The 57,671-nt window shown below is 65.3% G+C and carries 44 protein-coding genes, 1 tRNA gene and 2 pseudogenes (1 of these 47 running past the window's edge); 25 read left to right on the top strand and 22 right to left on the bottom strand.

From position 1 onward, the window contains the following. The 4 genes from PMI02_RS00970 to PMI02_RS00955 all read right to left on the bottom strand — a co-directional run. Positions 1-766, bottom strand: the 5' portion of a protein-coding gene (locus PMI02_RS00970) for a sugar kinase (protein ID WP_007677426.1). The gene continues 245 nt to the left of window position 1, outside the view; only the first 766 of its 1,011 coding nucleotides appear in the window; it begins with the start codon at positions 764-766; its stop codon lies off the left edge, out of view. A 1-nt stretch (position 767) separates the two neighbouring features. Next, positions 768-1,523, bottom strand: coding sequence for a 2-dehydro-3-deoxy-D-gluconate 5-dehydrogenase KduD (gene kduD / locus PMI02_RS00965; RefSeq protein WP_007677425.1), 756 nt, complete (start codon positions 1,521-1,523; stop codon positions 768-770). A gap of 132 nt (positions 1,524-1,655) precedes the next feature. After that, positions 1,656-2,492 carry a 5-dehydro-4-deoxy-D-glucuronate isomerase gene (gene kduI / locus PMI02_RS00960; RefSeq protein ID WP_007677423.1) on the bottom strand — a complete coding sequence of 279 codons (837 nt, stop codon included), beginning with the start codon at positions 2,490-2,492 and terminating at the stop codon, positions 1,656-1,658. Between the two features lie 59 nt (positions 2,493-2,551). Then, positions 2,552-3,577, bottom strand: a complete 1,026-nt coding sequence (locus PMI02_RS00955; RefSeq protein ID WP_007677420.1) for a LacI family DNA-binding transcriptional regulator — start codon at positions 3,575-3,577, stop codon at positions 2,552-2,554. Between the two features lie 270 nt (positions 3,578-3,847). On the opposite strand from PMI02_RS00955, the gene PMI02_RS00950 reads away from it, so the two are divergent. Both PMI02_RS00950 and PMI02_RS00945 read left to right on the top strand, forming a co-directional pair. Next, entirely contained in the window at positions 3,848-4,636 is a 789-nt protein-coding gene (locus PMI02_RS00950) for a 2-keto-4-pentenoate hydratase (RefSeq protein ID WP_007677418.1), read from the top strand. Between the two features lie 50 nt (positions 4,637-4,686). Continuing rightward, on the top strand, positions 4,687-5,973 hold the full coding sequence (locus tag PMI02_RS00945; RefSeq protein WP_007677413.1) for an MFS transporter: 1,287 nt from the start codon (positions 4,687-4,689) through the stop codon (positions 5,971-5,973). A gap of 108 nt (positions 5,974-6,081) precedes the next feature. On the opposite strand, the gene PMI02_RS00940 is transcribed toward PMI02_RS00945, so the two are convergent. Beyond that, positions 6,082-7,338 carry a family 43 glycosylhydrolase gene (locus PMI02_RS00940; protein ID WP_007677412.1) on the bottom strand — a complete coding sequence of 419 codons (1,257 nt, stop codon included), beginning with the start codon at positions 7,336-7,338 and terminating at the stop codon, positions 6,082-6,084. Between the two features lie 111 nt (positions 7,339-7,449). Next, positions 7,450-10,332, bottom strand: a complete 2,883-nt coding sequence (locus tag PMI02_RS00935) for a TonB-dependent receptor (RefSeq protein ID WP_238538934.1) — start codon at positions 10,330-10,332, stop codon at positions 7,450-7,452. 338 nt (positions 10,333-10,670) lie between these two features. Between PMI02_RS00935 and PMI02_RS00930 the strand changes: the two genes are divergently transcribed. Next, positions 10,671-12,032 carry an MFS transporter gene (locus PMI02_RS00930; RefSeq protein ID WP_007677394.1) on the top strand — a complete coding sequence of 454 codons (1,362 nt, stop codon included), beginning with the start codon at positions 10,671-10,673 and terminating at the stop codon, positions 12,030-12,032. Next, on the top strand, positions 12,029-13,879 hold the full coding sequence (locus PMI02_RS00925; protein ID WP_007677393.1) for a hypothetical protein: 1,851 nt from the start codon (positions 12,029-12,031) through the stop codon (positions 13,877-13,879). Before PMI02_RS00930 ends, PMI02_RS00925 begins: the two co-directional genes overlap by 4 nt. Positions 13,880-13,882: 3 nt before the next feature. Here the strand turns inward: PMI02_RS00925 and PMI02_RS00920 are convergent, their stop codons facing one another. Beyond that, positions 13,883-14,773 (bottom strand): LysR family transcriptional regulator, encoded by an 891-nt coding sequence (locus tag PMI02_RS00920; protein WP_007677391.1) that lies wholly within the window; start codon positions 14,771-14,773, stop codon positions 13,883-13,885. Positions 14,774-14,943: 170 nt separating this feature from the next. Here PMI02_RS00920 and kdgD point away from each other — a divergent pair, with 170 nt between their 5' ends. After that, positions 14,944-15,870 (top strand): 5-dehydro-4-deoxyglucarate dehydratase, encoded by a 927-nt coding sequence (gene kdgD, locus PMI02_RS00915; protein ID WP_007677389.1) that lies wholly within the window; start codon positions 14,944-14,946, stop codon positions 15,868-15,870. Positions 15,871-15,993: 123 nt separating this feature from the next. Here kdgD and PMI02_RS00910 read toward each other — a convergent pair whose 3' ends face one another. From PMI02_RS00910 to PMI02_RS00895, 4 genes are all read right to left on the bottom strand, one after another. After that, positions 15,994-16,977 carry an alpha/beta hydrolase gene (locus tag PMI02_RS00910; RefSeq protein WP_007677387.1) on the bottom strand — a complete coding sequence of 328 codons (984 nt, stop codon included), beginning with the start codon at positions 16,975-16,977 and terminating at the stop codon, positions 15,994-15,996. A gap of 142 nt (positions 16,978-17,119) precedes the next feature. Then, complete coding sequence (locus tag PMI02_RS00905) at positions 17,120-19,912, bottom strand: M14 metallopeptidase family protein (RefSeq protein WP_007677382.1); 2,793 nt, start codon at positions 19,910-19,912, stop codon at positions 17,120-17,122. A 51-nt stretch (positions 19,913-19,963) separates the two neighbouring features. After that, positions 19,964-21,247: a M20/M25/M40 family metallo-hydrolase gene (locus PMI02_RS00900; protein WP_036501683.1), complete on the bottom strand. Its 1,284-nt coding sequence runs from the start codon at positions 21,245-21,247 to the stop codon at positions 19,964-19,966. 17 nt (positions 21,248-21,264) lie between these two features. Continuing rightward, positions 21,265-23,628: a TonB-dependent receptor gene (locus PMI02_RS00895; protein WP_007677362.1), complete on the bottom strand. Its 2,364-nt coding sequence runs from the start codon at positions 23,626-23,628 to the stop codon at positions 21,265-21,267. A gap of 322 nt (positions 23,629-23,950) precedes the next feature. Here PMI02_RS00895 and PMI02_RS00890 point away from each other — a divergent pair, with 322 nt between their 5' ends. The 6 genes from PMI02_RS00890 to PMI02_RS00870 all read left to right on the top strand — a co-directional run bounded on the left by PMI02_RS00890 (position 23,951) and on the right by PMI02_RS00870 (position 28,543). Next, positions 23,951-24,616, top strand: a complete 666-nt coding sequence (locus PMI02_RS00890) for a response regulator transcription factor (RefSeq protein WP_007677360.1) — start codon at positions 23,951-23,953, stop codon at positions 24,614-24,616. Beyond that, entirely contained in the window at positions 24,613-26,139 is a 1,527-nt protein-coding gene (locus tag PMI02_RS00885; protein ID WP_007677357.1) for a sensor histidine kinase, read from the top strand. Before PMI02_RS00890 ends, PMI02_RS00885 begins: the two co-directional genes overlap by 4 nt. Positions 26,140-26,251: 112 nt before the next feature. Further along, positions 26,252-27,526, top strand: a complete 1,275-nt coding sequence (locus tag PMI02_RS00880) for a dicarboxylate/amino acid:cation symporter (RefSeq protein ID WP_036501658.1) — start codon at positions 26,252-26,254, stop codon at positions 27,524-27,526. 130 nt (positions 27,527-27,656) lie between these two features. After that, positions 27,657-27,875 (top strand): hypothetical protein, encoded by a 219-nt coding sequence (locus PMI02_RS00875; RefSeq protein WP_238538933.1) that lies wholly within the window; start codon positions 27,657-27,659, stop codon positions 27,873-27,875. A gap of 99 nt (positions 27,876-27,974) precedes the next feature. Further along, complete coding sequence (locus PMI02_RS26835) at positions 27,975-28,238, top strand: hypothetical protein (RefSeq protein ID WP_007677349.1); 264 nt, start codon at positions 27,975-27,977, stop codon at positions 28,236-28,238. A 107-nt stretch (positions 28,239-28,345) separates the two neighbouring features. Next, positions 28,346-28,543 carry a hypothetical protein gene (locus tag PMI02_RS00870; protein WP_007677347.1) on the top strand — a complete coding sequence of 66 codons (198 nt, stop codon included), beginning with the start codon at positions 28,346-28,348 and terminating at the stop codon, positions 28,541-28,543. Between the two features lie 157 nt (positions 28,544-28,700). Here the strand turns inward: PMI02_RS00870 and PMI02_RS00865 are convergent, their stop codons facing one another. After that, complete coding sequence (locus PMI02_RS00865) at positions 28,701-29,810, bottom strand: IS110 family transposase (RefSeq protein ID WP_007677345.1); 1,110 nt, start codon at positions 29,808-29,810, stop codon at positions 28,701-28,703. A 279-nt stretch (positions 29,811-30,089) separates the two neighbouring features. On the opposite strand from PMI02_RS00865, the gene PMI02_RS00860 reads away from it, so the two are divergent. Continuing rightward, on the top strand, positions 30,090-30,704 hold the full coding sequence (locus PMI02_RS00860) for a DUF2971 domain-containing protein (RefSeq protein ID WP_007677343.1): 615 nt from the start codon (positions 30,090-30,092) through the stop codon (positions 30,702-30,704). 230 nt (positions 30,705-30,934) lie between these two features. Here the strand turns inward: PMI02_RS00860 and PMI02_RS00855 are convergent, their stop codons facing one another. The 3 genes from PMI02_RS00855 to PMI02_RS00845 all read right to left on the bottom strand — a co-directional run bounded on the left by PMI02_RS00855 (position 30,935) and on the right by PMI02_RS00845 (position 34,094). Beyond that, a complete protein-coding gene (locus PMI02_RS00855) occupies positions 30,935-31,240 on the bottom strand; it encodes a transposase (protein WP_007677340.1) in 306 nt (101 codons plus the stop codon). Between the two features lie 223 nt (positions 31,241-31,463). Then, positions 31,464-32,666, bottom strand: a complete 1,203-nt coding sequence (locus PMI02_RS00850) for a cytochrome P450 (RefSeq protein WP_007677338.1) — start codon at positions 32,664-32,666, stop codon at positions 31,464-31,466. A gap of 69 nt (positions 32,667-32,735) precedes the next feature. Further along, complete coding sequence (locus PMI02_RS00845) at positions 32,736-34,094, bottom strand: MFS transporter (protein WP_007677337.1); 1,359 nt, start codon at positions 34,092-34,094, stop codon at positions 32,736-32,738. Between the two features lie 299 nt (positions 34,095-34,393). Between PMI02_RS00845 and PMI02_RS00840 the strand changes: the two genes are divergently transcribed. From PMI02_RS00840 to PMI02_RS25690, 3 genes are all read left to right on the top strand, one after another. Next, complete coding sequence (locus PMI02_RS00840) at positions 34,394-36,781, top strand: CoA transferase (protein WP_007677336.1); 2,388 nt, start codon at positions 34,394-34,396, stop codon at positions 36,779-36,781. A 265-nt stretch (positions 36,782-37,046) separates the two neighbouring features. Beyond that, positions 37,047-38,570 (top strand): acetyl-CoA acetyltransferase, encoded by a 1,524-nt coding sequence (locus PMI02_RS00835; RefSeq protein ID WP_007677335.1) that lies wholly within the window; start codon positions 37,047-37,049, stop codon positions 38,568-38,570. 16 nt (positions 38,571-38,586) lie between these two features. Then, on the top strand, positions 38,587-39,567 hold the full coding sequence (locus tag PMI02_RS25690) for a LysR family transcriptional regulator (protein WP_157222307.1): 981 nt from the start codon (positions 38,587-38,589) through the stop codon (positions 39,565-39,567). A 7-nt stretch (positions 39,568-39,574) separates the two neighbouring features. On the opposite strand, the gene PMI02_RS26830 is transcribed toward PMI02_RS25690, so the two are convergent. After that, on the bottom strand, positions 39,575-39,745 hold the full coding sequence (locus PMI02_RS26830; protein ID WP_157222306.1) for a hypothetical protein: 171 nt from the start codon (positions 39,743-39,745) through the stop codon (positions 39,575-39,577). Positions 39,746-39,769: 24 nt separating this feature from the next. Here PMI02_RS26830 and PMI02_RS00825 point away from each other — a divergent pair, with 24 nt between their 5' ends. After that, positions 39,770-40,558, top strand: a complete 789-nt coding sequence (locus PMI02_RS00825) for an enoyl-CoA hydratase-related protein (protein ID WP_007677333.1) — start codon at positions 39,770-39,772, stop codon at positions 40,556-40,558. 149 nt (positions 40,559-40,707) lie between these two features. Continuing rightward, a complete protein-coding gene (locus tag PMI02_RS00820) occupies positions 40,708-42,963 on the top strand; it encodes a TonB-dependent receptor (RefSeq protein ID WP_007677332.1) in 2,256 nt (751 codons plus the stop codon). 156 nt (positions 42,964-43,119) lie between these two features. On the opposite strand, the gene PMI02_RS00815 is transcribed toward PMI02_RS00820, so the two are convergent. Together PMI02_RS00815 and PMI02_RS00810 are read right to left on the bottom strand one after the other, a co-directional pair. Then, a complete protein-coding gene (locus PMI02_RS00815) occupies positions 43,120-44,832 on the bottom strand; it encodes a flotillin family protein (RefSeq protein WP_007677330.1) in 1,713 nt (570 codons plus the stop codon). A gap of 37 nt (positions 44,833-44,869) precedes the next feature. Further along, a complete protein-coding gene (locus PMI02_RS00810) occupies positions 44,870-45,487 on the bottom strand; it encodes an OB-fold-containig protein (RefSeq protein ID WP_007677328.1) in 618 nt (205 codons plus the stop codon). A gap of 315 nt (positions 45,488-45,802) precedes the next feature. Between PMI02_RS00810 and PMI02_RS28285 the strand changes: the two genes are divergently transcribed. From PMI02_RS28285 to PMI02_RS00800, 3 genes and pseudogenes are all read left to right on the top strand, one after another. Next, entirely contained in the window at positions 45,803-46,195 is a 393-nt protein-coding gene (locus PMI02_RS28285) for a transposase (protein WP_007677327.1), read from the top strand. A 26-nt stretch (positions 46,196-46,221) separates the two neighbouring features. Next, a complete protein-coding gene (gene tnpB, locus PMI02_RS00805; protein WP_007677326.1) occupies positions 46,222-46,593 on the top strand; it encodes an IS66 family insertion sequence element accessory protein TnpB in 372 nt (123 codons plus the stop codon). Between the two features lie 41 nt (positions 46,594-46,634). After that, positions 46,635-48,236, top strand: a pseudogene (locus PMI02_RS00800) (IS66 family transposase). 98 nt (positions 48,237-48,334) lie between these two features. Here PMI02_RS00800 and PMI02_RS00795 read toward each other — a convergent pair. Together PMI02_RS00795 and PMI02_RS00790 are read right to left on the bottom strand one after the other, a co-directional pair. Further along, positions 48,335-49,582, bottom strand: a pseudogene (locus tag PMI02_RS00795) (tyrosine-type recombinase/integrase). Between the two features lie 161 nt (positions 49,583-49,743). After that, positions 49,744-49,817 (bottom strand) — tRNA-Cys (locus tag PMI02_RS00790). Positions 49,818-50,025: 208 nt separating this feature from the next. Between PMI02_RS00790 and PMI02_RS00785 the strand changes: the two genes are divergently transcribed. Beyond that, positions 50,026-50,559 (top strand): molybdenum cofactor guanylyltransferase, encoded by a 534-nt coding sequence (locus tag PMI02_RS00785; protein ID WP_007677308.1) that lies wholly within the window; start codon positions 50,026-50,028, stop codon positions 50,557-50,559. Positions 50,560-50,655: 96 nt separating this feature from the next. Here PMI02_RS00785 and PMI02_RS00780 read toward each other — a convergent pair whose 3' ends face one another. After that, positions 50,656-51,390: a winged helix-turn-helix transcriptional regulator gene (locus PMI02_RS00780; RefSeq protein WP_007677306.1), complete on the bottom strand. Its 735-nt coding sequence runs from the start codon at positions 51,388-51,390 to the stop codon at positions 50,656-50,658. A gap of 151 nt (positions 51,391-51,541) precedes the next feature. Beyond that, positions 51,542-52,741, bottom strand: coding sequence for an LL-diaminopimelate aminotransferase (locus PMI02_RS00775; RefSeq protein ID WP_007677305.1), 1,200 nt, complete (start codon positions 52,739-52,741; stop codon positions 51,542-51,544). Between the two features lie 192 nt (positions 52,742-52,933). Between PMI02_RS00775 and PMI02_RS00770 the strand changes: the two genes are divergently transcribed. The 4 genes from PMI02_RS00770 to PMI02_RS00755 form a co-directional block, all read left to right on the top strand. Next, entirely contained in the window at positions 52,934-54,796 is a 1,863-nt protein-coding gene (locus PMI02_RS00770) for an alpha/beta hydrolase (RefSeq protein WP_007677304.1), read from the top strand. Positions 54,797-54,939: 143 nt separating this feature from the next. Then, entirely contained in the window at positions 54,940-56,043 is a 1,104-nt protein-coding gene (locus PMI02_RS00765) for a phasin family protein (protein ID WP_238538932.1), read from the top strand. 120 nt (positions 56,044-56,163) lie between these two features. Next, on the top strand, positions 56,164-56,565 hold the full coding sequence (gene clpS, locus PMI02_RS00760; protein ID WP_007677302.1) for an ATP-dependent Clp protease adapter ClpS: 402 nt from the start codon (positions 56,164-56,166) through the stop codon (positions 56,563-56,565). A gap of 203 nt (positions 56,566-56,768) precedes the next feature. Next, the coding region (locus PMI02_RS00755) for an LptF/LptG family permease (protein ID WP_007677301.1) at positions 56,769-57,671 on the top strand (903 nt) is incomplete at its 3' end.

Here is a 57,671-nt window from a genome sequence, read left to right as displayed (position 1 = left end):
CGTCGATGCGCGCGGCGATGCGGTGGTGGCCGGCGTTGACGACGTGGCGCGCGGTCGAGGCGATGAGCTGCAGCTTCGGGAACGCCTCGAAGGCGGCAAGGGCGGCCTCTCGGCGGCGGTCGGACCCGTCGCCCGAGAAGGCCTTGCCTAGCAGCAGCGAGATGTCGCGGTGGTTACCGATCATCACCGTGGCGGACTGCATCAGGTCCGTCAGGATCGCGCGCGGATCGCTGTCCCAGGCGTCCCACAGCATCGCGCGGTAGTTACCGTCGAAACAGATGGGCACGCCGGCGCTGTTTGCCGCGGCGACGGCGGCTTGCGCAAGCGCGACGCCTCCGGGGCCAAGCGCCGGCGTGATGCCCGACAGGTGGAGCAGTCGGGCTCCCTCGAGAGCGGAAGCGAAGTCGAAGTCGCCGGAGGAGGACCCTGCGAAAAGACTACCCGCGCGATCGTAGGTGATCGACGAAGGCCGAAGGCCCGCTCCGCTCTCAAGGAAATAGAGGCCCATGCGGCCATTGGCGCGGCCGATGTGCGTGGTATCGATGCCGGCGGCGCCCAGGGCGCTGCGTGCCTTGTCGCCGAGCGGACTGGTCGGCAGGCGGGTGACCATCCTGACCTCGTGCCCCAGCGAGGCGAGCCCCGCCGCGACGTTGGCTTCCGCGCCGCCGACGACCAGGTCCAGCGCGTCGCACTGGACCGTCAGCCTGGCGCCGGGCGTGGCGAGGCGCAGCAGCACTTCGCCGAAAGTGACGACGTGTCCGCTCACCTCAGCGTGCCAGCCAGCCGCCGTCGACGGCCAGGACCTGCCCGGTCACGTAGTCCGAAGCCGCGGAGGCGAGGAACACGGCGGCGCCGGCGATATCCTCGGGCCGGCCCCAGCGCCCCGTCGGGATACGCTCGAGGATCTGCCGGTTGCGCGTCTCGTCGGCGACGAGCGCGGCGGTGTTGTTGGTGGTGATGTAGCCCGGGGCGATCGCGTTGACCTGCACGCCCCTCGGCGCCAGTTCGTTCGCCATCGCCTTCGTCACACCGCCCACGCCCGACTTCGCCGCGGCGTAGCTCGGTACGCGGATGCCGCCCTGGAAGGTCAGCAGCGAGGCGATGTTGACGATCTTGCCGTACCCGCGCTCGGTCATGCCGCGCGCGGCGCCCTGGCTGAGGAAGAATAGCGTCTTGAGATTGGTGTCCATCACCGCGTCCCAGTCCTCCTCGGAGAACTGCAGCAGGTCGTCGCGGCGGATGATGCCGGCATTGTTGACGAGGATGTCCACCTTGCCGAGTCCGGTGACCGCCTCGTCGATCACGCGGCCGACCGGCTCGATGCTGGAGAGGTCTGCCTTGATGTTGACGGCCTTGCGGCCCGTCGCGGCGATCAGGTCGAGGGTTTCGGTGGGCTCGCTGCGGCCGGCCACGGCGACATCGGCGCCGGCCTGCGCCAAAGCGACCGCGATGGCCTGCCCGATGCCGGTGTTGGCGCCGGTGACGAGGGCGGCCTTGCCCGCGAGGTCGAAGGAAATTGCCATAAGTCTGATCCTGATCCCGTCAATGCGATCCCGGCCGGGCCGGGGGGAAGTGATCCGCCGGCGCCCTGTTTCCGGCGCCCGGCGGACCGCTTCGTCGCGGTGCTCCCCGCCGCGGCGAGGAGCGTGCAAGCCCTACTGGAGCTGGCAGATATCCAGCACGTTCATGTCGGTGTAGTCGAGGTTTTCCCCGCCCATGGCCCAGATGAACGCGTACTTCTTGGTGCCCGAGCCCATGTGGATCGACCACGGCGGGCTGATCACGGCCTCTTCGTTGGCGATCACGATGTGACGCATCTGGTCGGGCTCGCCCATGTAGTGGAAGATGCGGTCGTTCTCTTCCGGCAGCTCGAAGTACAGGTAGATTTCCGAGCGGCGATCGTGGAGGTGCGGCGGCATCGTGTTCCAGACCGAGCCTTCTTCCAGCACGGTGAGGCCGAGCAGCAGCTGCGCGCTGTCGCAGACGCCGGGGATGACCAGCTGGTAGATCGTGCGCTGGTTCGAGTTGGCGAGGTCGCCGCGTGCCAGCGGGTTGGCCTGGTCGAGCGTGATGTGCTTGATCGGCAGCGCCTTGTGGGCCGGAACCGACGCGATGTAGAAACGAGCGCCCTGGCCTTCGAAGATCACCTCGTTCGTGCCCATCGGCACGTAGAGGCATTCCTTGTTCTTCATCTCGAAACGCTGGCCGTCGACGGTGATCGCACCCGGGCCGCCGATGTTGGTGATGCCGGCTTCGCGGCGCTCGAAGAAGGACTTGCCCTCGGCGCTCTTGGGCACGGTCTGGAGCGGCAGGGGCAGCGGCGTCGCACCCGGAACCGCGCCGCCGATGATGAAGCGCTCGTTGTGCGAGTAGTTGAGGTTGACCTCGCCGTCCTTGAACATGCCGGTGACGAGGTAGCGGTCGCGCAGTTCCTCGTTGGAGACGCACTCCATCATGTCCGGATGGGTGGCGTGGTAGGTCTTGCAGAACACGTCGAACTCTCCCGTTCAGGTCTCTTGGAGGCTTTCGTATCCGCTTTAGGTAACCGGTGTCAACGCTCCTCGGTGGGATAAGGAACAGCCGATGCGCGGCGGATCAGATCGGAGGGGAACATCGAAGGTTGCGAGCCGGCGGAGGTCGGCTCGATCAGCTTGAGCGCGGCGGTGCTGGCCATCGTGCGGATCGGCCAGCGCACCGTCGTGAGCGGCGGCCAGATGTGCGCGGCGGTTGCGGTATCGTCGAATCCGATGATCGAGAGGTCCTCGGGAACGTCGAGCCCGCGCTCCTTCGCGGCGTGGAGAAGTCCGGCTGCCATCTCGTCGTTGCTGGAGAACACGGCGGTCGGTGGCTCCTTGGCCGAGAGCAGTTGTTCGCCCGCCGCGCGGCCCGATTCGAAGCGGTAGGTGCCGCGCGCCATGATCGCGGGGTCGGGAGTGAGGCCCGCCTGCGCCATGCCGTCGGTGAAACCCTGCTGGCGTTCGCGCGCCGAGCGGAAACCCTCGGGGCCGGCGATGAAGCCGATGCGGCGGTGGCCCAGTTCGGCGAGCCAGCCGACCGCCTCGCTCACGGCCTGCCGGTCGTTCGAGGCGACCAGGTGCTCGTCATCATCCAGCTTGGCCGAGCCCATGCGCACCACCGTGCAGCCGAGTTCCTGGCAGACGTCGGCGATGTCGTCGCGCTCGGACAGCGGCGGCAGCAGCATGACGCCGTAGAGCCGTTGCTGCTCGATGAAGTGGCGGATGTCGTCGAGCAGGGTGGGCGAGTGTCGGTCGACCGGGCGGACCACCAGCGCGAACTCGGTCTTGCGGATGGTGTCGAGGATGCCCTCCTGCACGCCGAGCACCATCTGCGCGTTCGGGTTGTCGTGGATCAGGCCGATCAGGAAGTTGCGCCGCAGCGCCAGCGCCCGCGCCTGCGGGTTGGGCACATAGCCGAGGTCGGCGATCACCGCCTCCACCTTCTCGCGCGTCGCCTCGTTGAGCAGGGGCGATTTGTTGATCACCCGGCTCACCGTCTTCTTGGACACCCCTGACAGCCGAGCGACGTCGTTGATGGTAGGTTTCTGCCCTTTTGCCATGCGGCGCTCTTCTGACCTCTCGTCGTGCACGATTTTCCGACTTGCGCTCCACCGAGCCAAAAGGCAAGATGACACCGGTTACCATTCCGGGAAGCCCGTGGTCGGCGGCGGTGCATAAAGCCTCCGAAAAGACCTTCGGGACAAGCGGCGCGGACGGTTCATCGCTCCGGCGTAGACCCGCCTCGCCCGCCGGTGACACCGGTTTCCCGGTGGGTGGCCTTTCCAATGGCAGCGATCGGCTGTCGCAGATTTTTAAGTGTGGGGATTGGCTTGACGGATAAGGCAAAGGCAGTGGCCGAGGCATTTGTGGCGGCCCGGCGCGAGAAACGCGCGCTGGCTACCTACCCCGGTGAGGCACCGACCGATCTTGGCGGCGCCTACCGCATCCAGGACATCGCGCTCGAACTCGACGGACGTTCGGTCTCCGGCTGGAAGGTCGGCAAGATCAACCCGCCGACCGACGCGCAGCTCGGCAGCAACCGGCTCGCCGGCCCGATCTTCGCGGACAGCGTCGTCACGGTGAGCGACGGCGAGGCGCCCGAGATGCCCGTCTTCGCGGACGGCTTCGCGGCCGCCGAGGCGGAGTTCCTGCTCCACGTCGCCGCTGGCTGGGACGGCACCGTCCCGCAGGACGACGCGGAGACCCGCGCCGTGCTCGACGCCGTTCACCTCGGCATCGAGGTCGCCAGCTCGCCCTATCCGCGCATCAATGCCGATGGTCCGCCGGTGACGGTGTCGGACTATGGCAATAACTACGGCATGATCGTCGGCGCCGCGCTCGAGGGGTGGGAAACCATCGATTTCAATGGCATCACCGTGCGCCTCGAGATCGACGGCGAAGTTGCCGGCGAGGCCACCACGGCGGCCATGCTCGACGGCCCGCTCGGCGCGGTGCGGTTCCTGCTCGGCAACCTGGCCGCGCGCGGGATCGACTGCAGCGGCGGGACCTGGGTCTCGACCGGTGCGGTCACCGGGGTCCACCCCGTGGTGCCGGGCCAGCGGGTCCTTGCCACGTTCGAGGGGCACGGCACCGTCGCTTGCGGCATTGTCGCCGCCTGAGGAATAGATAAGCCGGCAGGCCACAACGCCGCCGGCGGGGAGCAGGATCAATGGACGCAGGTACGAAACCGGGCGAAGTCCAAACGGGCGAGGTCAAGGTGGGCCGCTATCGCTGGGTCGTGGTGGCGCTGCTGTTCGCGGCCACGGCAATCAACTATATCGACCGCCAGATGATCGGCGTTCTGAAGCCGACGCTGGCGGCCGAGTTCAACTGGTCCGAATCCGACTTCGCGGGGATCGTCTTCTGGTTCCAGGTCGCCTACGCGGTCGGCTACCTGTCGTTCGGCAAGGTCGTCGACATGTTCGGCGCGCGGATCGGCTACACTATCGCCATCGTGATCTGGACCTTGAGCCACATGGCGCACGGCTTCGCCACTGGCATGGTGTCCTTCGCGATGGCGCGCTTCGGGCTCGGCGTCGGCGAATCGGGCAATTTCCCCGCCGGTATCCGCGCCGTGACCGACTGGTTCCCCCAGAAGGAACGCGCCTACGCGATCGGCCTTTTCAACGCCGGCGCCAACGTCGGCGCGATCATCACGCCGCTGCTCGTGCCGCTGCTGGTGCTGTGGTTCGACTGGCGCATGGCGTTCTTCGTCACCGGCCTGTTCGGCATCATCTGGCTGGTCGTCTGGTGGATCGTCTACCGCCATCCGACCGAGCACAAGCGAGTCGGCGCCGCCGAACTCGCCTGGATCCGGCAGGACCCGGCCGACCCGGTCGAGAAGATCGGCTGGGGGCGACTGCTCACCGTCAAGGAAACCTGGGCTTACGCGCTCGGCAAGTTCCTCATCGACCCCATCTGGTGGTTCTTCCTGTTCTGGCTGCCGGGCTACCTGTTTGACCGCTACGACCTTGACCTCAAGACCTTTGGCCTGCCGCTCGCCGCGATCTACCTGATCTCGGACCTGGGCAGCGTTGCCGGCGGCTGGATGTCGTCCAGGCTCATCAAGTCGGGCCGCACGCCCAACTTCTCGCGCAAGGCGACGATGCTGCTCAGCGCGATCTGCGTGCTGCCGATCTGGTTCGTGCAGGGCATCGACAACGTGTGGATGGCGGTCCTGGTGATCGGCCTTGCCACGGCTGCGCATCAGGCGTTCTCCGCCAACCTCTACACCCTGCCGTCGGACGTGTTCCCGCGCGGCGCGGTTGGCTCGGTGGTCGGCATCGGCGGCACCGTGGGCGCGTTCGGCGGCATGGGCATGGCGCTGTTCGCCGGCTACATCCTGGACGCCACGCACAGCTACGAGGTGCTCTTCGCGATCTGCGCGAGCGCGTACTTGGTGGCGCTCGCGGTGGTCCACATGCTCAGCCCGCGCCTGGCGCCGGTGCGGATCTAGGTCCTTCCCCCTCCTCCTATCGCGGGGGAGGGGGACGGGAACGGCCCCAAACAAAAAGAGCCGCCCGGCCACGATGGCTAAGCGGCTCTTTGCTGTTCTACGCCGGCGTCAGAGCTTTCGCGGCGTGAAGTCCGCCACGAGGTGCCCCTTCTCGTCCATCCGCGCCGGTACGATGCCGGGCTTCTCGCGGAACGGGGCCTCGTCGTCGTTGCCGAAGATGGTGCACCACCAGCGGCCTTCCTTGTCCTTGAAGATATTACCGCCGCCGCCGCAGGGCACGCTCTCGTAGCGGTCGCGGTAGGGGCCGAAGGGCTTGTCCGAGGTGGCCAGCGCGAAGGAGTAGCGGTTGGGATGGAAGCGGTCGACGGCGCCGAGGTAGTACTTGCCGTCGTGCTTGAACATCGTCGCGCCTTCGAAGCCGATGTCCTTGTAGTCGTGCCGCACGCACTTCTTGTTGTGGTGCGATGGGTCGGGGTCGGGCGTGTCGAGCGTCACCGTCGTCCACTCGCCGTCGTAGCCCGAGAGGTCGGGCCTCAGGCGCACCATCTCGAAGGCGCCGCCGTAGGTCAGGTAGACCGCGCCGTCGTCGTCGCCGAACAGGGTGGCGTCGATGCCGTTCCGCAGCGGCTTGTCCGGCGAGAAGGCGTGGACGTAGGGCCCGGTCGCCTTGCCGCTGGTGCTGCGCAGGATCGAGATGCCCGAGCGGCTGACCGACAGGCAGATGTAGTAGTTGCCGTTGATGTAGTGGATTTCCGGCGCCCAGATCGCGCGGAAGTAGTCGCCCTTGCGCACCGACCACTGCTTTTCCCAGCCGCCGTCCTTCTCGATGCTCCAGACGAGGCCGAGGTAGTCCCACTGCACGAGGTCGGGCGAGCGCCAAAGCTCGACGCCGTCGTTGGCCTTCCAGATGTCGTCGCCGGTGGAGCCGGTCATGTAGTAGAAGCCGTCGCCGCCCAGGCACACGATCGTGTCGCGCAGGTGCAGGTGGAGCAGCGGCTTGACCGGGGGGATCAGACCCTGCGTCACGACGCGGCCGGAATCGGATTCGCCCCAGGGCAGCTGGTTCCTGGGTGCGGGGCCGGGACCCTTGAAACGCACACCCTTGCGGTCGACCGCGGCCTCGCTGGTGACCCAGCCGCCGCGCTCGGTCTCCGGGGTCACGGGCAGGCCCGGGCCGCTGCGGGTGGCGACGTCGTAGTAGCCCGGCGGCGGCGGCGCGATCGGCCGGCCGACGTCGTCCTCGATGGGGAAGGGTGGCCGCTTCAGCGGCGGCGCGGCGGCGGCGCGGGCGAGGGCAGGCGTGCCCAAAAGCGCAATGCCGCCGGCGACCATCGCGCGGCGGCTGAATTCGAAGCCCTTCGTCACATCATTGCTCCCATGTTTTGTCTTTAGATTAGATAGCGCTATCACTCCAAACGCGAAAAAGTCCCGGTGCCGCGCTCGCCGACATGGCGGGCGCGGCACCGGGACAGGCCGTCAGTACTTGAAACGAACGCCGAAGTAGAACTGGCGTCCGAAGGTGTGGTTCAGGACGACGCGGTCGTCCTCGTCGATGTACTGGTCCTTGCGCTCGTTGGTGAGGTTGTTGCCCTCGATGGTGAGCGTGATGGCATCGGTGACGTTGATGCCGATCGAGGCGTCGACGTTGATCGCGCTGTTAACGCCTTCCTCGGTGTTCTGGTCGCGCGCGCCGCCGCCGAAGGCCTCGACGTAGCCCGAGCGGTACGAGACCGAGCCGCGCAGAGAGAGCAGCGAGTCCTCGTAGTACAGCGTGCCGTTGGCGGTGTGCTTCGACAGGTTGGTGAGCGGGCCGGTGACAGTGCCCACGCCGCCGGGGCCGGGGTACTTCAGGTCGGCCTTGACGTAAGTGTAGTTCGCCAGGACGCCCATGTTGCTGAGGAAGCCGGGCAGGAAGCTGAGTTGCTGCTGGTAGTTGATCTCCATGCCGCGCAGCTTGCCGCCGTCGCCGTTGATGGTGCGGCGGACGGTGACGGGCACGTCGACGGGCAGACCCTGGTCGGTGGCGAGGTTGAGCGGGAAACCGAGCTGGTTGAAGGGCACCAGCGTCGAGATCTGCGTGCCGCTCAGCGAACCGATGTCCTTCTGGAACAGGCTGACGCCCAGCAGCGATCCAGGTGCGAAGTACCATTCGGCCGCGAAGTCGAGGTTGAACGCCTCGGTCGGGTTCAGGTACGGGTTGCCCTGATTGAAGACCTGGTTCGCAGCCTGCAGCGTCAGGTTGCCGCCGGGCGACAGGGCGCCGAGGCCTGGCCGGGTGATGACCTGCGCGGCGCCGAAGCGAAGCAGGAACTCGGGCGTGATCTCGGCGACGAGGTTCATCGAGGGCAGCCAGTTCTCGTAGCTCCGCTTCACCGTGATCGGCGTCGCGACACCGCTGGCGAGGCCGTAGCCGAACGAGGTCTGGCCGGTCTTGACGTAGCGCATGCCGGCATCGCCGCGCACCATGATCCCGCCGATTTCCTGCTCGAAGTCGATCTGGAACCAGATCGCCTTGTCGATTTCCTTGATGTTGCCGGTGTTGCTTGCGGCGGTCGGGTTCGGGTTGGTGCCCGCCACGTCGCGATCGTTGACGCGGAAGTCGACCGAACGGCCGTTGATGGTGGTTACGCAGTTGCAGTAGATGCCCAGTTCGTCGACGAAGCCCTGCAGGTTGGGGATCACGTAGCCGCCGTAGGCCGGGTCGCCGGTCACGCCCTTGAACGGCGAGGTCAGCGCCGCAACCTGCGCCGGGGTGAGGGTGCCCGACGAGGTTTCGGCCACGAAGCGGCGCGATTCGAAAGTGTCGTAGCGGAAGCGGCGGTACTCGCCGCCGACCGACAGCTTGAAGCCGTCCGTCAGTTCCCACTCACCCGCCAGCTTGGCCGAGAGATAGTCGTTGGTGACCTCGTTCTGGCGGATGCGCACGTCCGACGTGCCGTTGATGAACGACCAGTTGGCGGGGTTGTTGGGATCGAAGCCCCAGTTGATGACGGGCGAACGGTCGTGCTCGCGGTAGTCCCAGCTGAAGCCATCGGAGTTCAGACGGTCGAGCACCACGGTGGTCTGTACCGGGCTGTCGAACTTGGACTTGGAATAGCCGAGGTAGCCGTTGAGGTGGAAGGTGTCGGTCACCTCCTGCTTCAGCACCGTGTTGACCTGGTAGAAGGTCGTGCTGAACTCGTCGTGGCGCGATTCGATGCGCATGTCGACATCGTCGAAGACGCCGTAGACCAGCTCGTTCTGGTCGTTGACCTCGCCGGTGCGGATGATCGACTGGGCCTTGCCGCTGGCGCCGGTGCGGCTGAACGACAGCGCCTCGATGTAGTTTTCCTGACGCTTCGTCTTGGACTTCGAATAGAGCCCCTCGACCACGATCTCGGTGCGGTCGGACGGCTGCCACTGCACCGCGCCGGTCAGGCCCAGGCGGGTGATGTCGTTGGTCCAGGTCTCGTAGCGCGGGATGCGCGGGTGGTAGACGAGGCTGTCCCAGTTGGAGCCGTCGGCGGCGGGCAGGGTGTTGAGCTGGGCGGCGGTGTAGCCGGGCAGGGTGGAGGCCGCGTTGAAGCCGCCATTGGCGCCCGCCGGGCTCCAGCGCACGGTCGAGTGGCCCTCTTCCTTGATCGAGCGGGTGGAGTAGGCGCCCGAGGCGAGCACGCCGAAGGTGCCTTCCTCGTTCTGCCAGCTCACGAGGCCGGCGAGGCGCGGGTCCCACTTCTTCGACAGGTCGTTGTAGCCGGCGCGCGCCGAGCCGGCGACGACGAAGTTGTCCTTGTAGTCGAGCGGGCGGGCGGCCTGCAGGTCCACCGTCGCGCCGAGCGAGCCTTCCTCGACCGAGGCCGAGGCGGTCTTGCGCACGGTCAGCGAGTTGAACAGTTCCGAGGCGAAGACGTTGAAGTCGAAGCCGCGGCCGCGGTTGACGCCGCCGCCCGCATCCGAGCCGCCGGTGGTCGCCACCGCTTCCATGCCATTGATGCGCACGCGGGTATATTCGGGGCCGAGGCCGCGCACGGAGATGCTGCGTCCCTCGCCGCCCTCGCGCGAGATCGCGACGCCGGGGATGCGCTGGAGAGATTCGGCGAGGTTGTTGTCGGGGAACTTGGCGATGTCCTCCGCCTTGATGACGTCGACCGCGCCGGTCGCCTCGCGCTTTTCCGCCTGCGCGGTCTGGATCGCGTTGCGGAAGCCGGTGACGATGATGTCCTGCGGGGTGGCGCCGCCGATGTCGGCTTCGGCCTCGTCCTGCGCCGCCTGTTCGGGCGCTGCCTGCTCCTGGGCGATGGCGGGAGAGATGCAGGCGATGGCCAGCACCGTGGCCGAGGCGCTGCGCGCAAGGCGCCGACGAAGCGCTGCTGAAGACATCATTGTTATCCTCCCCTTTTGTTGCGACCCGGCCGCTTTGACGCGTGCCGTTGTCGTTGAGCTTCCCCGGCCCTGCTTTATCAGTAAGCGTGATACCGGTGTCAGCAATTGTGATTTGGTAATTGAACGATAGGCGAGGACTTCCTGCGCTTCGCGAGCGAAAAGGGGCTTGATCGATGCGCCACGCGCATCGTTCGGGCAAATGACGGAAAATGATCGAGCAGGACGGACGATGCGCTCCGGGCATCGATCGAGTTGCATTGCGGCATGGATGGGGCGACCCCGGCTCGCCTAGTCTGGGTCATGAAAAGCCGACAAGGCGCGTGGGAGAGTTGGACGTGACAAGTGAAACCCGGATCGCCGTCCCGCCTGGCATAGAGGGCGGTGCACCGGCCGAGCGCCCCACCCGCGTGCGCTACCTCATCATCGCGCTGGTCTTCATCATCACCTCGCTGAACTACGCTGACCGCTCGACCTTCTCGATCGCGGGCGCCTCGGCTTCGGCGGAGCTGGGGCTCGATGCGGTCCAGACCGGTTTCATCCTTTCCGCCTTCGCCTGGGCCTACTCGTTGGCGCAGATCCCGGGCGGAGCGCTGCTCGACCGGTTCGGGACGCGGCCGATCTACATCGCGGCGATCGGGACGTGGTCGTTCTTCACCGTGCTCCAGGGCTTCGCGGGCTTCCTGCTCGGCGCGACGGTGGTGGCGCAGCTGTTCGTGCTGCGCTTCCTGGTGGGCCTATGCGAGGCGCCCTCGTTCCCCGGCAATGCGCGCATCGTCGCCGCATGGTTCCCGGCGCGCGAACGGGGCACGGCCTCGGCGATCTTCAATTCCGCGCAGTACTTCTCTCTCGTCGCCTTCGCGCCGCTGATGGGCTGGGTAGTCCACGCATTCGGATGGCGCGCGGTGTTCTTCGTGATGGGCACGCTGGGCATCATGGCGATGCTGGCCTTCGCCGCGTTCATCCGCGAGCCGGTGCGCCACAAGTGGGCCAACCAGGCCGAGATTGAGATCATCCGCGAAGGCGGCGGCCTCGTCGAGGCGGAATCGGGCCGGGCGCGGAGCACCGAGCCGACATTCACCTGGGCCAACGTGCGTCAGCTCCTCACCAGCCGCATGATGGTTGGCATCTACCTCGGCCAATACTGCATCAACGTGCTGACCTACTTCTTCGTGACGTGGTTCCCGATCTATCTCGTCAAGGACCGCGGGTTCAACATCCTCGAGGCCGGCTTCGTCGCCGCGCTTCCCGCCCTTTGCGGTTTCATCGGCGGCGTCGCGGGCGGCGTCACGTCGGACTGGCTGCTGGCGCGGACCGGCTCGATCACGCTGGCGCGCAAAGCGCCGCTGCTGGGCGGGATGCTGCTCGCCAGCCTCATCATGGTCGCCGCGCGGGTGGAGAGCCAGTGGGGCGTGGTACTGCTCATGTCGCTGGCGTTCTTCGGCAAGGGCGTGGCCTCGCTCGGCTGGGCGGTGATGTCCGACGTCGCGCCGCGCAAGCTGGCGGGGCTGGCGGGCGGGGTGTTCAACACCTTCGGCAATGCCGCCGGGATCGTCACCCCGATCGTCGTAGGCCTGCTGGTGGCGAGCGCCGGCTCGTTCGACACCGCGCTGGTCTTCGTTGGCGCGCACTGCCTGCTGACGATCGTCGCGTACTTCCTCGTCGTCCAGAAGCTTGAGAGACTGGAGCTGGCAGCTTGACCTTCGACAGACGCAGCGTACTCACCGGCGGCGGCCTGCTGACGCTTGCCGCGACGATGCCCGCGCTGGCCCGCGCCGCGACGCCCGAGATTGCCATCGACACCGCCATGGCCGCGCCGCGCTGGGCGGTGCTCCAGCGCCATCTCATCGCCATGCAGGGCGACGCCGCCCGCGCCTTCCACGACCGCTACTTCAACGCGAACCACGAGATCGAGGCGTTCCTGCGCTGGGGCGCGAACGATGGCCCGGACGATGCGATCGAGGCGGTCAACGACTGGCCCTACCTCTACATGATCGGCGCCGACACCGGCATCCTGGACCTCGCGCAGAAGGTCCAGGAAGCCCACTTCGCGCAGTATTCCCGGGCCAAGACCCGCGACGTGCCGATGGGCCGCAAAGGCATGTACGTGCGTGAATTCGCGCCGCAGATGGACTGGCAGCACATCAGCGAGGGGCTGACGACCTTCAACCAGCTCGGCCTCTGCACCCAGGGCGACCGCAAGCTGGTGGAGCGCGCGCGCCGCTTCGCGGACTTCTACACCGGGCGCGACCCGATCGCGCGCAACTACGACCCCAAGCTGAAGCTCGTCCGCTCGATGTTCAACGGCAGCATCGGCCCGCTGATGCGCCCGGCCACCCCGCTCGACTGGGCGGGCGATCCGTTCGACACCGCGCCCTTCGAGATGGTCCACGGCGAGACCAGCTACGCCGACACGCTCGAACACTACCGCGAATATACCGAGACGGTAGGCGACAACCCGCTGAACCTGCACTCGACCGCGCTGGGTTTCAACGCCTGGATGCTGACGGGCGAGGCGCGCTTCCGCGACTGGATGCTCGAATATGTCGAGGCCTGGGCAGCGCGCGCCGGCGCCAACGACGGCATCATCCCCAGCAACATCGGCCCCGACGGCGCGATCGGCGGCGGTGCGGGCGGGAACTGGTGGGGCGGCACCTATGGCTGGGGGTTCAGCCCGGTCAACCCGGTCACCGGCAAGCGCGAGGACCGCAACCGCATCCCGCGTGCGATCATGGGCTTCATGAACGCCTACCTCGCCACCGGCGACGACCGCTACCTCCAGGTCTGGCGCGCCCAGAACGCCCGCATCAACGAAGCCTCGCGCAAGGTGGGCGGCGTGCTTTCGGCGCCGACCATGCACGGCAAGGACGGCTGGTACGGCTTCAAGCCCGGCCCCTACCGCTTCAACACCGGCGAGATCTGGTATCTCTCGGGGACCGAGGCCGACCGCGCAGCGATGGCGCCGACGCCCTGGACGCAGTTCCTGGACGGCAAGGCGCCCGGCTGGGCCGAGCAGGCGCTGCTCGACGACATGGAGCGCGTGCGGACCCAGCTCGTGCGGGTGCGGGAAGACAAGACGACGGCGAAGACCCGCCTTGCCGACAATCCGATCGAGCGCAATCCGGTTTCGGTGACCGCGCTGCTGCACCAGACCATGGGCGCGATTCACGTCGCCCGCCCGCCCTGGTCGCCCAACTCACCCAACCAGGGCGGCACGCTGCTGTTCGCACGGCTGCGGCACTTCGATGCCGACCGCAAGCGCCCCGGACTGCCCGAGGACGTGGCGGTGCTGGTCGAGGCGATCGACGCGGGCAGTACCACACTGTCGCTGGTGAACCTCAACCCCGCGCTCCCGCGCCGCCTCGTCATTCGCGGCGGCGGCTACGGCGAGCACCGGATCGAGGCCGTGCGCATCGGCGGCCGGCGCATCCCTGTGGGGAGCCGCGACGTGGCGCTCCGGCTCGGACCGGGCGCCGGCGCGCGGATCACGCTGGAGATGAACCGCCACAGCCAGCAGCCCACGCTCGCCTGGCCGGCGATGGGCTGACGCTCAGCCGCCCACCGCCTTCAGGCACAGTTCGCGGAACTCGGGCAGCGCCGGGTTCCCGCTCTCGCGCCGCCACGCCAGATGCAGCTCCACCGGCGTCTCGGGTTCGCTCCTGAACGGTCTAAACACCACGCCGCGCGGGTGCAGGCCCGCCGCCGCCTCGGGGACGATACCGGGCGCTAGCGCCGCGCCGACGAGGCCGAGCAGCGAGTGGATCTGCGTCACGTACTGCACGTAGTTCGGCGCCGCGCCCGCCCGGTCGAACAGGCTGGAGAGCAGCGTGTGGAAATACCCCGCGCCGCGCTGCGCATACATGACGAGGTCGACGCCGTCGAAATCCTCGGGGCCGAAGCTCTCCTGCGCCGCCAGCGGATGATCCTCGGGCAGGGCGACCAGCAGCTTTTCCAGCAGCAGCGGGGCGGAATCGAACTGCACCCGGTCGATCGGCGGGCGCACCAGCGCAAGGTCGATGAGGCCGGTGTGCAGCGCCTCGAACTGGTCGCCCGAGACGAGTTCGTGCAGTTGCAGCTCCAGCCCCGGAAGCTCCACCGCCGCGCGCTTGACGATGCGCGGGAGCAGGACATAGCCCGACACGGCGGTGAAGCCGATCGAGATGCGCCCCGTCTCCCCCTTCCACACCCGCCGCGCCGCCAGCGCCGCGCTTTCGGACAGGCGCACGATGCGCCGCGCCTCGTGGAGGAAAGTCTCGCCTGCGAGCGTGAGCGTCACCCGGCGGCTGGTGCGGTTGAATAGCTCGACGCCGAGGATGCGTTCCAGCACCTGGATCTGCCGGCTCAGCGGCGACTGGGTCATGTGCAGGCGTTCGGCGGCGCGGCCGAAATGCAGTTCCTCGGCGAGGACGACGAAGCAGCGCAGGTGGGTCAGTTCGAACATCGTCGATGCCTACAGGCTGACGCCGCGCAGGGAAAGCGGGAGCGGCGCGCATGATGCATCGATTGGTTCGAATCGATGCCGGGCGGACATGGATCAATCCAGTCTAAGCGGTGGGTGCGCGGGCCCCGGACGGGTAGCAAAGTCTCCACAGGATCAATGGAGCATTCGCGATGTCGCCTCAGGAAATGGCCGCCCAGATCGGCTCGGGCCTACTCTCGTTCCCGGTCACGCATTTCGATGCGGACCTGGCCTTCGACGAGGGCGCCTACCGCGAGCACCTCGCATGGCTCTCGGACTATGACGTCGCCGGCCTGTTCGCCGCGGGCGGCACGGGCGAGTTCTTCTCGCTGACCCCGGCCGAAGTGCCAGTGGTGGTCAAGGCGGCGGTCGAGGAAGCGGGCGGCAAGGTTCCCGTTCTCTCGGGTTGCGGCTACGGCACCGCGATCGCCACCGGCATCGCCCGCGACGTCGAGCAGGCGGGCGCGGACGGCCTACTGCTGCTGCCGCCCTATCTGGTCAACTCGACGCAGGAGGGCCTTGCCGCCCACATCGAGGCGGTCTGCAAGGCTACCTCGCTCGGCGTCATCGTCTATAACCGCGACAATGCGATCGTTCACGAGGATACGCTGGCCCGCCTGTGCGAGCGCAACGCCAACCTCATCGGCTACAAGGACGGCGTCGGCGACGTCGAACTGATGATGCGCATCTATGCCAAGATGGGCGACCGGCTGACCTACATTGGCGGCCTCCCGACCGCCGAGACGTTCGCCCCCGCCTACCTCGAGATGGGCGTGACGACCTATTCCTCCGCGATCTTCAACTTCATGCCGGAGTGGGCACTGGCCTTCTACAAGTCGGTGCGCGCCCGCGACAAGGCGGCGATCCTGGCCGGGCTCAACGACTTCGTGCTGCCCTATATCCAGATCCGCAACCGCAGCGCGGGTTACGCGGTCTCGATCGTCAAGGCGGGCATGGACGTGATCGGCCGTCCGGCCGGCGCCGTCCGTCCGCCGCTCACCGACCTGACCGAAGCGGAGCGCGCGGACCTGCTCGCCCTCGTCGAAAAGGCGCGTGCCTCGCTGCGGACGCCGGCCTGACCCCTCCGCGCGGGTTGCTCCAACAGCCCGCGCTACGGCCCGCTCCGTCGAGTGCATAGCCCGCAGGGATGAGCCCGCCTCCGGCGCGGGTTCATCCCTGCGTTCATTTGTGTGCAAGCGGGCTCAGCCCAGCCCGACCCGGCTGGCCCAGTCTAGCCACAGCCGCGGCCATTCCGACACCGGCAGTCCGGCGATGTTCCAGAGCCCGAAGCCGTGCCCGCCCTCGGCGAACAGGTGCGTGTCGGTCTTCACGCCTGCCGCCTTGAGCGCGGCGCGCAGGCGTATGGTGTTCTCGATCGGCACGGTGGCGTCGTCCTCGGCATGGACGATGAAGTGCGGCGGCGTGGCGGCGGTGACGTTGCGGTCGACCGAGTGCGCGGCCTCCAGCGCGGCTGAAGGGCCTGGGCCGAGCAACTTGTCGCGCGATCCGGCGTGGGCGATGGCGAGGTCCATGCTCACCACCGGATAGATCGGCGCCACGCACCATGGTTTCGCGCTGAACTTGTCCGCCCCGTCGACCGACGCGTAGCACGGCGCGGCGAAGCGGCTGGCGAGGTCGGCGCACAGATGCCCACCGGCCGAGAACCCCATCGCCGCGACGCGTTCGGGCGCGAGCTTGTAGCCGGCCGCGCGGCTGCGGATCAGGCGCATGGCGCGCTGCGCGTCGGCGAGCGGCGTGTCGGAGCGGTTCCCCCAGCCTTCGCCGGGGAGGCGATAGACCAGCACGAAGGCGGTGTAGCCGTGCTCGGTCAGCCACTGCGCGATCTGATAGCCCCCCTTGTCGAGCGTCATCCAGCGGTAGCCGCCGCCGGGGATCACCAGCACCGCAGCGCCGTTGGGTCGCTCGGGCCGGAAGGCGACCATGCGGGGCCGCGCAACGCCGTAGATCACGCGGTCGGAGAAGCCGGGGATGGTGGAGCGCTGGTCGATCGTCTCGACCGGCAGCTTGGCGGGCGCACCGGGCGGCGTGCCGGGCCAGAGGTCGATGCTCTCGCCGGTTTCCAGGAAGGGCCGGGCGGGTGTCGGCGGTGCCGCGCGGGCGGCGAGCGACCAGGTGGCGCCGGCGGCCATGGCTCCGGCAAACAGGGTCCTGCGATCGATGCTCATGCGTCCTCTTCCCACCTTATGATACCGGTGTCAGGACGAGGCTGGAGGCTGGGCGCGATGCTGTCAACACGGCTTCGAAAAAGGACGGCCCGGCGCGGTCCTCAGTGGGGAGGATCGCGCCGGGCCGCAGCAGGGTGGATCGTCAGTCGGCGGGCTTCGAGTCGCTGCCGGAAAGCAGCACGCCGTTGAGCAGGAACTTGAAGGTCGCGAAGGGCTGGCCGCGCTGGGTCACTTCCGGGCCCATCAGGAAGACACGGCCCTTGCCCAGGCTGCCCTCGACGATGCCCGCGCCGCCGTTCAGCAGCTTCTGCCCCCAGGCCCAGCCGGAGACGAGCGCGTCGTCCTGGTCGAACCAGCTTACCTTGCGGACACTGGGATCGTCCGATTTGAACACTGGGTTGTTGTTGTAGAACAGGTTGACCGTAGGTGCGACGCCGAAGGCCAGGGGATCGCTGCTGTCGACTTTCGCGCTCAGGATCGATCCGGGGACGTAGTACTTGGTGGAAGGGACACGCACCGGCTTGCCGTCGGCGCCGGGCGGAGCAAGGATGTTGGTGACCGGCAGGCCGAGCTGCTCGCCCATGCGCGTGGCGTTGCCCACCGCAATCACCGTGCCGCCCGCCTTCGCGAACGCGGCGACCTGCGGCATCGTCTTCTCGGTGGTGATCTTGCCCAGCATCTTGCGATAGGCTGCCGGCATGTCGGCGGCGGCCGGCTGGTCGCGCGATCCGCCTTCCTCGCGGCCGAGCACGTCGCTCTGGAACACGAGCACGTCGTATTTGGCGCCGAGGCCGCCGTTGTCGAGTTGCTGCGGGTAAACCAGTTCGTAGGGGAACTCGTACTGCTCGAAGATCCAGCGGGTCCATCCCGAGGCCATCGAGCCGCCGTAGACGTCGACGAGGCCGATCTTCACCGGCTTGATCGCTACCGTTTCTCCAGCAGGCTTAGCGCCGACCGCGTGGGCGTCGAGACCGAGCGGGGCGACCGCTGCCGAAATGATGGCGTCGGCCTTGGCGGACGCGGGGATCCACAGCGCGCCGGGAACCAGAGCTTTTCCGTCGACGGTGATCGCGGCCTTGAGCCAGAACACCGGTAGCCCGGCCTTCAGCAGGCGGTTGGAGAGCGTGAAGCTGTTGTTCACGGCGTGGTCGACGACGTAGCCCGCCTTGCCGTTGCCGACGATCTTGCCGGCGGGCGGCGCGGCTATCACGTCGGGCACGGCCGGGAAAGAGGGCGGCGCGGCGCCCAGCACGCGGTCGAAGGCGACATTCATCTGCAGCGCGAGGGTGTAGCCGGTCACGTCGTAAGGCTTGATCGGCGGGCCGCCTTCGTAGGCGAAGTCCTGCGGGTGATCCTGCGGCTCGAACATGTCGAGGACGTGGGGGCGGAACGCCTGGTCGCTGCGCACGACGTAGCTGCCGGCCGGATAGCTCTTGCCCCCAAAAGTGAAGGCGGCTGGGGCCTGCTGCACCTCGATGCCGGTCTTGATGAGGGCGTTCAGGAACCGCACGGTCGTGGGCATGTCGGCCTGGGTGTCGGCCGGGATGATGTAGGCGCGGGGCGCCCGCTTGTCGGGCGCGTTGAGCACGGTCTTGTAGAGGCCGGCTGGCAGGATCTTCTCGGTGCCCCAGGCGAAGGTGCCAGCGGTCTCCTCGGGACCCGGCTTGGGCAGCTTGGCGGCAGCCTCCTTCATCGCCTCGATCCGCTTGGGAGTGACGACCCAGCTGTCCTGACTGCCCTTGGCGATCTGGTTGCGGCCCATGACATAGCGATTGTACTGGATCGTCTCGCGGTAGCGTGAGGCGTAGTCGAGGATCGCGCGGTCCATTTCCTTCACGTAGTCGAGCGACTGCTGGAAGTGCCAGTCCTGCGGCGCGATCGGCAGGACCTCGTCCTGGCGGGCGAGCTGGTTCTCGGGCACCAGCGGGATCTTCATCGGCGTGGGATTTCCGATGATCTCGGTCAGGATGCCGATCTGGTTGTGAAAATAGCCGATCGTGCGCACGCCGCCGTTGAACCAGGTCGAATAGGGCGCCGCCGAGCGCATCGCCGAGCCGGCCATGCCCTGCGCGACGAGGCGCGCGTGCATCATCTGGCCGACCACGTCGGTCTGGTTGATGACCAGCGGCTCGTTGTTGAAGTTGTAGGGATCGCGGAACGGGGGGATGAACACCACCGCGCCCAGGGGCCCGGTCTGGTGCTGGTTGTAGAGAATCTGCGGGAACCAGTCGCGATAGGCGGCGCCGTTCATGTTGGTCGTCTCGGGCTGGGTCGAGGCGAAGCTGTCGCGGTTGTTATCGTGCCCGATGTACTTCTGGTAGAGCACGGGGATCGAGTCCGTCGTCAGCTTGCGCGGGTTGGCCATGTACCAGTCGGCGACCAGTTCCAGCCCGTCCGGGTTGGCGAAGACGAACAGCATGATGTCGTCGCCCAGCAGGCGAAGCGTCTCGGGGTCGTTGCGCGTCAGCATCTCGTGAATGATCTGGACGTGGCTCTGCGCGTTGACGATCTCGCTGGCGTGAAGCCCCGCGTCCATCCACACCATCGCCTTGCCTTCGGCCGCGAGCTTCTTCGCCGCCTCGTCGTCGAGGCCCTTGGCTAGGGCGAGCTTCTGCGCGATGGCGCGGTACTTCTCGACATTGCGGATGTTATCGGGCGACGAAACGATCGCCATGTACTGCTCGCGGCCCTCGGCGGTCTTGCCGATGCTCACCAGCTTGATGCGGTCGCTTTCGGTCGCGATCTTCTGGAGCCAGGCGGAGATCTTCGTGTAGTCGGCGAGGAAGTAGTCCGCCCCGACCGTGCCGCCGACGATCTTCTCCGGCAGCGTGATGACGGCGCTGGTGGGCGGGGCATCCTGCGCGGCGGCTGCCCCGGCGAAGGGCAGGCACGCGGCGGCGAGCAGGAGATGGCGACGCATCCGGCGGCTGAACATGGCGGAACTCCTGGTGATACACAGTGATCGAGCGGAAAAGGCGGACATGGCTCAGCGCGCCTCGGCGAGAGCGAGCACGGTGGCGAGGCCTACGCCCATATTCCTGAGGTCTTCGGGCGAATTCATCTTCATGCCTTCCTCCAGCGAGTGCGCGCGGAAGGTCTCGAACCCGGAGGCGAGCGTGACCGCCTCGATGCCGAGACTCATCGGGATGTTGCTGTCGGTGGAACCTGCGCCGTACTTCGGATCGAAGCCCGAAGCCCTGGCCACCGCGCCCGCGACCTTGATGATGCGCGCGTCCATCGGGGTGGAGCCGACCGGGCGGTCGCCCACCAGCTTGGCCTCGTAGCTGATCTTGCCTTTGGCGGTGGAGCGCGCCGCGTTTTCTTCCGCCACCGCGCCGGGCAGCAGGCTGAGGAACGCCTTCTCCTCGGCGTCGAGTTCGGCCTTGCCGTTGGAGCGCATGTCGATGGTCATCGCGGTGGAGAACGGGATCGAGTTCACCGACGTGCCGCCCTCGACGATGCCAACGTTGTAGACCGTCTTCGGCTCGGCGGGCGCCTTGAGCTTGCCGAACGCGACGATCGCGTTACCCATGGCGAAGGCGGGGCTGACGATGCCGAAGTCGCCCATCGAGTGTCCGCCGGGGCCGTTGAAGGTCACCTTGTAGCGGCGCGATCCGGTGCCGGCATTGGTGATGCGGCCCGGCTGGCCCGGCTCGAATGAGATGAAGGACTTGATGCGGTCCTTGTACTTGCCCTTGGAGAACAGGTAGCGGGTGCCGCGCAGGTCGCCCGGGCCTTCCTCGCCGACGTTGCCCATGAACAGGATGTCGGCCTTGGTGGTGTACCCGGCGCGGTTCATGGCGCGGATGAAGGCGAGCTGCACCGGCAGGCTGCTGGTGTCGTCGCCGATGCCCGGTGCGTAGAGCCCGTTGCCCTCGCGCCGCACCTTCACGTTGGTGCCCTCGGGAAACACCGTGTCGAGGTGAGCGGTGACGACGATCAGCGGCCCGCCTCCGGTGCCCTTGCGCAGGCCCATGACGTTGCCGACCTCGTCCATCTCGACGTCGGTGAGGCCCTCGGCCTTGAGCATCGCCATGTAGGCTTTGCCACGCGCGGTCTCCTTGAACGGCGGGGCCTCGATCTCGGTGAGGGTGATGATGTCCTGGATGATCCGTTCGTAGTCGCCCTTGAGCGATGCCTGTGCCTTGGCGAACTTGGGGCCGGCGAGGAGGGCGGCTGCGGCCTTGTCCTCTGGCGTGGCCGCTGCCTGAGCCGAAGTGGCGATCAGCATCGCGGCTCCCAGCAGGGCCGGCATGATCTTGGCGCGCATGGTCTGGAAATCCCCCATCAGAACTTGGACGTAAGCGTCGCGCCCAGCGTGCGCGGGGCAGTGGTTGCGTAGTAGTCGGGCACCCCGGCGGCGCTGGCGATCGTGTTGACGCCGACCTTGTTCAGCACGTTGCGCACGTAGAGGAACACGCCGAGGGTGTCGCGCTGGATGCCCATGCGCAGGTTGACCATGCTGTACTTGCCGAACTCGCGGTAGTTCACGTTGGTGGTGCGCAGCTGCGAGGTCATCTTCCCGGTGTAGGTCCAGTCCGCGCGGAGCAGGCCGGTGAATTCACCGAAGGCGGGGAAGTTGTATTCCGCGCCGGCGCTGGCGGTGGTGCGCGGGATGAGCGGCAGGATGTCGCCCTTGCGTCCCGCCGCAGCGACTTCCGCGCTGACCTGGTCGGCCGTGAGGCGCGGCTTGAGGTAGTGGAAGCTGGCGTTGAGGTACAGGCCGGGGATCGGGATCGCGCTGGCCTCGGCCTCGACACCCTCGATCCGCGCGGAGCCGACGTTGCTGATGTACGAGAAGTTGCCGTAGGTCGCCTGGACCGAGGTCTGCAGGTTGTCCCAGTCGATCCGGTAGACGTCGACGTTGAAGGTCAGCTTGCGGTCGAACCACTGCGTCTTCACGCCGATCTCGTAGTTCCACAGCGAGTCCGCCTCGTAGGTCTGCGCCGATTCCGGGATGCCCGGCGTCAGGTTCGCGCCGCCGGGACGGAAGCCCTGCGATGCCGTGGCGTACGTCATGATGTCCGGCGTGACCTTGAACTCGACGTTGTACTTCTGGATCAGCCCGCTCGCGTCGGCGGTGACCTCGCGGTAGGCGGAAGGGGTCTGGCCATTGAAGTAGTTGTAGCCCAGGTTCTCACCGCCGACGGTCTTCTTGTAGTCGTAGTAGCGCAGGCCCGCCGTGACGGTGAGCGGCTCGAAGATATGGTAGCTGAGTTCGCCGTAGACCGCCGTCTGCTTCACCTCGTCGGTGACGTAGCGCGAGCCGAGGTCAGTCACCGGCTGCTGCATCTCGCCGGAGGCGGGGATGCCGGGGAAGACCAGCGTGTCCACGCGGTCGTTGCGGTCCTCGCGGAACAGGCCGAGGGTATAGCCGAGCGGTCCCTTGCCGGAGGAGCTGATGCGCAGTTCGTTGACGAAGTTGCGCACGAAGCGCGGCTGGTAGGCGCCCACTGGCTGCTGCGCGGCGGCCCAGGTCTGGTAGTCGGCTCGCAGCTGCGCCGAGGTCAGGCCGCCCGCGCCGCTGGCGCAGGTCCCCGAACTCGTCGAGGCGCCCGCGTTGGTCTGTTGCAGCAGCGAGTCGCCGTAGGTGTTCTGGAACAGGCCGCAGTAGCGGTTCGATGCGGCGATGCTGGCGTAGTTGTCCGAGTTGTCGTTGGTCTGGCGCACGTCCCAGCGGTAGAACGAGTTCGCCAGCGTCACCGTGCCAATCGGGGTGTCCCACTTGGTGTCTAGCGCGTAAAGCTGAAGCTTGTCGTAGGCGGGCGAGGCGATCTTCTGCTGCGATATGAACTCGCCGACGGAAGGCGCCCACTGCGAGGTGCCGTCGAACTTCTGCGTCTGGACGATGCCCATGAGGTTCATCTGCAGGTTGTCGACCGGCTGGAAGCCCAGCTGCACGCGCGCGCCTTCCAGCACCGAGCGGTTGAGGTCTTTGAGGCCGATCGTCGGATCGTCGACGTAGCCCGGGTTCTGCTGGCGGTAGAGCACTAGCCGGGCGCCGAGCATGTCGGTGATGATCGGCACGTTGACCGCGCCCTTCAGCGAATAACCCCACTCGCCGTGCTCCATCGCCTCGCCGCCAAGTTCCGCGGCGCCGTCGTACTCGGCAAGGTCGGGCTTCTTGAAGATGACGCGCAGGGTGCCGCCCATCGAGCCCGAGCCGTAGAGCGTGCCCTGCGGACCGCGCAGCACTTCCACGCGCTCGACGTCAAAGAGGTTGAGGTTGGGAGTAACGCCCGAAGGGTCTGAGCTAGTGCCCGAGGGCCCGGTCAGCGGAGTCTCGCCGTAGTAGAGGCCCACGGTGCTCTCGCCGGCGGTCTGGATGCCGCGGATGGAGATGCGGGTGCGGCCGGATTCGCCGGCGATCAGGTTGAGGCCCGGCACCTGGCGCACGATGTCGGCGATGCCGGTGGCGCCGAGGTTCTGGAGCGACTTCTCCGACAGCGCGGTGATCGCCACCGGCGTGTCCTGCACCCGGGTGGAGCGGCGCAGCGCCGTCACCACGATGTCACCCACGCCTTCCGACGCGGCCTGGGGAACCGAGGTGTCCTGTTCCTGCGCCGATGCAGCCGAAGGAGCCACGGCGCAGGAAAGCGCGGTGGTGGATACGGAAAGGAAGAATGCAGCGCGACCGAAGTGCGTGGCCATGATTGCCCCCTGTTGCATGCAGATTCCATCCCCGCCGCGATGCCGCCGGGTCTCCTGCGATCTCGTCCGCCGCAAGGGATTGAATCTGCTGAAATTGCCGAGTTTCCCTCTCCCGACTTCGCAAGAGGTAAGGGTCGCGACCTGTCACCAAGCTGTCACTGCTTGTTGCGGTGCAAAAAGAATCTTGCCCCAGATGACAGGTCGGTGACAGGTTTGTCCCCAAGACTGTCGAATCGAAGAGAATGTAAGAACAAGAGCCGCGCCTGGGTCGCGCGGGACAGGGGATGGGGATGCCGCAACTCGTACTTAGGGGAGTGGGTTGTTGCGGATATTGATCGTGGAGGACGACGAGCGCCTGGCGCGCGGGATGGAAGCGTCGATAAGCGCGAGCAGTTTCGCCGTGGACGTCGTCGGCACCGGAGAGGACGCGCTCGATGTGCTGGCGGGCGAAGCGTACAACGCCGTCATCCTCGACCTCGGCTTGCCCGACATGGACGGATTGGAAGTGCTCCAGTCGATCCGAGCCGGCGGCGACGCTACCCCCGTACTTATCCTTACCGCGCGTGATGCCGTGGGCGACCGGATCGCCGGGCTCGATCGCGGTGCCGACGACTATCTGTCCAAGCCCTTCCATCCGCGCGAATTGGAATCGCGTCTCCGCGCGCTGATCCGCCGCAGCCAGGGCACCGCCGACCCGGTGCTGCGCGTGGGCGAACTCAGCCTCGACCGCTCGACCCGCGTGGTGCAGCTCAACCGCTGCGTGCTCGACCTGCGCCGCCGCGAGATGGCGGTGCTGGAAACGCTGATGGGCCGCTGCGGCAAGGTCGTGACCAAGCAGTGCCTGACTTCCGAGGTATTCAACTTCAGCGACGCGGTCGCGCCCAATGCGCTCGAGGTCTACGTCGGGCGCCTGCGCCGCAAGCTGATGCCCGGCGGTCCGATAATCCGCACCATTCGCGGGCTGGGCTACATGCTCGAAGCCGGATGAACTCGCTGCGCTCGCGGCTGACAGCAGCCGTGATGGTTCCCCTGCTGGCGCTGGCGGTGACGTTCGGCGGGATCACGTGCTGGATGATCCACCGCTCCAGCGTGCTCACGTCCGACCGCATCCTGGTGGGCTCGGTGCGCGTGCTCAGCCGCGCGATCGACGCCGACGGCGCGGTGCGCGATGAACTGCTGCCTCTGGCGGTCCACCTGCTCCAGCGCCGCTCGGCGCCGGTCACGCACTACAGCATCTGGGCCGGAACGCGCCTGCTGGCCGGTGAGCGCGGGCTCGTGGCGCCGCCCCAGTACGACGCGCGGAGCGGGGCGCTGCGCCGCCGTGTCCCGGCGGCGAGCTTCCCGCGCACCTACCGCAACACGCCGCTCGTTGCCGGTTACGTCGATGCGCGTGATGCCGATGGCGTGATCCAGCCGGCCTACCTACGCGACGGCTGGCTCAAGGGAAAACCGGTCCGCGTGGCGACCGAGATCCGCACGCTCCACCGCGGCGGCGCGCCCGTGGTCATCCAGGTCGCTGATTACATGGACGACCGGGCTGCCTATCAGCAGGCCTATTTCCTGCGTGTGGCCGGCGCGGCGGTGCTGATCGCGATGACCGCCGTGCTGCTGTTCTACTGGGCCATCACCTGGGGACTGCGCCCGTTCGCCTCGCTCACCGGCCAGATTGAGAACGCCCAGCGCGAGCCGCCGCCGCACTTCCGCCTCGCGCTGGAAGACCGCGCCCCCCGCGAGGCGCTGCTGCTGGCCGGCTCGTTCAACGGACTGATGGCGCGGACCGAGCGCGCGCTGGACACCCTGCGCCAGTTCACCGCCAACGCGTCGCACCAGATGCGCACCCCGCTCGCCATCGTGCGCGTTCACCTTGACGTCCTGGAGCGCTACGGCGCCCAGTCCCCGCGCGGCGCAGCGGCGCTCGATGACATCGCCAATGCCGTGACGTCGCTCGAACGGCTGCTGCTGCAGCTCATCGCCCTTGCCCGCACCGAGGAGCAGGGGATCGGCGCCGACGAAACCTTCGACCTCGCGGATGTGGCGGCCGAACTGGTGGCCGGGAGGGTGGTCGGCCTCGGCGCCATGGACATCGGGTTCGAACACGAGGGCGGCCCCGTCCACGCACGCGGTCACGCCGTGCTGGCCGCCGAGATGATCGGCAACCTGTTCGACAACGCCGTGCGCTATAATCGGCCCGAAGGAATGGTCACGGTCAGGGTCCTGCGCCGCGAAGGCGTCTCCCGGATAGAAGTCGAGGACGATGGGCCGGGGATCGCTCCCGAGGACCGCGAGCGCGTGTTCGAGCGCTTCTACAGGGGGCGAGGCGAAAGCGGCCCGCCCGGCAGCGGGCTCGGACTGTCGATCGTGCGCGCGCTGGCCGAGCGCATGGGCGCGCGCGTGAAGCTCGCCGAGGGCAGGGACGGGCGCGGTGTGCTCGCCAGCATTGATTTCATGCCCACCGATTTTGGACCGGCCGACGCCCAAGTTGAGGACCTGCCGGTAATGACAGCTTGCTGACAGCCTTTCTGTCGCAGGAACAGCATCATGGGCTACGCGCCGCGCGCCGTGTGCCGACAGGATACCCGATGCTGCAAACTCTCCTGGCACGATCCGTTCCATGATTCAGAATATGACCCCATTCGCGGCCCCCGCACGGCGGGAGGAGCAGCGCCGCCTCCGCCCCCTGCTGCAGGTCCGGCTGCTCGCGGGCTTTGCGGTCGGCATGGGCGGGGGCACGCTGGCGGGTCTCTTCGCCCGCGACCTCGCCGCCACCCAACTGCTCATGCGCTGGATCGTGCGCCCTGTGGAGCAGGTGTTCCTCTGCGTTCTGTTCGTGCTGATCGTGCCGCTGCTGGTTGCCGCCATCGTCAGCGGCCTAGCGCGGATACGCAACACCGCCGGGATGCGCCGGCTGCTGCTGTCCACCCTCGCCTATATGGTGGCCGTGTCGATTTCGGCGGCGTTGATCGGGCTCGCCATGGCGAACCTGTTCCGGCCCGGTGACGTCGTGCCGACCGAGATCGGCCAGCAACTGCTCGCCGCGCGCGGCCCGGTCTCGCCGCAGGGATGGCTGGATGCAGCGCTATCCTATTCCTCGATCGAGCGGCCGGTGGTGCTGGCGGCGGTCGCCTTTTCCTTATTCGCAGGGGTCGCGCTGACCCTGCTGCGCCCGCGCCGCGCCGGGCGGGTGCTTGCCGCCAGCGAGCGGGTCTTCGACGGCGGCATGCGGGTCCTCGCACTGGTGACGCGCTTCGCGCCGGTCGCCGTCGCCTGCTTCATGTTCGACATGACGCTGGTGTTCGGGTGGCACCTGCTGGTCTATCTCAGTGCCTACGTCGGGGTGGTGGTGGCGGCGCTGCTGCTGCAGGTGGTGCTCACCTTCTTCGCGGTCGTCTGGATGCTCGGCGGGCTTTCGCCGCTGGGCTTCCTGCGCGGCGTGCAGGAGGCGGCGCTGATCGCGTTCTGCACGTCGTCTTCCAACGCCACGCTGCCGACCGCGCTCAAGACCGCCGAGGTGGACCTTGGCCTGCAGCCCCGAGCCGCCCGCCTCGTGCTCGGCATAGGCACCGTCGCCAACCAGAGCGGCACGGCGATCTACACGGCGGTGACGGTACTGTTCATCGCGCAGTTCTTCGGCATGGACCTCTCGCTCGACCGGCAGGGGCTGCTCCTCGCGGTGGCCGCGCTGGCGGGCATGGGTACCATCGGCGTGCCCGCCGGATCGTTGCCCACCGTGGCTGCGGTCCTCGCCCTGAACGGGCTGCCGGCGGAGGGCATCGGCCTTGTCATCGGCGTCGACCGGCTGCTCGATATGTTCCGGACGATGGTGAACGTGGTCGGCGACCTCGCCATCGCGGTCGCCGTCTCGAGCGACCAGCAGGGGCGAGGCGTGGCGGTGGGTTGAGCGGATCGTCGGGGCGAGCGCGATTTTTCGATTACCGTTCTGAAATGTCGGGGTTGCGACGACGCCCGACCGCGTCGCAAAACGCTATGGAGGGTGTATGAAGCTCAAAAATGCACTGACGTCCGCGGGAATGGCCGCGGCCCCCGTAGCAGCCCAGGCTGGCACTGCCGCAGCGGCATCTACGGTCAAGATCGCTTCTGTGGCGGGCACTGCTGAATGCAAGGCGACCACCGTGAAGGCGAAGCAGAACCTCGCAGCCGATTCGCTGCTGCTGGCGCTTTTCGCCCCCGGCGCAGCCGGCTTCGGCGTGGCCAAGGCCGTCGACGACAACAAGTCCGACGGCTCCTGATCCCGCCCAACTGAATTTAATTGATAGGAAGGCCACGCTGCCAACCATGGCGCCGTGGTCTTTTTCTTGGCGGGCTTCTGTTGCCGCCGGCAGCGGTGCATGGCGCGCGACGCGAACGCTTCGCTGCCGCACGGCGAGCCCTGGCGCCGAAACGCCCGCCTGCAACCACCGGAAACCGGCCAGCTCGAATACGGGAAAGCCAACGGCCATGCGTTGGCCGAGCCGGAATCGAATTCCGGAAATGATCCTCTTTTAAACAGTAGCTTACATAAGGGGAAGGCGTTTAAAGCCCCCGATCGTGCCCCCAAATATACCATCAGTCAGCGAAACAATGGCTTCGATAAGCTGATTTGCAACGCGTAACACTCATGCCTGTGACGCCCGATCATCAGGATTTGACCGGTGAATACACTCGACCAGACCGGGCCATCGCATATATTCGATCCGCGCGGAAGATGCAGGAGCTACCGATGACCAAGAAGACCAGCCTGTCATTGAACGCCAAGGAGACAGCAGCCTTGATCGAAAAGGCTAAGCGCGAGGGAGATGGCGACGCACTGGCCATCGCGAGATTCCTGCATCACGAGGTGACGAATGCCTCACGGGTCAGAAAGATATTCCAGTCGCCCAGCTTGTGGCGAAAGCTGCTTGCTGCCCTCGGACGTTAGGCTTCACATCACCAGCGCCGATGGATAGCAAGAGTGGGGCAGGCGAACGGTAGCTGAAGGTTGTTCCCGAAATGTGGTTATGGCGCGGCCCCCTCTGAATCTGATCCAAGGTCATTGCTGCCTTATATTGCCCAACGGGGTGCCGCGCCTGCAGCCGTTAGGCTGCAACTGGTAGAGGCTCGGGATCGCGAACCTCAGGAAAGGCTTCATACGAGCGGCCGGTGCGCCACATGTTCAGCATGATGACGGCAAGTTTCCGGGCAACCGCAACTCGCGCCTTGGAAAACCCGATCGCCTCAGCCCGGTCCAATCCCCAGCGCCTCAGCGCCGTATCATGCTTCTTGGCGACAGCCAGCATCACGGTTGCGGCACTGACCAAGTGCACGCGCGTCATGGGATTGCCCGCTTTGGTGATCCCGCCGTTCCGCTTACTATCGCCACTCTCGAAGATCTTGGGTGTTAGACCGAGATACGCGGCGACATCGGTAGACCGGCGAAATCGGGTCGGTTCCTCGATCGCGGTGAAGAACGAAACTGCCGTGATGCTGCTGACGCCAGGTATTTCGGTGAACCGCCTGCAAAGGTCATTGGACATCGCGAATTCGTGGAGTTCACTTTCCAGGTTCACGATCTCAGTCCTGAGCTTCAGCGACAGCTCAAGGAGCGGCTTCATATGCTGGGTAAGATCATGGCCCGTCTCGGCCCTGACTTCATCAATGGCGCGCTCCACATGGAATCGGAAGCGACTTGCGTTATGGGTCCGTTCCTTGATCCTTGTGCCATATACCCGCAGCATGGATTTTATCATCAGCTCTGTAGAGACGCGCTGCCGGACCATATTGTGCCGAGCTACCAATTTGGACCGCGTAGCGTAGCATTCGTTGCTCTTGATATGGACCTCAACGAGAAATCCGCGTCCCAGCCGCGCCACTTCGGCTATGCCCCGTGCGTCGTTCTTGTCGGTCTTGTTCTTCCTCAATTCGAGAAAGCGCCGCACGGCAAATGTGTCGTAAGCGTTGGCGTTATAGCCGAATGCCCGGAGGCCCTTCACGACCTGAAGGCTTGTTGAGCAGGCTTCCATGCCTATTGAGCTAACACCATCGGGAAAATGCTCGACAAGCAGGTCCCTGATTTTGGCAGCTTTCGTCGGAAGTTCCTGCTGAATGAGGACTTTGCTGTCGCCATCGATTGCACATAGCGCGGTCGACGCAACGCCCGTATCTAGTCCAATCCAGATTTCTGGCTTCGAATTTTGCGACGTGGTCATCAATGCTCCCTTTAGGCTACCCCTCACAGGCCGAGTGCGGAGTCCGCCGGGGCTCCAAAAATTACTTCGAGGTGGTAGCCTTCTCCGCGACCGCGAAGGGTCGGGGATGGGCTGATGATGCCTTCACCTTATCAAAGGGTTAACAACGTCGTCGGGGTGTGCGTTGTTGGATAGCGGAGCAAGCTAGATCGGTGCGACGGTCACTTGGACCGGGTATCTCATCCCATCAGTCGAAAAAAATACGGCGCGCCCGCGAGCCGTATTCGGCGAGCGTTCCTGATGGAGAAGCAGAAGCGGCTTATAGGCTGTCCTCTCTTCTCCGAGATGAACGACCCCATGGAGGGCTCGCACCGCCTCTCCCAGCGCTTCTCCGGTGGATCCCCGGACAGCAAGCGGCAGGAGGCCGTCGACGACGCGCTCGCCACCACCGGGATCGCGTCAATGTCCGAGGTCTCGGACCACGAGCCGATGTGGGCGCACTACGCCGACCAGTTCGGCGGGATGTGCGCGCAATACAACGTCAACGCCCTCCTGCGCGGGCTGGACGACACGGTCGCTATCACCAGGATGATCTACTCCGAGCTCGAGCCGATCCTGGCGATGGACCGCAGCACCCCCACCGAGAAGGCGCGTCACTGCCTGTCGAGCAAGACGGTGCGCTGGGCGAGCGAACGCGAATGGCGGATCTTCCGGGACGGGCGTGGCCAGGCGTCCTACGGCCGGGCGGCCGCCGTCAGGAAAATCCTTCTGGGATCGCGCACAAGTCCAGCCGAACAGGGCAGGCTCGTCGAGGTGGGACAGCAGCTGCAGGTGCAGGTGTCGGTCATGAAGGTGGAAGCCTATTCCATGCAGTTCACCACGCTCTACCAGCCGCCCAAGAAGGAAGCGCGATAGAGTTGCCCTGACTGTCCGCCTCTTACGCCTGGGCAGCCGATAACTGACAGTCCGCTGTCGGCCAGTCTTGGCATCCAAAATGGCATAGCGGACCGGCTGCACCTGGGAATGGACAATCGGCGGTTGCACGGCGACAAAGGATCGGAACCGGTTATTCGCAAGATTGACAGTTTTGGGCAGCAGGCCTCTCTGCCCCGCTTCTTTCTGTCGACCGCTTTCTCCGGCATGTACTAGGCGACCGGCTCATTATTTCGTAGCCAGATCCGTATGAATACCAGGTGGACTGAGGCGAGGAAGCTATCGCCGCGCTTGCCATAGCCTATGGCGAAGGATCGTAACTGTTTAATTTTGATGAAGAAATTCTCGGCGAGATTGCGGTATCGATAGAGGAATGTGCTGAAGGCGGGGCGACGCTTGTGGTTTGGTGGTTTGGCATAGGCTTGATTTTGGCCCAGACACCGCGCGGCCATCTCGGTTCTGAGGGCATCGCTGTCGTAAGCGTAGTCAGCGAGGAGCACATCCAGAGTGTCGAACATGTCGGCGGCATGGCATCTACGAGTACCTGACACGAAAGATCATAGCATAAAGCAGCGGAGAACCTGTCGGCCCGGGCGGCAGAGGCGCCACTCCTCCTCATTGGAATTCATCCACGCCGCCTAAGATACCTCGCTGCTGCCGCAAACAGGCTCCGTTTCGAAATAAGCCACGTTTTCAGACTTGAGTATCCGTCTTTGTCGAACCGGCTGAGGTCGGAGCAATTTACGCATCCCAGATCAACGGGATGGCTGTGCAGGCCCCCACGTTTCCGCCCTTCATGGTGACGGGAAGGGTCGGGTCCAGCGACGTTTCGGGCATTCCGGCCAGCCATTCGCGAACGAACACGATCACTTCCATGCGCGCCAGTCCCGCGCCGACGCAGCGGTGTGCGCCCACGCCCATTGTCGTGTGGCGGGCGGGGGTGAGGCCGCGATCGAATTGCACGACTTCAGGGTTCTCGAAGCAGACCGGGTCGAGATTATGGAGCACGCTGGGAAGATAGATCAGGTCGCCCGTTTTGATCGTGACATCATCGACCTCGACATCGGCGATGGCATTGCGGCTTACCGCAACCGTCGGGTAGCGGCGCATCAACTCGTCGGCAGCGGCGGGGATCAGATCGGGGTTTTCGCGCAGCAAACTTTGATCGTCAGGATGGCGGGCAAGGTGAAGCGCGACCATTCCGATCATCGCCGCCACTGTGTCCAGCCCACCGAACAGCAGGTTTCGGCACATTCGCTGCGCTTCTTCGACGCTCCAGGGCCGGCCTTCCACGGGCAGCGCCAATATGTGGCTGAACAGGTCGTCGCCCGGTTCGCGCATACGTCGCTCGATGAAAGGCCAAAGGTAATCGTCGGCCGCCTGCTTCAGTCCTTCGACTGTAATCGAGCCGTCAGGACGGGTGAGCTGCACGCCCAGTTTTCGCAAGTGGGGCCGGTCCTCCAGCGGCACGTCGATCAGGTTGAGGAAAACGTTCAACGGCAGGATCTCAGCGAATTCCGCGACGAAATCGCACGAGCCCCGGTCGCGCAGCCCGGCGATCAACTCGCGCGCAGCAGCTTCGACGCCCGGTTCGAGCGCGGTGATGAAGCGGGAGGCAAAGCCTTTCACAACCGGCGTGCGAAAGGCCTTGTGCGCGGCACCGTCGGACTGGAGCGGAATGAACTGCATCACCTCGCCAAGTCCCGGCGTGACGGCCAAGCATTCGCTCGACAGTCGATCCGCATCGGCCCACAGTTGCCGGACGATATCACCCCGCGCGCCGATCCAGTGGCCGCCGTTGGCTGTCGTCCACACGAGACCCGGCCCGTCCAGCAATGCGGTCCAGGCGGCGAAGTAGTCAGTTTCGATTCCTGGCGGATTGAAGATGTCGAAATCGACCACCCGATCGGCGGGGACGTGCGATGGTACGACCGTTGCAGGCATGGTGATCCTCTCTCTCGTCTTCGTTTTTTCGAGAGGCTATCATGCGCGGCCTCCCGTTTTGCCTATGGTTTACCGCAGGTCTGCGCCGTCATCGGCGTTCCGCGCATCGAACATGCTGACGTCGCGCGCGGCGCTCGACAGGCAGATCGCGATGATCGGCAGTATCACCCCGGCAGCGGCGGTCAGCGCCCAGGCGAGAGGATCGGTCGCCGCCCAGGCTTCGAATACGTCGCTGAGCAGTCCGATGAGCAAGGGACCGAGCCCGGTTCCCACGAATGCGGCAGCGATGGAAAGCGCCGCCAGTGCCTGCGCGCGCAGTTGCGGCGGAGCGGTCAGCTGGAACGGGATGGAACTCATGCTGATGATGGCGCTCAGGATGAATATGGCCGGGGCCAGAAGCGCCAGCGCCTGGCCGGGGTTGGCCGCAAGCGGGGCGAGGGTCGCGGGCAGGATCATGGCGATCGTGGCGCCGCGCATGAGGCGAACCGTGCGTTCGAGCATCTGTTCCTTGCGCGAGCGGCCGACCAGCCAGCCCGCGGTCAGGGTCCCGGATGCGCCGGCCAGGATGAACACCATGCCGAAACCCAGGCCCACGGCGGCCTCGTCCAATCCGTGCCGGCGCATCAGTGCCGTCGGCATCCAGGCGACCTGCGCGTTGAGGATGGTAATGAGCAAAGCGACGGCGATCATGTAGGGAAAGCAGAACGCCCGGTTTTCAAGCAGGAATCCCGCCAGTGCGCCTTTCGCCGTGCGGGGCCGCGCGGGGCCCGTGCGCAGGCGTGGTTCGCGCACGGTTAGGGCCATCACCGGGGCCAGGAGAAGGCCGGGCAAGCCTGCCAGCAGCAGGATCAGCTGCCAGCGTTCCAGCGCTGCGAAACCGGCCATGCCCGAAAGGTCCCACGAGGCCGAGGCGGCGTAGAGCTTGCCCCCCAGCGTCAGGGCGAGGCCGCCGCCGACGAACGGGGCGAGCATGAAGATCGAGGTCGCGCGGGCCAGGCCTGGCCTGTCGTGCAGGTCGGCGAGCAGGCTTTGCGCGGCGGGTGGCAGGCCCGCTTCGCTGACGGCGACGCCGATCCGCGCCAGCATGAGGCTGCCGAAGTTGAAGGCAAGCCCGGCCGCACCGGTGGCTAAACTCCAGGCGATCATGCACGCCGCGATCAGCCGGGGGCGGTGGACACGGTCCGCCAGCCACGCGAGCGGAAGCGTGGCGAGGACGTGGAAGATCGAGAAGCTGACCCCCTGGAGGACACCGATCTGCGTGTCGCTCAGCCCCAGCGAGGCCTTGATGGAGGTCACGAGCAGGCTCAATATCTGGCGGTCGATGTACGACAGCGTGAACGCCAGCGAGACCGCGATGGTGCCGTACCACGCGGCCCCGCGGCCGGTGGCTGCCGAGGTCGCTTCGCTGGTGAATTGCGGGGTTGCCATGCACCTCTCCGACGCGGTGCCTATTGTTGCCCGCCGTTCAATAGCGAGAGGCTAGGGGCCGGATAGAGCGCCATCTAATACGATTGTGCACTGGGTTGATCACCGATCCCGTCTCAACAATCGGGAATTTCCGCCCGCTGGACGGTGATCGCAGGCGGTCTTGATATGATATCCTTATCAGCATCGACCGATTGCGTATTGGACAGTCCTCCCCCCTTTCCGGATGTTTCTGCGCAGCAAGATAACAATGAAATTCGGGGAACGGGGATGCAGCGCAACCATGTCAATTGGTGCCGCCCATGACGGTGCAAGCCGACGAGGGAAGCGCTTTCCGGCCGCTTGACGGGTATGTCGTGCTGGACCTTCTGGAAGGCCCCGTGAAGGCGCTGAGCCGCGTCTACGCCGACCTTGGCGCCCGCGTGATCCGGGTCGAGCCGCTGGGCGGCGAGCGACCCGCCGGCGATCGAAAGAAAGCGATCGTCCGCGCCGTAGCCGACGTCGGCAAGGAGCTTGTCATGCTGGCGCACGAGCCGGGCGAACGATCGGCGCAGTGGGGCGATATGCTGCGACAGGCCGATCTCGTCCTCGTCCCTTATCCCAGACCGGCGGCGCTGTATTTTCCGCAGGAGACGGTGCCCGAACGCTGTGTCCTGATGACAGTGGGCATGTTCGGGACCGGCAACGCCTATGCGGACTGGCAGGCCACCGACCCGGTACTCCACGCCTTGTCCAGCGAGCTTTCGCGCTCGGGCGTGGCGGGGCGCGAACCGCTGTTGCCGCCGGGGCGGCTGGCGTCCGCCTGCGCGATGGCGCAGGCGGCCTATGTCGGGATGGCGGCGATCTATGCCGCGCAAGTGACGGAGTGCGGCGACCGCATCGATTTCTCGATGCTCGACGGAGCGGTGCAGGCGCTTGATCCGGGTTTCGGGCTGGCCGGAAGCGCCACGCTGGGACGGTCCGCGAAGCTGCTTCCTCCGGGACGGCCCGCGCCGGGTATGCTCTATCCCATATTCCCCTGCGCGGATGGGCAGGTGCGGGTGTGCCTGCTGGCCCCGCGGCAGTGGCAGAACATGTTTCGCTGGCTGGGTTCGCCTGCGCAGTTCGCCTCGGCTGAGTTCAACAGCCTTGAGGTGCGCCAGCGCTCCGGCGCGCTGACGCAGGACATGGCGGCGTTCTTCCGCGACCGGCTCAAGGCCGACCTGGAGCGGGAAGGGGCAGAGCATGGCGTCCCGATTTCAGGTGTGCTCTCGCTGGCGGAATGCCTTGCGACCGATCACGTGGTGGCCCGTGGCGTCATCGCCGACGTGGAATTGCCCGACGGCCATACAGTGCGGATGCCGCGCGGCGTGATCCGCATCGATCGTCATGCGCACCGCGCCCCGCCTGCCGGGCCGATGGCATTTTCCCGCCCTGTCGGCGCTACGCCTGCGCGGCCATTGGCGGGGTTGAAGGTGATCGACCTTGGCGTGATCGTCGTGGGCGGAGAGCAGAGCCGGCTGCTGGCCGACCTAGGCGCCGATGTCGTCAAGGTCGAAAGCGCATCGTTCCCGGACGGTACGCGCCATTCCTACCTGCCCACCGGGTTGTCGGTGGGGTTCGCGGCGGGACATCGCAACAAGCGCAGCCTGGGCCTGGACTTGCGCCACCCGGAGGGCAAGGCCCTGTTCCTGCGCCTGGCGGGCGAGGCCGACGTGATCCTTTCCAACTTCAAGCCGGGCACGATGGAATCGCTGGGCTTCGATTACCGGACGATCGCCGCGATCAATCCCGGCGTCGTCATGGTGGACAGCAGCGCCTTCGGTGCGGACGGGCCGTGGGCCGGACGGATGGGTTATGGCCCGCTGGTCCGCGCCGCCTCGGGGCTTACGCGCAGGTGGTGCTATCCCGATGATACCGAGGCCTACAGCGATAGCGTCACCATCTACCCGGACCACGCCGCAGCCCGCTACGGCGCGATCGCGACGCTGGCGCTGCTCGCGCGGCGGTTGCGCACCGGCCATGGTGGCACCGCCTCGATCTCGCAGATGGAGGTGATGCTCGATCATTTCACCCCCGAGATCGTTGGCCTGGCTGATGGAGTGGACGACTGGGACGAGGCTTCGGACGCGCCGTGGGGCGTATTTCCGGCGCGCGGCGATGATGAATGGTGCGTCGTGACGGTTCGCGGCAATCGGGATTGGCAGGCGCTGTCGCAAGTCGTCTGCCGCGAGGATTGGGCGACTTTGCCGCAATACGCCGATCGCCATGGCCGCTTGCGCAACAGGGCTGCGATCGAGCGCGATCTGACCGACTGGATAACCCGCCACGACGCCGATACCGCGATGCGCCGCTTGCAGGCGGCGCGTGTTCCGGCGGCACGGATGCTGCGGATCGCGGACCTGCCGGACTTCGGCTATTTCCGCGAACGGGGCCTGTTCCGCGCCGAGAAACACCCGCACATCGCGGAAGAGGTCGTTTCCGAACGCTTCCATGCCCCGTCGTCGAACATAGCCGACCTGCCTGCAACGCCCGCTCCGCTGATGGGCGAGCACAGCGCCGAAGTCATGCGCGATTGGCTGGCGCTGCCCCCGCTTGAGATCGAGCGCCTGTTCGCCTCGAACGTGCTGCAAGGCGTGGACCCCGAAATCGCACGGATGCTGTCCGTGGGCGAAGGGCGCGGCGAAGCGGCGGTCGCTTCGAAAACCTAACACAAACGTCAGCCAGGCAAAGGATGATGCAGATTTGACTTCCAGTGACACCGGCCCGTAGCATCCCGCCAACGATAATGGAGAGGATACGAAGGTCGACAGGCCGCCCGCGTCAACATCGGGCGATGGCCGTGGCGTTGCGCCGATTTCCAGCATGACGGGACAGAACGCCTTTGGCGCCATGATCCCTTTGGAAATCCGCGCGAATGGAAGGATCGAATGTTCTGCGTCGCCGACAAGCACAGTCTTGTAAAAGGAGAGATGCATGAATTCCAATGTCGATGAAACGAGGGTGCCGGTCCTGATCGGTATCGGCGAAGTGCTGGACCGGCCAGCGAACGATCTCGACGGGCTCGATGCGTTCGAGCTCATGTTGGCGGCCCTGAAGGCGGCCGAGGCGGATGCGGGCGTTGCGGTGCTCGATGCGCTGGACTGGCTGGGGGTGGAGGATGAAATCTCCTTCCCCGATCCGGCCCCGCACGAGCGGCTGGCCGAACACATGGTTCGCGATGGAGGCAAGCGCCCGCCGCGCCTGCTCAAGACCCACGAGGCCAGCGGCGACGGGCCGATCAAGCTGATCAACGATGCGGCCAACCTGATCGGGCGGGGCGAGATATCGATCGCGGCTGCCGTCGGCGCCGAGGCCCTGCGCACGGCGGCGAAACGCTATCAGGCGGCGATAGCGGCCGGGCAGGAGCCACCGAAAAGCTCCATTGCCGATGTCGCGGAAGCCAACGCCAGGCCGCTGGCGCGCAAGCATGGCCTGTTCACTCCGATCGACGTCTACCCGCTTTACGAGAACGCGGCACGCGCGGCCTGGGGGCAGACGCTGGCCGAAGGACAGGCGGAAAGTGGCCGGATCGGCGAAGGCTTCGCGGCGGTTGCGGCGGCCAACCCTTATGCTTGGATCCGCAAGCCGGCAAGCGCCGAGGCGATCGCCACTGCCACGCCGGACAACCGCATGGTAAGCTTCCCCTACACCAAGATGATGGTCGCCAATTCCAGCGTGAACATGGGGGCCGCGGTGATCGTCGCCAGCCTCGCCAAGGCGCGCGAGCTGGGTGTGGACGAAAGCCGCATCGTCTACATCGGCGCCGGCGCCGCTGCGCACGAGGACGAGGATTTCCTGTTGCGCGACAGCTACACGCACGCCGTAAGCCTGGAGACGACCGTGCTTTCGGCGCTGGAGCGCAATGGCCTAGGCGCCTCCGACATCGACCACGTCGAACTCTATTCCTGTTTCCCGATCGTGCCCAAGCTGGCCCGGCGCGTACTGGACTGGCCGCAGGACAAGCCGTGCTCGGTCTATGGCGGCCTCACGTTCGGCGGGGGACCGATCGGCAACTGCATGATGCACGCGGCCGCGCGCATGGTGGCCAAGCTGCGCGAAGGCGGCGATCACGGGCTGATCGTGGCCAACGGCGGCTATGCCACGCACAGCCATTCGATGGTGTTCAGCCGCCAGCCCGTGGCGGCAGGAACCTTCCCGCAGGACTATAATGTGCAGCCTCTTGCCGACGCACGGCGCGGCACCGCGCCTGAGTTGCTAGCGGAATATTCCGGGCCGGGCACAATCGAAACCTACACCATCCCGTTCGACCGGTACGGCAGTCCCCGTCATGCGACGATTATCGGCCGCACGCCCGAAGGGGCCCGGTTCATCGCCCGCGTGCCGGAAACCGATGCGACGACGATCGCCTTCCTGATGGCGGACGGCACCGAGCCGGTCGGCACCGCAGGACAGGTGATTACCGGGCCGGACGGAATGGCGATCTGGGGCCCATCGTGATGGCCTGACTCAAGTCTTGAAAGACGCCGCGAACAACGGGGCGCATGGAGAGGGAGCGTGGAATATGACGAATATCGATATCCGGCAGGTCCGTATGTTCGTGGCGGTTGCCGACGCGCTCTCCTTCACCCGCGCGGCGGCGGCGCTGCATGTCGCGCAGCCCTGGCTTTCGGTGCAGATCCGCAAGCTGGAAGACCAGATCGGCTTCCCGCTGTTCTTCCGCAACCGCAATCGTGGCGTCGTGATGACGCGGCAGGGGAAGGCGTTTCTCGAACCGGCGCGCGCCTATGTAGAAGCCGCGCACCACGCCGCTGACGCGGCCAAGGACATCCGGGGCTATCAGGCCTTGTCGCTCAAGCTGGGCGCTCCCGATTTTTCCGCCGAGATCCCGGCGCGCGGGGCGCTTCTGGATCTTTTCACGGGCCGCTATCCCCGGATGGAGATCGAGATCGTCAATGCCTGGTCGGCGCAGCTGATGGACGCGCTGCTGGACCATGAGATCGACATGGCCTTCACTGTGGGCCCGTTCGAACGGGGTGGATGCGAGGTCATCGATATTGCGCATTATCGCTGGGCGATCCTGGCCGAGCATGACCTGGCAGCCGAGTGGGGCGACGATGTACCGCTTTCCGCGCTGCGGGGCCGGCAGGTGGCCAGCTTTCGGCGCAACATCAACCCCGCGTTCTACGACAGCATCGCGCCAAGGCTCGCCGAGCACGACATCGAGATCGTCGCCCTGCCGGAATCGTCGCTTTGCGGCATTCGCCGTCATGCGGTGCGCACGCATATCCCGGTGCTCATCAGCGAATGGCATGCCCAGTCCAACCCGGACCCGGATCTTTTGGTGGTGCCCTTCCGCGAAACGGATTTCACCTTCGCCCTGCATCTCGCGCGGCGCGAGAACGACGATCGTCCCGCTGTCCGGGGGTTGTGGGACGTGGCGCGGGCATCGGTTGCCGCCGACCTTGATAAGAAATTCGTCTCAAGCGCCTTGTGAAAACATATTAGACGAGGCTGGCTCCGGTCAATATCCTTTCAGGAATAACCAACGGCCAGACAAAACGGGCGCGTTCGACAAGGTCGAAGAGGATGATCGGGTATCGCGTTTCGGCGCGGTCCCTCGGGGAAATCACCAGAACAGCTTGAGCCAGTCGCGGTGCGATGGTGCCGTGCAAGCCGATGGCTTTGGAGAGAGATGCATGATCGATACGGTTGATGACGTGGTGCTGTTCGAGCTTGTCGACGGGCATATCGGCCTGGTCACGCTGAACCGGCCGGAAAAGCGCAATGCCGTGAACGGCGCGGTGGCGCGGGCGATCGATGCGATCGTCAAGCGGACCGAGGCCGATCTCGCCATCTGGGCGATGGTGATCACATCAGCGGAAGGCCCCACGTTCTGTGCTGGCGCCGATCTTGCCGAAGTGGCGGCGGGACGCGGCGATGAATTGAGCACGCCCGATGGCGGCTTTGCCGGCTTCGTCGAGGCGTCGCGCGTCAAGCCGTGGATCGCGGCGGTAAAGGGCAGCGCCTTGGGCGGCGGCCTGGAAATCTCGCTCGCCTGCGACTTGCGGGTGGTGGCGGACACCACGGTGCTGGGCCTACCGGAAGTGAAGCGCGGCCTGATCGCCGGAGCCGGCGGCATCTATCGCCTGCCACTCCAGCTGCCGCGCGCCATCGCTTTGGAAATGATCGCCACCGGCGAGCCTATCGCGGCGCCGCGCGCCGCGGCGCTGGGACTGGTCAACCGGGTGGTCCCGGAAAGCGAAGTGATCGACACCGCGCTGGGCCTTGCCCGCGCGATCTGCGCCAATTCGCCGGTAGCGGTGCGCGAAAGCCTGCAAATCGCGCGGGCCGCCGCCGATGTCTCCGAAAGCACATCGATCCTGGCCTCGCGCGCGGCGTTCGAGCGCCTTGTATTGACCGAGGACTTCGCGGAAGGGCCGCGCGCCTTCGTCGAGAAGCGACCACCGCAATGGTCTGGCCGCTGACGGGACCGATCGCCGGATAGGCTGTCTGTAGAGCTGTGAACTGCATCCAGCCACCCGCAAGGGCGGCAAGGAAGGACTATGCGCGTCGCCCGGATGTCGATCCGGGCGCCGCCGATACAACGACAACAAAAAAGGGGAGATAATCCACCATGAAAAACGGCCTGCTGCTCGCCGCCAGCGTTCTGGCCCTGTCTGCATCGCCAGCCCTGGCGCAGTCGACGTCTTCGTCCGAGGCACAGGCGGAGGAGAAGACGGTCGGGATCGGCGAGATCATCGTGACCGCCCGCCAGCGCTCGGAATCGCTCCAGACCGTTCCCGTCGCGGTAGCGGCGATGGATGCCGCGATGATCGAACGCAGCTTCATCCCCGACGTCGATTCCATCGAAAAGTTCATGCCCAACGTGGAACTGGGCCGCCATCCCTTCACTGGCGGTGGCATGTCCGCCTCGATCCGGGGCATCAGCTTTGGCGATCTCGACCGCGCCTTCGAACCGGCGGTGGCCGTCTCGGTCGACGGGGTTTTCCTGGCTTCCAACACCGGCGCGATGATGGACACTTTCGACATCGAGGCGATCGAGGTCCTGCGCGGCCCGCAAGGCACCTTGTTCGGCCGCAATACCATCGGCGGCGTGATCAGCATCAAGCGCACCAAGCCGACGATGGACTGGGGCTTCAAGAGCCAGGTCACGGTGGGCAGCTACGATCTGCGCGAATACAAGGCGATCGCCAATGTCCCGATCGTGGCGGACAAGGTCGGCCTCAAGATCGGCGGCTATCGCGAACGCAGCGACAGTTTTACCCGCCGCGCCAGCGACGGCAAGCGTGAGGACGGCATCGATCGCTATTCGATCTTCGGCGCACTGCGCTTCGCACCCAGCAAGGCTTTCGACGCCACCTTGTCGGTGGATCATATCAAGGACCGCTCGCACTACCCCAGCCTGGTGCCGATTTCCGCCTCGAACCAGACCTTCTGCATCGCCTTCGGCGCCTGCATCGGAACCCAGGGCCAGCAGATTGCCGATAGCGGCAACAAGCTCGCGCTCGACGATTACCCGTTCTACGCGCGGCTGGAGCATACCGCCGTCACCCTGAATGCCAAGCTCGACGTGATCGACGGCATTTCGATCGAATCCATCACCAACTACACCAAGCAGAAGGACGGCCTCGACATCGAGAACACCGGCGGCGCCCGGCTGGCGAGCGGCGCCCACATCTTTTTGTCGAAGCGCGACCAGACGGCCAGCCAGTTCAGCCAGGAAGTGCGGGCGATCAGCAATTTCGGTGGCGTGATCGATTTCGTGGCCGGCCTCTATTACATGAAATCCGAGTTCGATCTGGTCCAGACGGTGACGGTTGCGGGCACGCGCTCGCAGTTCTTCGATGCCGGACAGGATCTGAATGCCTACGCAGCCTATGCCGAAGCGTACATCGAACCCGTGGACCGGCTGCGGCTGACCATCGGCGGACGTTATACCCACGAGGAGAAGGACTTCTACATCCGCTTCCGCAACCCGGCGAGCGGCGTGATCACCGGACAGTGCCCCGATGCGGCGTCCCCATATGCACCGTGCGCCAATTCTTCCGTGACTTTCCGCAAGTTCACGCCGCGCGTCACCCTCGATTTCCGATTCACGCCCGACATCATGGTCTACGCGGGATGGTCGCGCGGCTATCGTTCGGGCGGCTGGAACAGCCGCGCCACCGTGACGACGGCGATCGGACCGTACCAGCCCGAAACGGTCGACAGCTACGAGGCCGGCCTGCGCACCACCTTCTGGGATAACCGCGCCCGCGCCAACATCACCGTCTTCCGCGCCGAGTACCAGAACAAGCAGGAAGAGGTCATCACCGCCTCCCCGATCAACCCGCTGATCACGCAAACGCAGGTGCAGAACGCATCGTCCGCAACGCTGCAGGGCTTCGAGGGCGAATTCCAGCTGGCCCCGACCGACTGGCTGAACCTGCGTGCGGCGGTTGGTTATATCGATGGCAAATACGACGAGTTCCTGTCGGCCGGGGTGGATATCAAGGACCAGCGTAACTTGCGCTATGCGCCGAAATGGTCGGTCAGCTTCGGTGGCGACGCGACGATCCCGGTGGCGGCAACCGGCGGCGAAGTCCTGATCAACGCGAACTACAAATGGACCGACAGGTTCGCCACGTCGATCATTCGGGACACCACCGGCCTCAACCGCGATTTCATCGATGCCTATGGCACGGTGGACGCCTCTATCGGCTACCGGCACGAACTTGACGACCGTAAGACGGTAAGCCTTTCGGCATTCGTCCAGAATGCATTCCACAGCGACGGACGGCTTTATCGCAAGGTCATCACCGGCCCGTTCGCTTTCGCCAGCCGAGAGGTCGCAAGAACCTGGGGGCTCTCGCTCGGTTTTACTTACTGATCCCCTGACCAAGTTATTCGTCAAACGTAACGCGGACCACGGCCCTGCCGGTTCATCATGAGGACCGGCGGGGCTGCGATTAACGATTCCTCGATCCCGGTTTGCGCGAGCGTTCAAGGATAGCGCGCATCCTGAATCGACGCAGATACTTCTGCACTATAAAGGCGATGCTTCGGAACTGGAGGACAATTCTTCCGTAGCTGGAGCTGGCGGGGAAACACTGCCTCCGCCAGCCAACATACCGTTCAGGGATTCCCCGCTCATCCCGAGTTCGGCCATCAACCCATCGATAAGCGGCCCGCCCACCCGGTATCGCAGCGCGGCGGCCACGGCGGCATCCGCAAGGTTTTCGCGGCCGCCACCGCCGGCGCTTTCCGCCGCGCCGTTGCCATGGAGGCCGCGCGCGTCGAGGATGCTGATCCGGTCGATATTCTCCATCGGCTTGCTCGCCGCCGCGATGATCGAAGGCAGCGCATCGAGCATGGCCTTGCGCAGCAGCAGCGCGGTCTGCGCATCGTTGAGCAGATTGGTCGCTTCGTTGATCGCAGCCTGGCCCGCCGCATCGACTTCGAAAGCGGCCTGGCGACCTTGCGCCCGCACCTTCTCCGCGTCCGCTTCAGCCGTGGCCTCTGTCCGTAGCGCAGTCGCCCGCGCTTCGGCCGCTTCCTTCTCCGCAGAGGCGGCCACGGTGATGCCCACGGCTTCCTCCTGCGCGCGCTGGGTGGCGGCGATGACCGCGACGTTCTTGTTGCGGTTGGCGATCTCGGTCGCCTTGGCGGTGGCGACGCTTTCCTCGGCCTTCACTGCCAGCGCGCGCGCCTCGTTCGCGGCGGCAGTCGCGGTCGATTCCTCCTCGGATTTCTGCGCCGTCTGCACCGCGGTGGTGATGCGGGCGATCTCGATCGTGCGGTCGCGCTCGATGGTCGCGGTCTGGATCGCGCCGTCGCGGGCGATGGTCGCGGTCTGGATGACCTTGTCGGCCTCGGTCTGGGCCACGGTCTGGGCCTGGGCAGCGCTGATCCGGGCGATCTCGGCAAGGCGGGTCTGCTCGGCCTCAGCTGTCGCGATCGCGGTCGCCTGCTCGGCGCGGCGAGCGGCCAGCGTCTGTTCCTGGGTCAGGCGCGCCTGCTCGGCGGCTTGGGCGATCTCCAGCGACTGGTTGTTCGCCTCCAGGTTGCGCTGTTCGATCTCGACGCGGTTGGTGGCGACGATGTCGTTGCGGATCTTCTTGCGCTCCTCGATCGTGCGGGTGAGCACGGTCAGGCCTTCCGCGTCGAAGGCGTTGTTCTCGTTGAAGTGCTCGAACGCGGTCTGGTCGAAGTGGGTGATGCTGACCGATTCGAGCTGGAACCCGTTCATGTCGAGATCGGTCATCAGCGCTTCCTGCACCTTCTGGATGAAGTCGGCGCGGTTGGCGTGCAGGTGCTCCATGGTCATCGTCGCCGCGACCGAGCGCAGCGCCGAGACCAGCTTGCCGTCGAGCAACGATTTCACGGCATCGGCGCTGTTGACCGAATCGCCCAGCGTCTGCGCGGCGGCGGCGATCGACTGGGCGTCGGGCTTCACCTTGATGTGGAACAGGCCGACCACGTCGACCCGCAGCTTGTCCAGCGTAATCAACGCGTCCTTGTTGAGGCGCGACACTTCCAGCTTCACCGTCGTCAGGCGCACCTGCATCAGTTCGTGCAGCACCGGGATGACCATGATGCCACCGTTCAGCACGACCTTCTCGCCGCCAAAGCCGGTGCGGATGAGCGCGACGTCCTTGGTGGCGCGCCGGTAGAGGCGGGTCAGGATGATCCCGATCACGACCAGCGCGATCAGGACGATGCCGGCGTAGATCAGGATATTGAGAAGCGATGCAGGCACGATGAAATTCCCCCGGATGGTGCGCTTTTGAGGTGTATCAGATCGGATTCAGGAAGGCGGGCCGGTCGGGCATCGCAAAGAACAGCTTGCCTTCGCGGCGGACCAGCAGCGCGGTCTCGCCGGCCGCGATGGCGTCTTCGTCCTCGTGCGGCTCAACCATGACGAAATGCGCCTGTCCGTGGTGGTCGACTACTTTGGCCCGAGCAGGTGACCCGCGCCGAGCCGTGCCTTCGAGGATCGTACCACGCCGCCGCAGCAGGTCATCGGTGGAAACGACGGTTGTCTCGAAGCCGGGCATGACACGGGCCAGCCCATTTGCGGCAAAAGTATTCAGCACCACCCCGACGAGCAACGCTACCCCTGTTGCAAGGCCTTGGTGCAGTGGCTCACCAGAAAGTGCGGTCGCCGTTTGTTGAACCGCCATGCCGGTCAGCGTGAAGCAGCCAAGCAAAGACGTGAGCCAAATCAGGATAGGAAGCTCGCCGCCCAGCCCCAGCCAGCCAAGCACGCTGTCTCCGGCATCAGGCGGTCCGTCCCCATCGAGGTCGAGATGGCCCAACCCCAGTCCGACGACCTCAATCAAGCCAATCCCGACCATTATCAAAAACGAAAACACGAAGGGAATGTAGGGAGGTGTCAAAATTTGGGCGAACATAAACGATGGTTATCATGCCAAATTCAGCTTGTCAGGTGGAACTGGGCCGGCTCACTCGCTTGACTTTACATTGCGCATCGTAACGCCGAGTTCCGCCCGCAACTGTTCAACCTGTCGGAGTGCATTGTCGTCCCGGCTCAAGCCTGCCTGCAAAAAACAACCTTGAATCGACGCTGTCCTTGAACGTCAATCGGGTTCAATTGCCGACGGTACTGCCCGGTGCCAACACACCAACAGTAAGCGCGAAATTCCGCGCACCTGTTCGGTTGAGTGACGCGGTGTGAAGGATGTGTCCACCAAGGAAGAGGTGGACACATGGAGATGGCACCGATGGGCTCCTATGGGCTCGAGGTTGTAAGGGTGACGAGTAACGGCCGGCGGTATTATGGTCGGGCGGGGAAGTCACGGTTGGTCGAGGCGTGCCTCGCGCCGGGCATATCGGTGGCGAGGTTTGCGCTGGAGCATGGTGTGAACGCCAACCAACTGCGCAAATGGGTCCAGGAAGTATCAGGAGCGGCAGAGTGCGAAGGGGCAGCGGAGCACGGGGCCGTTGCCGGATCCGTCGGCGTTTATCCGGGTGGAGACGTCTCCGGCGCCTGCGGAGCGACACACTGGTGGGATCGCGATCCGGTCTGCGGGATTGGTACCGTCAGTGCGGCTGCAGGCGTCGATGCCAAATGGCGTATCGCTGACGCTGGAGGGGTGTGACGCGCAGTTACTGGTGGTGATGATCGATGCACTGGGGCATTGCAATGTTCCGGCTCGCTGAAGATCTGCGCGTCTATCTCCACCGGGATCCGATCGATTTCCGTTGTGGGATCAACAGCCTTGCGATCCTGGTCGAGCAGTCGATGGGCCTCAATCCGTTCGAGCGCGCGGCGTTCGCCTTCTGCAACCGGCGCCGGACCCGGATGAAGCTCCTGTTCTTTGATCGCTCCGGCTTTGTATTGGTGCTCAAGGCGCTGACGGAGGACAAGATCCGATGGCCCAAACGAGCGGAAACGGTGGTGGCGCTCACCGCGAAGCAATTGCGATGGCTGCTCGACGGGATCGATATTGACGCAATGGTCCCTCATCCGGTGCGGCAATATCAGTTTGTCGGCTGAAGGCTGTTGACGCGGGAGGGGGCTTTCGATTCAAGACTGCGATGGATCGAGGCGGCGTCCCCACTATTGCGGAATTGATGGCGCTTCTGGCGACGAAAGCGGCCGAGGTCGAGACATTGCAGGCCGAGAGAGACGCTCTTGTCCGGCGCATCCTGAAGCTTGAGGAGGAACTGGCGCTGGCGCGGTTGCACCGCTTTGCGCCGCGCAGCGAAAAGCACATGGATCGCGTCTTCAATGAAGCCGAGCAGGCCTCCCTTGAGGACGATGCAGACGAAGATCACGACGATATCGACGAGCCGGGCGCTGCCGATCTTCCCGACACGGGATTGCCGGAGGCGAAAAAACCAGAAGGGAAGAAGCGCGGGCGCAAGCCACTTCCTGCCGGCCTGCCACGCCAGCGCGTCGAATATGACCTCGCCGACGACTAGAAGGTCTGCCCGTGCTGCAGCGAACGGCTGCATCGCATGGGGGAAGTGGTAACCGAGCAGCTTCACATCGAGGTGAAGGCCACGGTCCTGCAGAATGCCCGTGTCAAATATGCGTGCCGCAATTGCGACCGCACCGTGGTCGCCACGCCGATCGTCCTTGCGCCAATGCCCGCTCAGCCCTTGCCGGGGAGCATTGCCACGGCCTCGACGCTGGCCTTTGCCCTTGTCCACAAATACGTGGATGGCACGCCGCTCTATCGTCTGGCGCAAACCTTCGAGCGTGCAGGTGTACCCGTTAGCCGCGGTGCTCTGGGCCATTGGGTGATTGGTTCGAGCGAGAGGCATCTGTATCGCATCTATGACGCCCTGAAGCTGCGGCTCCGGTCCCAAGACGTCATTCATGGCGACGAGACTACGGTTCAAGTGCTGAAGGAAGAGGGCAAGGCCTCTACCAGCACCGCGTATATGTGGGCCTATCGCAGCAGCGAGGACAGCGAATAGCCGATCGTGCTGTTCGACTATCAACCCGGTCGCGGGCAGGAACATCCGCAGGCCTTCCTCGGCGACTATCGCGGTATCCTGATGAGTGACGGCTATACGGCCTGGCACACATTGAAAGGCGCCACGCATCCGGGTTGCATGGCCCACGCCAGACGGCGCTTTGCCGACGCCCTCAAGGCGAGGAAGAAACAAGGCGGGCCGCCCGCACAGGCGCTCAAGTTCTTCGACCAGCTCTACCGGATCGAAAGGCAGGCGCGGGACGAAATACCCGATGAGGGGGAAACGCAGGCCAGCTACATGCGCCGCTTCCGCCAGAAACATAGCGTCCCGGTCCTGGATGCACTCAAGGCGTGGCTCGATGACATCGCACCCAAGGTTTTGCCCGACACCAAGCTTGGTGATGCGGTATCCTACACCCTCAACCGGTGGGAATACCTGACGCGCTACGTCGAAGACGGCAGGATGCCGATCGATAACAATCTTCTCGAACGCGACATCAGGATCTTTGCAACAGGAAGAAAATCCTGGCTTTTCTGCGACACCGTGGACGGCGCACGGGCGAGCGCCGTCACCTACAGCCTGATGCTCACTTGCCGCGCCTCCGGCGTCGAGCCTCTCGCGTGGCTACGCCATGTCCTCACTGAACTGCCCCAGCGACCTCACGACGCCGATATCGAAGACCTGCTGCCATTCAACTTCGAAAGACACGCCTGACCCGCCGACGTCGTTGCGATGGCCTGTCTCGTCCAGCGTCAACTATGATGGCTGCACTGCCTCCGGAAGCAACGTGCTACGAAATGCGCGCTTACCACCTACGAAGCGCTGTGGCCGAAACGAGGTCTCGTGATTTTGGCTCCGCTGCGCATTTGGTCAATGTGATTCGACCAATGCTGCATCATACTCGCCCGCTCGGCCCAATACTGCCCGCGGGCATATGCTCGCCGGATGGAGTTGCCGTCTGCATGCGCCAACTGGCGCTCGATCGCATCCGGATTCCAGATCCCCATTTCGTTGAGCAGGGTTGCCGCCAAGGCTCGAAAGCCATGTGCGGTCATCTGATCCTTTGCGTACCCAAGCCTACGGAGCGCGGCGTTGAGGGTATTGTCGGACATCGGCCGAGACAGGGACCTCAATGACGGGAATAAGAATGGGCTTTAACTCGCGTCATGCTCGATTTCACCGAGAATCTCGATCGCTTGAGCGGACAAGGGTACGGAATGCGCGACGCCCATCTTCATCTTGTGGCCTGGAATGGTCCACACCTTCTTGTCCAGATCGAACTCCTGCCATTCAGCCCAGCGAAGCTCACCAGGGCGGACGAAAACGTGCGCGATTAATCGGAGCGCCGTTCGGGTGAGGGGCATTCCATCATAATCGTCGAGCGCGCGCAGCAGGGCACCTGCCTCATCGGAGGTGGTGATGGCCGCCCGGTGTTTTGTCTTAGGCGTGATGAGGGCCCCACGCAGGTCAGCCGCGACATCTCGCCCAGCCCGGGCACTAACGATAGCGTAGCGAAATACCTGAATGCATGCGGTTCGGATGCGGTTTGCGATATCGTATCGTTTGGTCGCCTCGACCTTCTTCAGGGCAAGTAGTAGTTCCGGCGCTGATATCTCGCCGATCGGGCGTTTGCCGATCGATGGATAGATCTTGCCTAAAAGCCAACGCGCCTTCTTGACGGTCATGGGGGCGGCGCCTTCGGTTTCGATCTTGGCGATCCATTCATCCCCAATGGACTGGAAGGTGTTGCCTGCGGCTAGCGATTTCGCGATCTTTTCCAGCTTCGCTTGTTCAAGCGGATCGATGCCCTTGGCCAGCATGCGCCGCGCCTCCAATAGCATGTCGCGTGCTTCACTCAGCATGACTTCTGGCCAGCGGCCGAAGGACAAGGTACGCTGTTGACCTCCGAAGCGGTAATTCATCCGCCAGTAGCGGACGCCGCTTGGCTTGACCAAAAGGTAAAGTCCATCGCGGTCGGACAGCTTGAAGGCCTTGTCCCTGGGCTTGGCGTTCTTGACCGCGATTGCGGTAAGGCCTTTTGTTCCGGTCGACTCTGCCATTGATGGACCTCCGAGAATCACCGGAAAGGAGTCCATCATCCGGGCCATCAGAGGGCATGGATGCGGCCAAACCTGTCCGGATCGTTGTGGAGATTATACCAGCAAAAACGGCAGAAAACAGCCATTCTCCGGACGTCCGTGGACGCCTCTGGAGAGGGAAATGGAGGCCCGAGCCGGAATCGAACCGGCGTGCGAGGATTTGCAGTCCTCTACGTAACCACTCCGCCATCGGGCCATCCGAGTGGAGGAATGCGCGCCTAGCAATCGATCGGGGGGAGCGCAATGGGTTTTGCGCGGATAGTCGCAAACATATCGTGCCTCGCGGCGATGGCGATCGCCGGACGTGGGAACCGGGCCGTTCGTGGGTGCTTCCTAACGGGACGTGGGCGGCGCTATGCTGGCGGGCTCCCCAAGGTTCTCACCTCTCGCGAAAGGCGTGCCGCATGATTCTCGGAGCTGTACTGGCGGGAGGCCTTTCGAGCCGTTTCGGAAGCGACAAGGCGCTGGCCGAGCTCGATGGGCATACCCTGATCACGCTGGCGGTCGATGCGCTCTCGGGATGGTGCGAGCATGTCGTAGTGGTCGGCCGCGAGACGGCTCCTGCGCCGACGCTGCCCGACTGGCCGCGTCCCGGCATGGGTCCGCTGGGCGGACTGGCGGCGGCACTCCACCTTGCTGAGGACGAGGGCTACGAGGCGGTGCTGACCTGCGGGGTGGACGCCGCGGTACTACCCGGCGACCTGCTGGCGCTGCTGGGCGCGGCGCCGGCCTGCCTGGCAGCGCAACCGGTGATCGGGCTGTGGCCGGCATCTTCGGCGAAGGCGCTGGAAGAACTGCTGCACGGCGAGGGCGTGCATTCGATGCACCGGTTCGCGCAGCTCGTCGGCGCGCGCCGGATCGAGACGGCCGTGCCGATACCCAATATCAACACGCCCGCCGATCTTTCGGCTCTCGCCGGACGCCGCGCCGGCGGCTGATTCGATGCCGATGCCGGCCTACCCCCCGGTGGACCGACATCGGCGCCCGAAAACCCGTGGGTCGCGACGGACTTTCGGGAAATTGGTTAGGGTATGTCAGAGCGTCGCCAGCACGGGCCGGAGCGGGAAGGCGCCGGACGGCGCTAACACGGGCGTGCCGCCCACGCGCCGCTCTGGCGGGCGCAAGCAGTATTCCCCGGCGCAGGCGGTGGCGATCACCCCGGACATGCCCACGAACTCCAGCTTGCGCCGCAGCCGCGACATGTGGACAGCGATGCTGTTGGTCTCGGGCACGAAGCCCATGCGCCATACGTCCTGGATGAGGTTCTGCTTGCTGACCGGTTCGCCCGCTTGGTCCGCCAGCCGCCAGAGCAGCGCGAATTCCCGCGGGTTGAGGTTCAGCGGCTTGCCGTAGCCGTAAGCCTCGCGCGCGAGCAGGTCGAGTTCGAGATCGCCCACCCGGCGGTGCCTTGGCAACCAACGGGTGAGTTCAGCCAGCCTGCTGGCGCGGGCCTCGAATTCACCCGGCTCGATCGCGTCGTTGACGGCCTCGCCGAAGCCCGCCTTGAGCAGTTCGGCACGCTCCGGCGCGGTGGCCGCCCCGATCACCAGGATGAAGCGGCGGACCTCTTCGGGAAACGAGAGGACGTCCTGCCATTCGGCGCTGCCTGGTTCACCGGCACGGGCGAGCACGATGCAGTCGCTCGAAGGGTCGTCCGCTTCCTCGAGTATCCAGCCCGATAGTCTCAGGTCGAAGTGACTGGGGACCCGTCCCGACCCCATCCATCGAAAGCGATGATATGCGCCGCCGCGCAGATGATAGTTCGCCATGTGCCCCCCACGAGCCTTGGTTTTCCAATACGATAGGGGGCAACAATGGCGTTAGTTAGGTCCTAGGGACAACACGTAGAATCTTACAGCCTTACTAAGGCATAAACCTTCGTGTCGCATACAATCCGGTCTTTTGGGGCCTGTATAGGGCTCACGGGGCGGGCGTATTTACACCCATCGAAATGAGATAACGCTTTATGTTGCGAGCCGCCTGCCTCAGCCGTTGCTCGTTCTCGACCATGGCGATTCTGACGAAGCCCTCGCCGTCCTCGCCGTAGCCGACGCCGGGTGCGACGGCGACTTCGGCATGGGTCAGCAGCTGCTTGGAGAACTCTAGGCTGCCCATCTCCTTGAGCGCGGGGGGCAGCGGCGCCCAGGCGAACATCGAGGCCTTGGGCGGCGGGATGTCCCAGCCGGCGCGGCCGAACGCCTCGACCATGACGTCGCGGCGCTTCTGATAGAGTGTGCGATTCTTCTCGACGATGTCCTGCGGGCCGTTGAGAGCGGCGCAGGCAGCCGCCTGGATCGGTGTGAAGGCGCCGTAATCGAGATAGGACTTCACGCGCTTCAGGGCGGCGATCAGCCTGGGATTGCCCACCGCGAAGCCGACGCGCCAGCCCGCCATCGAGAAGGTCTTGCTCATCGAAGTGAACTCGACCGCCACGTCCTTGGCGCCCGGCACCTCGAGGATCGAGCGGGTCGGATTGCCGTCGAAGTACAGCTCCGAATAGGCGAGGTCGGACAGGATCCAGACCTTGTTCTCCTTCGCCCAGGCGACGAGGCGCTCGTAGAAGGCGAGGTCGACCGTCTCGGCGGTCGGATTCGAGGGGTAGTTGACGATCAGGATCGACGGGCGCGGCACCGTGAAGGCCATCGCGCGGTCGAGCGAGTGCCAGTAGCCCTCGTCGGGGGTAGTCGGGACAGAGCGGATCGTGGCACCGGCGATGATGAAGCCGAATGTGTGGATCGGGTAGCTGGGGTTGGGAGCCAGCACCACGTCGCCGGGCGCGGTGATCGCGGTGGCGAGGCTGGCGAGCCCTTCCTTCGAACCCATGGTCATCACCACTTCGGTCTCGGGATCGAGACTGACGTTGAAGCGGCGGCCATAGTAGTTGGCCTGGGCGCGGCGGATGCCGGGGATGCCGGAGGAGGCCGAATAGCCGTGGGCGTCTTCCTTGCGCGCCACTTCACACAGCTTGTCGATGACGTGCTGGGGAGGAGGCAGGTCCGGGTTGCCCATGCCGAGGTCGATGATGTCCTTACCGGCCTGGCGGGCTGCGTGCCTCATCGCGTTCACTTCGGCGATGACATAGGGCGGCAGTCGCTTGATGCGGTAGAACTCGTCTTCCATGACCTCGGATATCCATATGCGTCGCGGCAGGATGGCCGCCGGGCTCCTGTAGGGTATTCCGCGTTCCGCGCAAATGGGGACTGGCGAAAGATCGTTGCGTGTTTTGCCGGGCCGAAGCGTTCGAACGGGGGTCGACAGGCCGCGCGGGGCTAGGCAGAACCAGCCGGCCGATAACCAGGAGAGCGACTGCCCATGGCGACCGACGCCGATCTTTTCAGCGACGTCATGCGTGACCAGATCCAGGGGTTGAGCACCCTGTTCGGGCAGATGGTCCCGGCGGAAGGCTCGCCCGGCGCCGAGGCGACAGTGCAGTGGGCGGAAATTGCGGGGCGCCTGCATTCGATCTGGACCGACTTCCAGGTCGAGCAGCTCGGCAAGGCCAGTGCCGACAAGCCGCCGCACTTCGCCGATCCGGTCAAGTGGATCGCCACGGCCGAAGCGGTGTTCCGCCAGCTGCCGCTCGCCAATCCCGAGGCCCAGCAGAAACTTTGGAACGACGGGCTGGCACTCGCCAATACGGTGTTCGGCCAGTACGGGCTGGGTCTTAAGGCCGATGCGGGAGCGACGGAGGAACAGGAGCTGCCGCGCAGCGACCGTCGCTTCGCCGATCCCGAATGGCGCCGCCAGCCGTTCTTCGCCTTCCTCCACCAGGCCTACCTGCTGATGAGCGAACAGCTGATTGGCATGGCCGACGCGGTCGAGGGCATGGAGCCGGGCCGCAAGGCGCAGCTCAAGTTCGCGACGCGCACCGTGGTCGACGCGCTGAGCCCGGCGAACTTCCCGCTGACCAACCCGGTGGCGCTGGGCAAGGCGGCGGAAACGCGCGGCGAAAGCCTCATTCGCGGGTTCGAGAACCTGCTTGGCGACATGCGCAAGGGGCAGATGAGCCACACCCGCGCGGGCGCTTTCGTGCTGGGGGAGAACATCGCGGTGACGCCCGGCAAGGTCGTGTTCGAGACCCCGCTCTACCAGCTGATCCAGTACACGCCGACCACCGACAAGGTGCTGAAGACCCCTCTGCTGATCTTCCCGCCGTGGATCAACCGCTTCTACATCCTCGATCTCAACGCGAAGAAGAGCTTCGTGCGCTGGTCTGTGGAGCAGGGCATCACGGTATTCATGGTCTCGTGGAAGTCGGCGGACGCCTCGATGGCCGACCTCGTCTGGGACGACTACATCGCGGCCCAGATCGAGGCGGTCGACGCCGTGCGTGGCCGGCTTGACGTGCCCTCGGTCCACACCATCGGCTACTGCGTGGCGGGCACGACGCTGGCGGCAACGCTGGCGGTGCTGGCGCGCAAGGGAGAGGCGCACAAGGTCGCCAGCGCCACCTTCTTCACGGCGCAGGTCGACTTCGAGGAGGCGGGCGACCTCAAGCACTTCATCGACGATCATCAGATCGAGACGGTGGGGCGCCTCTCGCCCGAGGGCTATCTCGACGGGCGCTATCTGGCTGCGACGTTCAACATCCTGCGCGGCAACGACCTGATCTGGAACTACGTCGAGAACAACTACCTCAAGGGCGAGGATTACCCCGCCTTCGACCTGCTCCACTGGAACGGCGACGTCACCAACCTGCCGGCGCGCTGGCACCGCGACTACCTTCGCGACCTCTACCGCGACAACCGTCTGGTCGTCGCCGACTCGCTCCAGGCGGGCGGCACTCCGATCGACCTGCACAGGATCGCCACGCCTGCCTATATCCAGGCGGGTCGCGACGACCATATCGCGCCGCCCTGCAGCGTCTGGAAGCTGACCCGCTATCTCACCGGGCCGGCGACGTTCCTGCTCGCGGGGTCCGGTCACATTGCCGGCGTCGTGAACCCGCCATCCTCGGGCAAGTACCAATACTGGACGAACGACGCCGGCGCCGAGACGCTGGACGACTTCATCGCCGGTGCCAGCGAGCATCCCGGCAGCTGGTGGCCGCATTGGGCCGAGTGGCTGCGCGCACTCGCTCCGGCGGTGGTGCCCTCGCGCGGGAAGCGCAAGCCCGGAGGACGCGGAGACCCTGTCATAGAGGACGCGCCAGGGCGCTACGTGGCTTGTCGCTGACCCCAGAACTTGCGATGATCTGCCCTTCACCGGCGTTCGGCCGCAGGCAATGACACACTGCAGCAATCGAGGGTGTATTAAGCTGCGCAAGTCCCCTGCGCTTACCTCATGGTGCACTGCAGCATTTTTGTGCAACGCAACATATGATAGTTGACTTCGCTTATGCAAAAACCTATTTTGCACCGCAGCAACGGTTTGTGCGAATCGTTGTTAGTTGCCGAAGCGGGCTAAAGCCCAGAGGTTTCAAGTTCTCACCAAGGCTGGATTTTTCAGACATGGCCGACAACGAAGACACAAAGGACAAGCCCGCTGCAGAGCAGGCATCCAAGCCGACGCCGCCCGTAGGGGAGGCGAAAGCCAAGCCTGCGGTCGCCAAGCCTGCCGCGGCAGAAGCAAAGCCGATCGAGACCAAGCCAGCGCCCATCTCCGAAGCGCCGCAGCCGGTCGCCGTGCCACCCGTCAAGGCGCCGGAAGTTGCGGCGAAGCCCGCGCCTGCGGTAGCCAAGGCAGCCGCGCCGGCCGCGAAGGCTCCCCTGGTCGCCAAACCCGCCCCCAAGGCGAAGCCGGCGCCCAAGCCCCAGATCAAGACCAGGCCGCTCGCGAAAGCGAAGCCGAAGCCGGTTGCTCCCGTTGTTCCGGCCATGGTCGTCGCGACCAAGCCGGTCATCAAGGTTGCCAAGGACGTGAAGGCCCCGCTCGCGGCGGCCCCGGTCCCGAAGGCGGCCACTCCCAAGGCGGCACTAAAGACCGCACCCAAAACCAAGCCCGTCTTCGCAGGACTATTCACCAACTTCATGCTCGAGGAAAAAAGTATGGACATGAGCACTAACTTCGCCGGTCTCCAGGACGCGATGACCGAAGCCCAGGCCAAGGCCAAGGCTGCCTTCGAAAAGAGCTCCACGGTGCTCGGCGAAGTGAGCGAATTCACCAAGGGCAACGTCGAAGCCGTCGTCGCCTCGGGCAAGATCCTGGCCGAAGGCGTCCAAGGCATCGGCTCGGAGCTGGTCGCTGAAGGCCGCACCGCGTTCGAAGCCATGACCGGCGACATCAAGGAACTGGCCGCCGCGAAGTCGCCGACCGACTTCTTCAAGCTCCAGGGCGACATGGTCCGCAAGAACTTCGACAGCGCCGTGGCGTACAGCTCGAAGAACAGCGAAGCCATGCTCAAGCTGTTCAGCGACTCTTTCGCGCCCATCTCTGGCCGCATGAGCATCGCCATGGACAAGGCGCGCTCGGTCTCGCTCTGAACCGCGAGGCCTTCCAACCGGCCGGATGAAGCGATTCTTCCGACCGGTGGAGCGCCAAATCCGAGAATATGGACCGGGGCATCTTGTTATCAGGTGCCCCGGTACGATATTCTGGTCATCATGATTCCCCCGATCGCCGATTCCGAACCCCTGATTCTCCTCAGCGCGTCCGTGTGGACCACGGCTGCGGGGAACGATGGCGATTCCGATCGCGGCAGCGGCGACGATCATCAGATCGGCATCGCCACCAAGACCCGCGCCAAGCCCAAGAAGCCGAGCCAGTTCAAAGTGCTCATGCTCAACGACGACTACACCCCGATGGAATTCGTGGTGCTGGTCCTCAAGCGCTTTTTCAACATGGATCTGGAGCAGGCCACACGCGTCATGCTCCACGTGCACCAAAAGGGCGTCGGCGTCTGCGGTGTCTTCCCTTACGAGATCGCCGAAACCAAGGTTAACCAGGTGATGGACTTCGCCCGGCAGAACCAGCACCCTCTCCAGTGCACGCTTGAAAAGGCCTAAGCTTTCCCGCCGGTCCGGCGGAAACCTTGCCCGAACATCGACGTTGTAGACCTTGTCCTCCGGCGAGTTGATGGCGGGCGGCTGCGCGCGGGGATCTCGTCATTTGGCCATGGCACGACAAATCGCTTTGCCCGCACGGCCCCGTCCGTTAAGGGCCGCATGGGGGACGGCTCAGTGACGAAACCGGTCGGAAAGTGCTCTAGTTGAAGTTCATCAACGACATCGACCGGTATATCCTGCGCCTCGTGCTGATGCCGATGTTCGGCATCTTCCTGCTGGCAGCTTCCCTGCTCGTCATGGACAAGATGCTGCGGCTCTTCGATTTCGTCGCGACCGAGGGCGGGCCGATCGGCGTCGTCTTCAAGATGCTGGCGAACATGCTGCCCGAATATGCCAGCCTCGCGATCCCACTGGGGCTGATGCTGGGCATCCTGCTCGCCTTTCGCAAGCTTGCGACCAGCAGCGAACTCGATGTCATGCGCGCGGTCGGCCTCAGCTATACCCGCATGCTTCGCGTGCCCTATATCATCACGCTGGTCCTCGTCGTGGCGAACTTCGCCATCGTCGGCTACCTGCAGCCGCTTTCGCGCTACTACTACGAGGAGCTCAACTACGAGCTGAAGTCGGGGGCGCTTGGCGCCTCGATCAAGGTGGGCGAGTTCACCGCGCTCAAGGACCGCATCGCGCTGCGCATCGACGAGAGCCAGGACAACGGCCAGCGCCTGATGGGCATCTTCGCTCGCGTCTCCAACGAGAAGGGCCAGGTCCTGTCGATCTCGGCGCGGGAAGGGCGTTTCCTCGCGCTGAAGAACCAGCCCGACACCATCATCCTGCGGCTGGAACAGGGCCAGATCATCCAGGACATGCCAGGCAAGATGCCGCGCGTCCTCTCCTTCACGCGCCACGACCTGCCGATCGAGCTTCCTGCTATCGAGAAGTTCCGCCAGCGCGGCGGCCAGGAGCGGGAATACCTCCTGCCCGAACTGATGAAGCTGGGCTGGAACAAGGACATTCCCAAGGAGAACCGCGTCTCCAGCCAGGCGAACTTCAACTACCGCGTGGTCGAGGTGGTGATGATGTTGCTCCTGCCGCTATTGGCGGGGGGG

This window comes from Novosphingobium sp. AP12 (genome assembly GCF_000281975.1).
Lineage (GTDB): Bacteria > Pseudomonadota > Alphaproteobacteria > Sphingomonadales > Sphingomonadaceae > Novosphingobium.
The sequence above is the reverse complement of the archived record's forward strand: the minus strand, read 5'-3'. Positions and strand labels throughout refer to the sequence as shown.

Excerpts from the sequence above, each read along its gene's own strand:
- kduD (WP_007677425.1), bottom strand. The coding sequence starts at position 1,523 with ATGGCAATTTCCTTCGACCTCGCGGGCAAGGCCGCCCTCGTCACCGGC.
- PMI02_RS00955 (WP_007677420.1), bottom strand. The coding sequence starts at position 3,577 with ATGGCAAAAGGGCAGAAACCTACCATCAACGACGTCGCTCGGCTGTCA.
- PMI02_RS00945 (WP_007677413.1), top strand. The coding sequence starts at position 4,687 with ATGGACGCAGGTACGAAACCGGGCGAAGTCCAAACGGGCGAGGTCAAG.
- PMI02_RS00935 (WP_238538934.1), bottom strand. The coding sequence starts at position 10,332 with ATGTCTTCAGCAGCGCTTCGTCGGCGCCTTGCGCGCAGCGCCTCGGCC.
- PMI02_RS00920 (WP_007677391.1), bottom strand. The coding sequence starts at position 14,773 with ATGTTCGAACTGACCCACCTGCGCTGCTTCGTCGTCCTCGCCGAGGAA.
- kdgD (WP_007677389.1), top strand. The coding sequence starts at position 14,944 with ATGTCGCCTCAGGAAATGGCCGCCCAGATCGGCTCGGGCCTACTCTCG.
- PMI02_RS00910 (WP_007677387.1), bottom strand. The coding sequence starts at position 16,977 with ATGAGCATCGATCGCAGGACCCTGTTTGCCGGAGCCATGGCCGCCGGC.
- PMI02_RS00905 (WP_007677382.1), bottom strand. The coding sequence starts at position 19,912 with ATGTTCAGCCGCCGGATGCGTCGCCATCTCCTGCTCGCCGCCGCGTGC.
- PMI02_RS00900 (WP_036501683.1), bottom strand. The coding sequence starts at position 21,247 with ATGCGCGCCAAGATCATGCCGGCCCTGCTGGGAGCCGCGATGCTGATC.
- PMI02_RS00895 (WP_007677362.1), bottom strand. The coding sequence starts at position 23,628 with ATGGCCACGCACTTCGGTCGCGCTGCATTCTTCCTTTCCGTATCCACC.
- PMI02_RS00885 (WP_007677357.1), top strand. The coding sequence starts at position 24,613 with ATGAACTCGCTGCGCTCGCGGCTGACAGCAGCCGTGATGGTTCCCCTG.
- PMI02_RS00880 (WP_036501658.1), top strand. The coding sequence starts at position 26,252 with ATGACCCCATTCGCGGCCCCCGCACGGCGGGAGGAGCAGCGCCGCCTC.
- PMI02_RS00875 (WP_238538933.1), top strand. The coding sequence starts at position 27,657 with ATGGCCGCGGCCCCCGTAGCAGCCCAGGCTGGCACTGCCGCAGCGGCA.
- PMI02_RS26835 (WP_007677349.1), top strand. The coding sequence starts at position 27,975 with ATGGCGCGCGACGCGAACGCTTCGCTGCCGCACGGCGAGCCCTGGCGC.
- PMI02_RS00870 (WP_007677347.1), top strand. The coding sequence starts at position 28,346 with ATGACCAAGAAGACCAGCCTGTCATTGAACGCCAAGGAGACAGCAGCC.
- PMI02_RS00865 (WP_007677345.1), bottom strand. The coding sequence starts at position 29,810 with ATGACCACGTCGCAAAATTCGAAGCCAGAAATCTGGATTGGACTAGAT.
- PMI02_RS00860 (WP_007677343.1), top strand. The coding sequence starts at position 30,090 with ATGGAGAAGCAGAAGCGGCTTATAGGCTGTCCTCTCTTCTCCGAGATG.
- PMI02_RS00855 (WP_007677340.1), bottom strand. The coding sequence starts at position 31,240 with ATGTTCGACACTCTGGATGTGCTCCTCGCTGACTACGCTTACGACAGC.
- PMI02_RS00850 (WP_007677338.1), bottom strand. The coding sequence starts at position 32,666 with ATGCCTGCAACGGTCGTACCATCGCACGTCCCCGCCGATCGGGTGGTC.
- PMI02_RS00845 (WP_007677337.1), bottom strand. The coding sequence starts at position 34,094 with ATGGCAACCCCGCAATTCACCAGCGAAGCGACCTCGGCAGCCACCGGC.
- PMI02_RS00840 (WP_007677336.1), top strand. The coding sequence starts at position 34,394 with ATGACGGTGCAAGCCGACGAGGGAAGCGCTTTCCGGCCGCTTGACGGG.
- PMI02_RS00835 (WP_007677335.1), top strand. The coding sequence starts at position 37,047 with ATGAATTCCAATGTCGATGAAACGAGGGTGCCGGTCCTGATCGGTATC.
- PMI02_RS00825 (WP_007677333.1), top strand. The coding sequence starts at position 39,770 with ATGATCGATACGGTTGATGACGTGGTGCTGTTCGAGCTTGTCGACGGG.
- PMI02_RS00820 (WP_007677332.1), top strand. The coding sequence starts at position 40,708 with ATGAAAAACGGCCTGCTGCTCGCCGCCAGCGTTCTGGCCCTGTCTGCA.
- PMI02_RS00810 (WP_007677328.1), bottom strand. The coding sequence starts at position 45,487 with ATGTTCGCCCAAATTTTGACACCTCCCTACATTCCCTTCGTGTTTTCG.
- PMI02_RS28285 (WP_007677327.1), top strand. The coding sequence starts at position 45,803 with ATGGAGATGGCACCGATGGGCTCCTATGGGCTCGAGGTTGTAAGGGTG.
- tnpB (WP_007677326.1), top strand. The coding sequence starts at position 46,222 with ATGCACTGGGGCATTGCAATGTTCCGGCTCGCTGAAGATCTGCGCGTC.
- PMI02_RS00785 (WP_007677308.1), top strand. The coding sequence starts at position 50,026 with ATGATTCTCGGAGCTGTACTGGCGGGAGGCCTTTCGAGCCGTTTCGGA.
- PMI02_RS00780 (WP_007677306.1), bottom strand. The coding sequence starts at position 51,390 with ATGGCGAACTATCATCTGCGCGGCGGCGCATATCATCGCTTTCGATGG.
- PMI02_RS00775 (WP_007677305.1), bottom strand. The coding sequence starts at position 52,741 with ATGGAAGACGAGTTCTACCGCATCAAGCGACTGCCGCCCTATGTCATC.
- PMI02_RS00770 (WP_007677304.1), top strand. The coding sequence starts at position 52,934 with ATGGCGACCGACGCCGATCTTTTCAGCGACGTCATGCGTGACCAGATC.
- PMI02_RS00765 (WP_238538932.1), top strand. The coding sequence starts at position 54,940 with ATGATAGTTGACTTCGCTTATGCAAAAACCTATTTTGCACCGCAGCAA.
- clpS (WP_007677302.1), top strand. The coding sequence starts at position 56,164 with ATGATTCCCCCGATCGCCGATTCCGAACCCCTGATTCTCCTCAGCGCG.